The 47,008-nt window shown below is 46.5% G+C and carries 52 protein-coding genes and 1 pseudogene; 10 read left to right on the top strand and 43 right to left on the bottom strand.

Translation table 11 applies throughout. The annotated features are described in order from the left end of the window. Nucleotides 1-123: 123 nt before the first annotated feature. The 5 genes from ACFPTP_RS10495 to ACFPTP_RS10475 all read right to left on the bottom strand — a co-directional run bounded on the left by ACFPTP_RS10495 (nt 124) and on the right by ACFPTP_RS10475 (nt 6,651). Nucleotides 124-414, bottom strand: coding sequence for an RNA-binding S4 domain-containing protein (locus tag ACFPTP_RS10495; RefSeq protein ID WP_381444475.1), 291 nt, complete (start codon nt 412-414; stop codon nt 124-126). Continuing rightward, entirely contained in the window at nt 411-1,868 is a 1,458-nt protein-coding gene (gene yabN, locus ACFPTP_RS10490; RefSeq protein WP_381444473.1) for a bifunctional methyltransferase/pyrophosphohydrolase YabN, read from the bottom strand. The genes ACFPTP_RS10495 and yabN overlap by 4 nt, the downstream gene beginning before the upstream one ends. Nucleotides 1,869-1,872: 4 nt before the next feature. Beyond that, complete coding sequence (locus ACFPTP_RS10485) at nt 1,873-3,465, bottom strand: putative polysaccharide biosynthesis protein (protein ID WP_381444471.1); 1,593 nt, start codon at nt 3,463-3,465, stop codon at nt 1,873-1,875. A gap of 235 nt (nt 3,466-3,700) precedes the next feature. Then, a complete protein-coding gene (locus ACFPTP_RS10480; protein WP_381444478.1) occupies nt 3,701-5,626 on the bottom strand; it encodes an iron ABC transporter permease in 1,926 nt (641 codons plus the stop codon). A gap of 38 nt (nt 5,627-5,664) precedes the next feature. Then, nucleotides 5,665-6,651: an ABC transporter substrate-binding protein gene (locus ACFPTP_RS10475; RefSeq protein WP_381444469.1), complete on the bottom strand. Its 987-nt coding sequence runs from the start codon at nt 6,649-6,651 to the stop codon at nt 5,665-5,667. Between the two features lie 174 nt (nt 6,652-6,825). On the opposite strand from ACFPTP_RS10475, the gene ACFPTP_RS10470 reads away from it, so the two are divergent. From ACFPTP_RS10470 to ACFPTP_RS10455, 4 genes are all read left to right on the top strand, one after another. Beyond that, nucleotides 6,826-7,650, top strand: coding sequence for an ABC transporter ATP-binding protein (locus ACFPTP_RS10470; protein ID WP_381444467.1), 825 nt, complete (start codon nt 6,826-6,828; stop codon nt 7,648-7,650). Beyond that, on the top strand, nt 7,643-8,335 hold the full coding sequence (locus ACFPTP_RS10465; protein WP_381444464.1) for a hypothetical protein: 693 nt from the start codon (nt 7,643-7,645) through the stop codon (nt 8,333-8,335). Before ACFPTP_RS10470 ends, ACFPTP_RS10465 begins: the two co-directional genes overlap by 8 nt. 135 nt (nt 8,336-8,470) lie before the next feature. Continuing rightward, complete coding sequence (locus ACFPTP_RS10460; RefSeq protein ID WP_381444462.1) at nt 8,471-9,025, top strand: RNA polymerase sigma factor; 555 nt, start codon at nt 8,471-8,473, stop codon at nt 9,023-9,025. Continuing rightward, nucleotides 9,018-9,752 carry a SurA N-terminal domain-containing protein gene (locus tag ACFPTP_RS10455; RefSeq protein ID WP_381444459.1) on the top strand — a complete coding sequence of 245 codons (735 nt, stop codon included), beginning with the start codon at nt 9,018-9,020 and terminating at the stop codon, nt 9,750-9,752. Before ACFPTP_RS10460 ends, ACFPTP_RS10455 begins: the two co-directional genes overlap by 8 nt. A 94-nt stretch (nt 9,753-9,846) precedes the next feature. Here ACFPTP_RS10455 and ACFPTP_RS10450 read toward each other — a convergent pair whose 3' ends face one another. From ACFPTP_RS10450 to ACFPTP_RS10440, 3 genes are all read right to left on the bottom strand, one after another. After that, nucleotides 9,847-10,356, bottom strand: coding sequence for a CHASE3 domain-containing protein (locus tag ACFPTP_RS10450; RefSeq protein WP_381444457.1), 510 nt, complete (start codon nt 10,354-10,356; stop codon nt 9,847-9,849). 69 nt (nt 10,357-10,425) lie between these two features. Then, nucleotides 10,426-11,598 (bottom strand): hypothetical protein, encoded by a 1,173-nt coding sequence (locus ACFPTP_RS10445; protein ID WP_381444454.1) that lies wholly within the window; start codon nt 11,596-11,598, stop codon nt 10,426-10,428. Next, a complete protein-coding gene (locus ACFPTP_RS10440) occupies nt 11,591-12,109 on the bottom strand; it encodes a sigma-70 family RNA polymerase sigma factor (protein ID WP_381444452.1) in 519 nt (172 codons plus the stop codon). The genes ACFPTP_RS10445 and ACFPTP_RS10440 overlap by 8 nt, the downstream gene beginning before the upstream one ends. Nucleotides 12,110-12,355: 246 nt before the next feature. Between ACFPTP_RS10440 and ACFPTP_RS10435 the strand changes: the two genes are divergently transcribed. Next, nucleotides 12,356-12,625: a hypothetical protein gene (locus ACFPTP_RS10435; RefSeq protein WP_381444450.1), complete on the top strand. Its 270-nt coding sequence runs from the start codon at nt 12,356-12,358 to the stop codon at nt 12,623-12,625. A gap of 93 nt (nt 12,626-12,718) precedes the next feature. Here ACFPTP_RS10435 and ACFPTP_RS10430 read toward each other — a convergent pair. Continuing rightward, a pseudogene (locus ACFPTP_RS10430) lies at nt 12,719-13,203 on the bottom strand (stage V sporulation T C-terminal domain-containing protein). A 98-nt stretch (nt 13,204-13,301) separates the two neighbouring features. Here ACFPTP_RS10430 and ACFPTP_RS10425 point away from each other — a divergent pair. After that, nucleotides 13,302-13,553 carry an AbrB/MazE/SpoVT family DNA-binding domain-containing protein gene (locus ACFPTP_RS10425; RefSeq protein ID WP_381444448.1) on the top strand — a complete coding sequence of 84 codons (252 nt, stop codon included), beginning with the start codon at nt 13,302-13,304 and terminating at the stop codon, nt 13,551-13,553. Continuing rightward, entirely contained in the window at nt 13,553-13,951 is a 399-nt protein-coding gene (locus ACFPTP_RS10420) for a type II toxin-antitoxin system death-on-curing family toxin (protein WP_381444446.1), read from the top strand. The genes ACFPTP_RS10425 and ACFPTP_RS10420 overlap by 1 nt, the downstream gene beginning before the upstream one ends. 160 nt (nt 13,952-14,111) lie before the next feature. Here the strand turns inward: ACFPTP_RS10420 and spoVT are convergent, their stop codons facing one another. From spoVT to ispE, 11 genes are all read right to left on the bottom strand, one after another. Beyond that, on the bottom strand, nt 14,112-14,648 hold the full coding sequence (gene spoVT / locus ACFPTP_RS10415; protein ID WP_060205952.1) for a stage V sporulation protein T: 537 nt from the start codon (nt 14,646-14,648) through the stop codon (nt 14,112-14,114). Between the two features lie 88 nt (nt 14,649-14,736). Further along, on the bottom strand, nt 14,737-18,270 hold the full coding sequence (gene mfd, locus ACFPTP_RS10410; RefSeq protein WP_381444443.1) for a transcription-repair coupling factor: 3,534 nt from the start codon (nt 18,268-18,270) through the stop codon (nt 14,737-14,739). Between the two features lie 79 nt (nt 18,271-18,349). Beyond that, nucleotides 18,350-18,589, bottom strand: coding sequence for an anti-sigma-F factor Fin (locus ACFPTP_RS10405; RefSeq protein WP_381444440.1), 240 nt, complete (start codon nt 18,587-18,589; stop codon nt 18,350-18,352). Between the two features lie 57 nt (nt 18,590-18,646). Next, entirely contained in the window at nt 18,647-19,210 is a 564-nt protein-coding gene (gene pth, locus ACFPTP_RS10400) for an aminoacyl-tRNA hydrolase (RefSeq protein ID WP_381444438.1), read from the bottom strand. A gap of 75 nt (nt 19,211-19,285) precedes the next feature. After that, the gene (locus ACFPTP_RS10395) at nt 19,286-19,918 is read right to left on the bottom strand and encodes a 50S ribosomal protein L25/general stress protein Ctc (RefSeq protein ID WP_381444435.1); all 633 of its coding nucleotides are present in this window, start codon (nt 19,916-19,918) and stop codon (nt 19,286-19,288) included. An 82-nt stretch (nt 19,919-20,000) separates the two neighbouring features. Then, nucleotides 20,001-20,960 (bottom strand): ribose-phosphate diphosphokinase, encoded by a 960-nt coding sequence (locus ACFPTP_RS10390; protein WP_252505027.1) that lies wholly within the window; start codon nt 20,958-20,960, stop codon nt 20,001-20,003. A 14-nt stretch (nt 20,961-20,974) separates the two neighbouring features. Further along, nucleotides 20,975-22,345, bottom strand: coding sequence for a bifunctional UDP-N-acetylglucosamine diphosphorylase/glucosamine-1-phosphate N-acetyltransferase GlmU (glmU, locus tag ACFPTP_RS10385; RefSeq protein WP_381444431.1), 1,371 nt, complete (start codon nt 22,343-22,345; stop codon nt 20,975-20,977). A gap of 367 nt (nt 22,346-22,712) precedes the next feature. Then, nucleotides 22,713-22,997 carry a septation regulator SpoVG gene (gene spoVG / locus ACFPTP_RS10380; RefSeq protein WP_381444427.1) on the bottom strand — a complete coding sequence of 95 codons (285 nt, stop codon included), beginning with the start codon at nt 22,995-22,997 and terminating at the stop codon, nt 22,713-22,715. A 173-nt stretch (nt 22,998-23,170) separates the two neighbouring features. Further along, entirely contained in the window at nt 23,171-23,548 is a 378-nt protein-coding gene (locus ACFPTP_RS10375; RefSeq protein ID WP_381444424.1) for a RidA family protein, read from the bottom strand. After that, complete coding sequence (gene purR, locus ACFPTP_RS10370) at nt 23,545-24,378, bottom strand: pur operon repressor (RefSeq protein WP_381444421.1); 834 nt, start codon at nt 24,376-24,378, stop codon at nt 23,545-23,547. The genes ACFPTP_RS10375 and purR overlap by 4 nt, the downstream gene beginning before the upstream one ends. 57 nt (nt 24,379-24,435) lie before the next feature. Beyond that, entirely contained in the window at nt 24,436-25,302 is an 867-nt protein-coding gene (gene ispE / locus ACFPTP_RS10365) for a 4-(cytidine 5'-diphospho)-2-C-methyl-D-erythritol kinase (protein WP_381444419.1), read from the bottom strand. Between the two features lie 144 nt (nt 25,303-25,446). Here ispE and ACFPTP_RS10360 point away from each other — a divergent pair, with 144 nt between their 5' ends. Then, nucleotides 25,447-25,635, top strand: coding sequence for a hypothetical protein (locus ACFPTP_RS10360; protein WP_381444416.1), 189 nt, complete (start codon nt 25,447-25,449; stop codon nt 25,633-25,635). Here the strand turns inward: ACFPTP_RS10360 and ACFPTP_RS10355 are convergent. The 7 genes from ACFPTP_RS10355 to metG all read right to left on the bottom strand — a co-directional run bounded on the left by ACFPTP_RS10355 (nt 25,632) and on the right by metG (nt 32,155). Further along, nucleotides 25,632-25,817 carry a small, acid-soluble spore protein, alpha/beta type gene (locus ACFPTP_RS10355; protein ID WP_381444413.1) on the bottom strand — a complete coding sequence of 62 codons (186 nt, stop codon included), beginning with the start codon at nt 25,815-25,817 and terminating at the stop codon, nt 25,632-25,634. The genes ACFPTP_RS10360 and ACFPTP_RS10355 overlap by 4 nt on opposite strands. Nucleotides 25,818-25,945: 128 nt before the next feature. Further along, a complete protein-coding gene (gene veg, locus ACFPTP_RS10350; RefSeq protein ID WP_381444411.1) occupies nt 25,946-26,212 on the bottom strand; it encodes a biofilm formation stimulator Veg in 267 nt (88 codons plus the stop codon). Nucleotides 26,213-26,355: 143 nt separating this feature from the next. Further along, the gene (gene rsmA / locus ACFPTP_RS10345) at nt 26,356-27,240 is read right to left on the bottom strand and encodes a 16S rRNA (adenine(1518)-N(6)/adenine(1519)-N(6))-dimethyltransferase RsmA (protein WP_381444408.1); all 885 of its coding nucleotides are present in this window, start codon (nt 27,238-27,240) and stop codon (nt 26,356-26,358) included. Further along, nucleotides 27,233-27,793 (bottom strand): ribonuclease M5, encoded by a 561-nt coding sequence (rnmV, locus tag ACFPTP_RS10340; protein ID WP_381444405.1) that lies wholly within the window; start codon nt 27,791-27,793, stop codon nt 27,233-27,235. The genes rsmA and rnmV overlap by 8 nt, the downstream gene beginning before the upstream one ends. 143 nt (nt 27,794-27,936) lie before the next feature. Then, nucleotides 27,937-29,169: a ubiquitin-like domain-containing protein gene (locus ACFPTP_RS10335; RefSeq protein ID WP_381444402.1), complete on the bottom strand. Its 1,233-nt coding sequence runs from the start codon at nt 29,167-29,169 to the stop codon at nt 27,937-27,939. A 131-nt stretch (nt 29,170-29,300) separates the two neighbouring features. Beyond that, nucleotides 29,301-30,071, bottom strand: coding sequence for a TatD family hydrolase (locus ACFPTP_RS10330; protein WP_381444399.1), 771 nt, complete (start codon nt 30,069-30,071; stop codon nt 29,301-29,303). A 122-nt stretch (nt 30,072-30,193) separates the two neighbouring features. Further along, nucleotides 30,194-32,155: a methionine--tRNA ligase gene (gene metG / locus ACFPTP_RS10325; protein WP_381444397.1), complete on the bottom strand. Its 1,962-nt coding sequence runs from the start codon at nt 32,153-32,155 to the stop codon at nt 30,194-30,196. Nucleotides 32,156-32,634: 479 nt separating this feature from the next. Here metG and ACFPTP_RS10320 point away from each other — a divergent pair, with 479 nt between their 5' ends. Further along, nucleotides 32,635-32,910 (top strand): AbrB/MazE/SpoVT family DNA-binding domain-containing protein, encoded by a 276-nt coding sequence (locus ACFPTP_RS10320; protein ID WP_381444394.1) that lies wholly within the window; start codon nt 32,635-32,637, stop codon nt 32,908-32,910. A 55-nt stretch (nt 32,911-32,965) separates the two neighbouring features. Here ACFPTP_RS10320 and rsmI read toward each other — a convergent pair whose 3' ends face one another. From rsmI to ACFPTP_RS10240, 16 genes are all read right to left on the bottom strand, one after another. Further along, on the bottom strand, nt 32,966-33,844 hold the full coding sequence (gene rsmI, locus ACFPTP_RS10315; RefSeq protein ID WP_381444392.1) for a 16S rRNA (cytidine(1402)-2'-O)-methyltransferase: 879 nt from the start codon (nt 33,842-33,844) through the stop codon (nt 32,966-32,968). Beyond that, nucleotides 33,822-34,109, bottom strand: coding sequence for a GIY-YIG nuclease family protein (locus ACFPTP_RS10310; RefSeq protein WP_381444389.1), 288 nt, complete (start codon nt 34,107-34,109; stop codon nt 33,822-33,824). Before ACFPTP_RS10310 ends, rsmI begins: the two co-directional genes overlap by 23 nt. Further along, nucleotides 34,093-34,842, bottom strand: a complete 750-nt coding sequence (locus ACFPTP_RS10305) for a tRNA1(Val) (adenine(37)-N6)-methyltransferase (protein ID WP_381444386.1) — start codon at nt 34,840-34,842, stop codon at nt 34,093-34,095. Before ACFPTP_RS10305 ends, ACFPTP_RS10310 begins: the two co-directional genes overlap by 17 nt. 61 nt (nt 34,843-34,903) lie before the next feature. Continuing rightward, nucleotides 34,904-35,263 (bottom strand): DNA replication initiation control protein YabA, encoded by a 360-nt coding sequence (yabA, locus tag ACFPTP_RS10300; protein WP_381444384.1) that lies wholly within the window; start codon nt 35,261-35,263, stop codon nt 34,904-34,906. Between the two features lie 13 nt (nt 35,264-35,276). Continuing rightward, nucleotides 35,277-36,104, bottom strand: a complete 828-nt coding sequence (locus tag ACFPTP_RS10295; RefSeq protein ID WP_381444381.1) for a PSP1 domain-containing protein — start codon at nt 36,102-36,104, stop codon at nt 35,277-35,279. Beyond that, nucleotides 36,097-37,092, bottom strand: a complete 996-nt coding sequence (gene holB / locus ACFPTP_RS10290) for a DNA polymerase III subunit delta' (RefSeq protein ID WP_381444379.1) — start codon at nt 37,090-37,092, stop codon at nt 36,097-36,099. The genes ACFPTP_RS10295 and holB overlap by 8 nt, the downstream gene beginning before the upstream one ends. Nucleotides 37,093-37,133: 41 nt before the next feature. Further along, a complete protein-coding gene (locus ACFPTP_RS10285; RefSeq protein ID WP_381444377.1) occupies nt 37,134-37,574 on the bottom strand; it encodes a YaaR family protein in 441 nt (146 codons plus the stop codon). 20 nt (nt 37,575-37,594) lie between these two features. Then, nucleotides 37,595-37,924: a cyclic-di-AMP receptor gene (locus ACFPTP_RS10280; protein WP_060206001.1), complete on the bottom strand. Its 330-nt coding sequence runs from the start codon at nt 37,922-37,924 to the stop codon at nt 37,595-37,597. Nucleotides 37,925-38,207: 283 nt separating this feature from the next. Further along, a complete protein-coding gene (tmk, locus tag ACFPTP_RS10275) occupies nt 38,208-38,846 on the bottom strand; it encodes a dTMP kinase (protein ID WP_381444373.1) in 639 nt (212 codons plus the stop codon). 12 nt (nt 38,847-38,858) lie between these two features. Further along, nucleotides 38,859-40,277 carry an aminotransferase class I/II-fold pyridoxal phosphate-dependent enzyme gene (locus ACFPTP_RS10270; RefSeq protein WP_381444370.1) on the bottom strand — a complete coding sequence of 473 codons (1,419 nt, stop codon included), beginning with the start codon at nt 40,275-40,277 and terminating at the stop codon, nt 38,859-38,861. A gap of 101 nt (nt 40,278-40,378) precedes the next feature. Further along, nucleotides 40,379-41,524: an ABC transporter permease gene (locus ACFPTP_RS10265; RefSeq protein WP_381444368.1), complete on the bottom strand. Its 1,146-nt coding sequence runs from the start codon at nt 41,522-41,524 to the stop codon at nt 40,379-40,381. A 12-nt stretch (nt 41,525-41,536) separates the two neighbouring features. Beyond that, on the bottom strand, nt 41,537-42,715 hold the full coding sequence (locus tag ACFPTP_RS10260; RefSeq protein WP_381444366.1) for an ABC transporter permease: 1,179 nt from the start codon (nt 42,713-42,715) through the stop codon (nt 41,537-41,539). 11 nt (nt 42,716-42,726) lie between these two features. Continuing rightward, a complete protein-coding gene (locus ACFPTP_RS10255) occupies nt 42,727-43,659 on the bottom strand; it encodes an ABC transporter ATP-binding protein (RefSeq protein WP_381444364.1) in 933 nt (310 codons plus the stop codon). Between the two features lie 135 nt (nt 43,660-43,794). Next, nucleotides 43,795-44,448, bottom strand: coding sequence for a response regulator (locus ACFPTP_RS10250; RefSeq protein ID WP_381444361.1), 654 nt, complete (start codon nt 44,446-44,448; stop codon nt 43,795-43,797). Then, complete coding sequence (locus ACFPTP_RS10245) at nt 44,445-45,653, bottom strand: ATP-binding protein (protein WP_381444359.1); 1,209 nt, start codon at nt 45,651-45,653, stop codon at nt 44,445-44,447. Before ACFPTP_RS10245 ends, ACFPTP_RS10250 begins: the two co-directional genes overlap by 4 nt. Nucleotides 45,654-45,676: 23 nt before the next feature. Then, the gene (locus ACFPTP_RS10240) at nt 45,677-46,012 is read right to left on the bottom strand and encodes a hypothetical protein (protein WP_381444356.1); all 336 of its coding nucleotides are present in this window, start codon (nt 46,010-46,012) and stop codon (nt 45,677-45,679) included. A 144-nt stretch (nt 46,013-46,156) separates the two neighbouring features. On the opposite strand from ACFPTP_RS10240, the gene ACFPTP_RS10235 reads away from it, so the two are divergent. Next, nucleotides 46,157-46,657, top strand: a complete 501-nt coding sequence (locus ACFPTP_RS10235; protein WP_381444354.1) for a hypothetical protein — start codon at nt 46,157-46,159, stop codon at nt 46,655-46,657. Nucleotides 46,658-47,008: the final 351 nt, after the last annotated feature.

The raw sequence follows: 47,008 nt of genomic DNA, 5'->3' as shown, positions 1-47,008 counted from the left end.
GAACGTATCCAAGAAAAATTAGGCTACCTGACACCTGCAAAATATGGTGTAATGGCAGCCTAATCAAGGTGTTTTATATGTGTCTCATATGGCTAGGTCAGTCTACATTCCAGCTGCTCTTTTTCAATCTTCATCATCAACAAACTCAGGTTCCACCTTTTCAAGCTTCTCTTCTTTCACAATCGTGAACATCGACGCGGCGTCTTCTTTCTTCGTCGACTCCTTCAACAACTCGACTTTTGCTGTAACGATCTTTTGTCCAAATCGGATAGCAAGTTCGTCGCCCGGTTTTACGACCGATGATGCTTTCGACACTTTCCCGTTAATCGTAATCCGGCCCTGATCGGCTACTTGTTTCGCCAATGTCCGTCGTTTGATCAGGCGTGATACTTTCAAAAATTTATCCAATCTCATTTCTTTTCTTCCCCCTTCGCCCGTTGCCAAAATTCTTCCAATTCGTCTAACGTATAGGCGGAAAATTCACCTCTGCCGTTCTTTACGCTCTGCTCGACGAACGAAAAGCGCCGTTTGAATTTCTCGTTTGCATGCGCCATCGCTTCTTCTGGAGACAGCTTCAAGAACCTCGACAAGTTGACAAGTGTAAATAGGACATCGCCGAGCTCATCGGTCTGGCTCCCTCTCGTTCCATTCTCCACTTCGTCCTTGAATTCCTGCCATTCTTCCTCGAATTTATCGAAAGCGCCTGTTATATCCGGCCAATCAAAGCCTACCTTCGCCGCCTCTTTTTGATAATTAAATGAAGTGAGCAGCGACGAACTATGGCGAGCCTGTCCATCCAACAGTGATTCGGCTTGTGGCTTCTCTTCCTTCTTGATTTCCTGCCAATTTTTCAAAACTTCGTCCGAATTTTCTACATCCCGATCGCCGAACACATGCGGGTGGCGGCGGATCATTTTATCGCCGACTGCCTGCAAAACGTCTTCCATGGCGAAATACCCGTCATCCTCGCCGATTTGCGCATGGAGGAACACTTGTAGCAGCACATCCCCTAGTTCCTCGATGATGCCTTCATCATCCTCCTGGTCAATCGCTTCCAATAGCTCATGCGCTTCCTCAATCAAATACCTCTTCAACGATTCATGCGTCTGCTCGCGGTCCCATGGGCAGCCGTCCGGGGCACGCAACGCGGCGATGATCTCCCGGAATGTCGACCATTCCTTCAAACGTCCCTCGCGCTCCACAACCGGAGGCACATAGACCGTCGTCAAATTGTCGATTTCAGTCTCACGGTCCAACTCGAATAACGGCACAGTCCGAAGCTTTTCCAATGAAGAACCCGCCGCCGTCACAATCGTCACCGGATGGTCATACGCATACTTCTCCATAAGCGAAAGCTTCACTTCAGAAGCGATAAACGAATCATACACTTGGCCGATCAATACATGCTGCGTCATCATAACGTCATCACGTTTCATATCCGTGCCATCGAGCAGTTGGAACCCTTCAATCGGGTCGATCCGGAGCGCTGCAAAGATCGGATCGAGGAAGCTGTTGCCCCCCGCGATTTCAAGCTTTACAATGCCAGCATGTTCTTTTTCAATCAATAACTGCACCGTGCGTTCCGCAACGAGCGGATGCCCTGGCACGACATACGTAACCGCCTTTTCGTTTGCCAGCGACACTAATTTCTCAACAATTTCCTCATACACTTGCTCGAACGAATCGTTTTCAATATAACTATCATCAAAGCTCTCGATTGCCATGCCTTCCGCCCTTAATTCCACGATAGCCGGATGCTGTTCCGTCCTTGCAACGACGAACTCAGCCTCCTTCAGCTTCCGATACGTACCAAGGGAAAGTTGGTCAAGATCCCCGGCGCCAAGACCGATAATCGTAATTGTATTCATCCATTCACCTTCTATTTTTAGTAAGAATCAATTGTATACGGGCCAATCTTTTTCCGAACGGCAGCAAATACCATTCCTTCTCCGCCATTATACGCGATTTCATGACAACGAATAGGAAAACGCCCGCCCCTAGCATGACTGCCGTCAGCGCCGTCAACGTCGCACCAATCCGAGATGACAGGTTGTCGAATAAAACCTGATCCGCTGCAAGCATCCACGGAAAGATAACCGCCGCCATGGCTAGTGTTGCCAGTAGGAGCCAACCGTAAAAACGGAAAGGCGCCAGTTTCATCGGCCACACGGATTTGAAATAAAGCAGCAGCCCGAACGCAATCGCTGCAAATCCGATATTTCCGGCAAGCGCCGCGCCTGTTACATCATAGAACGGAACGAATAATTGATTCGCAATTATTTTCACGACGAGGCCGCCGAGAAGGAGCAGCGTCGGTATTTTCACTTTGCCGGCTCCTTGCAATATGGCGGTCAGCGGCAAGATAAGTGACAGCCAAAAGATCTGAAACGCAAATATAATCAATGCGGCAGAGCCATCCCGCGTCTCGAACAGCATTTCATTCACATATGGCAACACGAACGCAAGCCCGATCGCAGCTGCCCAACCGAATAGAACAGCCGTACGGAATGTTAGCTGAATGAACGGCTCCGCTCCTCGCCCATCCTTTTTCGCAGCATGATGTGCAATAAGCGGGACGGTTGCGAGCGCCAATGTAGATGCAATCAAAATTCCCATTTGGACGAGCGGCTGCCCACGGTCATAGACACCCTTCATTTCCATCGCTGCATCCGCGACAAAGCCTTTCGCAAGCAAACTATTGTAAATCATAAACGAATCTGCCATTTGGAACAGCAGCAGGATGAGTGAGCTTGCACTGACGCTCAAACTGACAAACGTCAATTCCTTCACAATCCGCCACGTATCCACCTGAATACGCGGTCCTTTATGGGCATTTCTATAAAACATGGCAAGAATGACAACGCCTAATGCCTGGCCTATAACAGCGCCCCACATAGCCACTTCGCCAGCCGTGTAAAGGGATGCCCCTGCGCGCACAGCCACCCATGTACCAATGAGGATGATTGCAACCCGCAACACCTGCTCACCTACATTCGAAACGGCAACTGGCGTCATCTGTCCTTCCGATTGGAATGAACCTTTCAATATCGCAAGCATCGGCATGACAAGCACGATATAAGCGCCTGCACGAAGAAGGGATACAAGTTCCGGATCCCCCATGGACTGTGCGAAAAAAGGGGCGAACGCCATAAGAATGACGAAAAACGTTATAGACAATCCGGCTAAATAAAGGAAGGCGACCCGCTTGATCGCTTTCGCTTCCCCGCTGCTTGCGCTTCCCGCGAGCAGCTTCGAAACCGCCACCGCAAATCCGTAAGATGTCCAGATGATGAATATCCCGATGAACGGATACACTTGCTGGTAAATGAAAAACCCTTTATCCCCGACAAGGTTTTGGAACGGAATCCGGTATACTGCCGCCAGCAATTTGACGATAATCGCCGATATCGTCAAAATTGACGCACCTTTCATGAATGTTTTCATATTCCAATCCGCTTTGGACATAACTGCGCCTCTTTCGATGTTTACTGTGTTACTAGTATAGCATTTTCGGCATAATCCGTTCCGTTGGATTGATGAGGTGGGCTTGCAGAAAGCAGGAAGACCTGTTTTCTCCGAGAAGGGCTCATTCTTTCATGGCAAGGGTCCATTTATCCCGAGAAGGGCCCATTCTTTCTGGATGAGTTCTCATTCCAAAAAAACAGCCACACGCTCCGTTGTAAACGAACGTGTGGCTGTTTCATTTCATTTTCCTTAATAAATACAATAAATACGGCGTACCGATGAGCGCGACGATGAGTCCGCTCGGGATATCTTTCGGCGCAATCAATATGCGACCGACAAAGTCCGCCGTCACTAAGAGCAAACCGCCAAGCAAGCCGGAAACGACAAGCAGCGGCAAATGTCGGAAGCCAACTAATCTACGGGCGATATGAGGCGCAACAAGACCAACAAAGCCGATTGTCCCGACGATTGCGACCCCTGCCGTACTAATTGCAACACCTACAATCAATGCCCAGACGCGCGTCGATTTGACGGACAAGCCGAGCCCCGCCGCCACATCATCCCCGAATGTCAATGCGTCCAAGCTGCGTGTCAAATAGACAGCAGGACCGATGAGCAGAACGAGCAGCAATAACGAAAGTTGTACATCCTCCCAGCCTTTTCCGTACGTGCTGCCCGATAGCCAGACGAGCGCCGCTGCGACCGCCAATTTCGCCTTCACGACAAACACTTGCGTTGCGGCGGAACCGAATGCCGAGATCGCGATACCCATCAACGCGACGAGCATCGGCTGGAAATTGTTCTTCCAAGCCGTCAGCATAATAATACCAAGAGCAATCGCCGCTCCTACTACTGCGCCAAGCGGCATATACTGTACAGGGATGGCCGGAAGTGCGACCAAGAGCAACATCGCACCTGCGCCGCCCATCGAGGTGACGCCCAACACACTTGCGTCCGCCAACGGATTCCGTAAGACGCCTTGTAATAAAACACCGGCAAGCGCGAGCATCACTCCGATGATGAAAGCAGTGAGCACACGCGGCACACGGAAATTCCAAACGACCGGCTTCATCCAATCAAGGGACCAAGCCATTCCGTTATAGGAAAATGCCAATACAAAGACAGCGACGATCAAAACAGTGACGATCGAAATGACAACCGGTAATTTGACCGGCTTCAATGTACCGCCCATTTGGCGATCGCCTTTCGTATGCGACTTTGCTGTCCTCCAAGCCAAATAGAGCAGCCAGGGGCCGCCAGCAAGCGCCGTCATCGCACCGACGGGCACTTCCTGTCCGGGCTGAATCAAACGACCGAGCACATCCGCTCCGATCATCATTACAGCCCCCCATAGGAATGACTGGAGAAAGATTTGCAAATGCCCGCGGACGCCTAGCATCCGGACGATATGCGGGGCCATCAAACCGATGAACCCGATCGGACCGACGACACTGACCGTCGTCGCCGCAAGCAAAATCGCGGCCGCCCATGCCAGCAGTTTGACGAAGCGGACATTTTGGCCAAGCGAAGACGCAACATCTTCACCTAACGACAAAATATCCATCGGCTTCGCAATGCCTAACACGGCAATGAACAGGACAACGATCATCGGGCCCGCAAACGTGACGCCGCTCCAATTCAACTGCACAAGCGTACCGGACCCCCATAAAAAGAGGCCGTTCGTCTGATTCTCGAACAACAGCTGCAACGAGCCCGTCATGGAAGCAAACAGCAAAGAGATGATCATCCCCGTCAAGGCGACGCGTACAGGCTCCATCTGCTTCCCTGCCAGAACGACTACGAGGACGGAAGAAAGCACCGCGCCTGCAAGCGCAATGAGAAATGGGAAATCACCGAGAAAAGTCGGAAAGAAAATCATCGACACAACGACAAAGAAATACGCGCCGGCATTGATGCCGAGCGTACTTGCGGACGCCAACGGGTTATTCGTCAACGTCTGCAAGATGGCACCCGCGACAGCAAGCGCACCACCCGCTAAAATGCCGATCGCTAAACGCGGAAGCCGGAGGGAAAGCACGATATCCTGGATGCGCCCCTCCACCCAAACTTCCTTCAATAGCTGGGAAACTGTGTAATCAGCTTGGCCTTGCGTCAGATGGATGAAGGATAAAACGACCAACAGGAAAAGACCGATGATCATAACGAACAACGATCTTTTCCCTGAAGCCTTTCCCGCCATTATTTATTGACCATCGTATCGACGATTCGGTTCAACAAAGTTTCGGCTGATAGCGGACCTCCATACAACCAAGTGTCCGAACCGAGGTTATACAGTCGATCTTCCTTAACAAAATTCAAGTTTTTCCAAACCGCATTTTTTTTCAATTGCTTTTCGTATACATTGTCTTCTTCCTGCACCGTATACAAATAGTTCGCATCCTCGTATTTCGTCAAGCCTTCGACGTTGAATGTACTTGACCCGAATACTTCAAATTGATCCGGTACGTGCACATTTTTCAAGCCGATCTTCTCAAGGATTTGAGAAGCCATGGAATTCGGTGTGAAAACACGAATTTCCGGAGCTTGCGGACCTGTGTAAGCGAGCGTCAAGATGACGTCCTTCGTCTTCAAGTCAGCCTTTTCGATTTCAGCTTTCGCTTCCTCATATTTCTCATCTAAATGCGTCAACACTTTTTCAGCTTCGTCCGTCTTGTCTACAGCCTTCGCGATTTCATTGAAGGTTGTCGTCATTTCCTTGTACAAATCAATGGACTCGTCTTCCGGATATGGATTGAAAATGACTGTCGGAGCGATTTTCTCCAAATCCTTCAGCATCGCATCGTGACGGAAGCTGACACCGATGATCAAATCCGGCTCAATTGCAGCGATTGCCTCCAAATTCGGCTCTTGACGTCCACCGACATCAACGACATCATCGCTCAACTCCGCATCGATATTCACCCAGTTATGGTATTCCTGGATATCTGCCATACCTGCAGGCTGCACGCCGAGAGCAAGCAGATCTTCCGCATACGTCCATTCAAGTACAACGACTTTCTTCGCAGGCTTATCAAGCGTCACTTCGCCGTTCGAACCAACGATCGTTACACTGTTTTCAGTCGTTTTGCCGCCTGCACCCTTCTCACCTGTTTTTTTCGATGAACAACCGGCTACCAGAATCACACTAAGAGCCAGTAATAAAAATGCTTTCATATATCTATTCATATAGTTCCCTCCACACTGATAATCATTATCAGTTAGTAGTGTAATCTTTCGGACTGTCACTTGTAAAGTGTTTTCAATAAATAAATGATTATCATTCTCAATTGATTGAGAATATGGTATGCTTCTAAGTAATGATTCATTCTTTTTAGGATAATTGAAACGGAGGCATTATACATGCACCCTACTATAAATACGAGAGATCTTTCCATCGGTTATGAAGACCGTCTTCTTTTCGAGAATTTGAATTTGGCAATTCCCCGCAGTGAAATTACTGTCTTCGTCGGCAGCAACGGTTGTGGAAAATCCACATTGCTACGTTCGATCGCCCGTTTGTTGAAGCCTTCGGACGGCTCCGTCCTACTGGAAGGGAAAGATATTCATTCCATGTCTTCCCGTAGCGTCGCAAAGAAGATGGGCATCCTCCCTCAAGGACCAGTTTCACCTGAAGGATTGACTGTCCACGATCTCGTCAAACAAGGCCGCTATCCGCACCAATCATGGCTTTCCCGCTGGACGGCGGAAGACACGAAAAAGGTCGAGGCGGCGATGGAAGCGACGAAAATCAGCGACTTGCGCGACCAGGCGATCGATACATTATCGGGCGGCCAGCGCCAGCGTGCGTGGATTGCGATGACGCTTGCCCAGGACACGGATGTCATTCTGTTGGATGAGCCTACGACATATCTTGACATGACCCACCAAATCGAAATTTTGGACCTCTTGTTCGAGTTGAATGAACAAAAGGGCCGCACAATCGTCATGGTGCTCCATGATCTGAATTTGGCTTCCCGTTATGCCCATAATATTGTCGCCATTAAAGACGGGGGCGTTTATGCGCAAGGCAGACCGGAAAACATCATCACTTGCGACCTTGTCCGAGCGGTGTTCGGCATGGAATGCCAAGTGTCGACGGATCCCCTTTTCGGAACGCCGCATTGCGTTCCATACGGCCGTGGACGCTGTGTCGTCCAGCAAGTAAGGAGCAATACAGGTGCCTAAGCTTAACGAAGAGCACATTGCATCGTTAGAACGGTTTGGCATCTTTCTGAACAGGCAGTCTGACGCATTCACGAACGCCCATGCAATTTTGTCGGAAACGGCAAGCACTGAATTATTTTCGGAAATTAAAGCATTAACCGGCGCGCCTACAGACGCCGTGGCGGCTTCCGTTTATTTGAGGAGACACGGTTTCTTCATGACGGGGCTGTTTCATATGCTCAGCAAGTTCAACTTGCTCTTTACCGGCAAATTGGAGGACGTCTCTTTATTCATCGAAAACGGGACGATCCAGTTTACCATTCCGCCTAATTCATTCGAGGACGTCCATGACCGACACGGAACGGTTCGTTTCATTCTTGAGCAGTACGGACATCCAGTTGTCGAATATATGAGCAAGCTCGCGCATGTTTCCAAGCTGATCCTTTGGGAAAATGTATGGGGATATGTGCTATGGATGTATTCCATGCTTCTCAACGAAGACTGTTCTGCTGCACAAAGCGACCTCGATTTCTTAGTGGAAGATGAAACTTGGAAGCCGCATATGAGGCGCTCGCCCTTTAAACAGTATTTGCAGAATGAAGAACCACTTGCCGCTATGGCAAATTACAAACGGACGACTTGCTGCCTATTAAAGGAACTGCCCGATACGGAAAAATGTCCGTATTGCCCGTTAAATAGAATATAAAACAGCCTACCCGCACCGATTATTTTCGGTACGTGGAGGCTGTTTTTTTATTGTTCTGTATATCTAGCTGACTCAACTAACTAACAAATAACTTTTTTCATATTTCATGAGCCAAACTTCAATGTAAAATGTCTAATGTATAGAGAGGAAGTCAAAAAGGGGGGAATTCTCATTGAAAAGTTGATAAAGAAAGCCAAACGGGGAAATAAAACAGCCTTCATCCAATGCATCGAGCCGTATGAAGGGGATTTATACCGAATGGCTTTTGTATATATGAAAAATGAACACGATGCTGTAGATGTTGTCCAAGAAACAATCATAAAAGCTTATGAAAAAATTAATACGTTAAAAGAACCGGCGCACTTTAAAACGTGGCTCATCAAAATAGTCATCAATACTTGTCTCTCTAAATTAAAGCGCTCAGAAAAATTGATACATATTGATGAAAAGCACTTAGCTTCATTACAAATTATGACAACAGATATTTCCCTAAAGCTCACTTTACAAAATTTAATCGAGCAGTTGACAAACGAAGAAAAAAACGTCATTCTGCTTCATTTCTATCAAGGCTATACATTCAAAGAAACAAGCGAACTCTTAGAAATGCCATTAGGTACCGCAAAATCCATCTGCTATCGGGCTTTGAAGAAATTACGCATACAAATTGAGGAGGTAGATTTTTATGAATGAAATCAAAAAATCCATAGAACAAATCCCTCTGCCTGATGATTTACATGAAGTCGCCTATAACCGTTTACAGAAAGCTGCACCTAAAAAGACAAAACGTTGGATGTTGCCGACCGTTGCCGCGCTTTTTTTAATTCTGTGCACTACACCTATCGTTTTTTCTAACTTTATTTCCATAAGCGACTTTTTCGAATCAAAGGATCAAAAAACGGCTGCAATAGATGATTCGATAATAGTGGTGGAATCCGATATGTTTACGATTACGTTAAAACAGTTTGGCGATTTCAAAGAAAACAAACGGTTCATTCATGAACTGAACCATATTCCCTTCACTTTAACTGACAGGGAAATGCTTGATCAATTAATTGAACATGAATTATTACTGCATGAGGCGAAAACCCATGGAATTGTCGTGACGGAGCAAGAGGTATCTGAGTATGCGGAGCAAACAAAGCAGGCAATGGTAGAATCAAACGATCCCATTATGACCCAAATCAATGAGGAATTAGCAAAAAGATTAGGCGTTACAGCAGAAGAATACTTTACACACCCATCTACTTTACAACAATACGAGTCATTGCTCACTTCAAACAATTTTATTTCGGAGCTCTATATAGATGGCGTCTTAAATGATTACTATACACCCGATCAATATAAAGCCGATTTGCATGAAAAATATGCAAATCAGCTAAAAGTGAATCAGGATGTTTTAAAATCAATAAAAGATTGATTATTGCAGGTGTAACATTCCCAAATGCCCCTAAGCACGATGTTGCAGTGTTTAGGGGCTAATCCTTCTTCCTATATAGAAAAAGGGCAGCGATTCACCGTCCCTGTTTAAAACCTTCACCATGCACGTATGAATCGATAACTTCAATATGACTTGGATAATGTCCAGTATGTCCATCAACTCTAAATTTTAATAAGAGATATCCTCCTGTTAATCCATCACTAAACGGCATAAATGCCCATTCATGTGAAAGTATTTGTGCTTCCTCCTGTATAAACTCCATTCCATCCGCTATAGATTTATAAGGGATCAAATGTGAATACTTCATAAGCTCTATGATTACATCTTCTTTTGTACCTGTGTATCCTGTTAGTTGTAGTTCATCGTAAGAATATATTGGGAAGTCCTTTGCTTCAGCTTCGGCCAATTGCAAATCGTTAATAACTGTATTTAGCTGTTCTTCTAAGCTAGAATTCTCTTCTAAAGTTTTATTGATCATACGAGCGTTTTCTTTTAGTTGCTTTTGATAGTTCAAATTGTAGTACGACAACACACAAACCGTTCCTATAAGTAGTATAAGTAATGCATTTTTAACTTTCCTCATCGGTATTCCTTCCCTCTGTTAGTATAGGGATACTATGAAAACAGTACCCATCAACTCTTCGTTTTATGATTATTTCCATGGATTCGCAATATCTTTCATTTCTGGATTTTCCCAGAACTCAGGGCCAGGATAACCAATATATAAATAAAGGTCTTTTTTAGGTGTTTGTGTTGATGCTTTCATTACTTGATACGTCTCCTCTGCGTAGATAAAACGATCGCTATCTCCTTCGTGCGAAATTTTAAATCCATCGTAATCATTAAATAATTCATCAAAATAATTTTTATCTACTTTTCTCACTGTAATTGAATTTACTTTATCATGATTAAAACCGAAACTTGCAACCCCTCCATAATCTAGGTAGAAGTCAGATTCACTTATATCAGACTGCTCGATTATAAAATTAGCACCCAATCGTTCAATTACTTTTGATGGCGAATCACCTATCGTCACGCCAAGTAGATATAAGTATCCTTCTTTTTCAGAGAATGTGGGTTTAGCGAAATCCATATCCGTGTTGGTTGGAGAAGGGTGTTGATTTTTAAGATTCTGTTGCGTCTTGTATAGATACTCTGCTTTTTGTCCCCAGTGATCCTGTCCGGCACGAAATAGGGATAAGTATAGATTCCCATCCATAGACATCGTTGTTGATGCACGTAGTATATGGGAAGTCTCCTTGGAGTAGAATAAACGATTATCATTATCAAGATACCAATGAAATATAAACTTAAATCCACCGTAGTCATTAAATAATTTGTCGAAGTAATCTTCATCTACATTCATGAATACGATTGAATCTAATTTATCTTCAATAAAGTAGAATTTCGTCTGACCCCTATAATTCATTACAACGTCTGCCTCACTGCCGTCCTCTTCACGGTCATCCTCTTGCACGATTGTAAAATTCTCACCAAAGACTTCGATTACTTTTGACTGGGAGTCACCTAACGTTATTCCTTCGAGATAAAATACCCCTTGTTCTTCGGAGAATATAGGTTTTGATAAATCTATGTCTATTTCCGCTGGAGATGGTTGTTCGGCTACAGACGGTTCATTTTCAGTCAATACTTCGGTTAAGACAAAAAGCATTGCGCTCATTGTTACTAAAGCGGCAATTACTGCATATCTCCAATTATGTTTGGGTCTTTTTGATCTGTTTTGGATCTCATTTTCAACGTTTCGCATAACCCTTTTTTTACTTTCCGTTACATCCTTCACTTCAGTAGGAATGAATTTATCCATTTAACAGCGCCTCCCATTCAATTCCTATCAGCTGATTTCTTAATAGCTCCCTACCGCGTCGCAATCGGGTTTTGACTGTACTTTCAGGAATGGCCAAAAGACTTGCAATCGAAGCGATCGTCATTTCGTCAAAATAAAAGTAAATGAGGACCTCACGTTGTTTCAACGGCAATTGAAGAATTGCTTCTCCGATTAGTGTTTCTTCATCCTTTCTAACTAATTCATCTGATTTCATTGCAGGTTCTGTGTGGAATAATTTGTTTTGCAACTTCACCTTTCTATACGTCCAGCTTTTCAAATAATCTTTGCTTTTATTAGCCGTCATTTTTGTTAGGAAAGCTTTTACTTCTCCCCGTTCTTCATAATTACTTTGACTGTCGTAAAACTTTATGAATACCTCCTGTACAATATCTTCTGCCGCTTGGAGATCTTTTACGTAATAATAGGCTAGCCGAATTAAATACTCCGTGTATTGAAACATTAATTCTTTTATTTCATTCGTTCCTGTCACAGCTTCAACCCCTTTCCCTATATAGTAAACGATTCCCAAACTTCCAAGGTTTGTTTTTTCGGAATTATTTTAAATCTATTTCGTTCCGCACTATTCCCGACAAACAAAAACAGCCTACCGGCAGCCCAGCTGTAAAGACAACAAATTTGCACCGTCATTTAAAGAATGATAATTTTGTAGTACGCTATGGAAATATCTGGTCGTTTCATAACTGTTTGATTACACTGCGAAAAGGAAGACGATAATATGATAGATGTTAAATCAATACAAGAGCGAAAGAAATTAAGACTAGCAATTTTAGAAGAACTATATAATCATCATTTCTTTTCACCTTCACAAAACAATTGTTTGATTGTCAAAACGAATGAGTTATATGGGGAAAGAAATAGCGAAAAACACTTAGCTTATCATTATCTTGTTACATCCGGCTATATTCATTTAGATATTTCAGGTGATAGTTCAGTTGTAAGTATTACAGCTAAAGGTATTGATTATGTAGAATCTAATTATGAATAAAATAAATTAACATACAAAAATTGAATGTATCCTATCCACTAAAAAAAAACAGCCCACCCACACCGCTTCTTCCCGGTGCGTGCAGGCTGTTTTTCATTGTTCCATCTGTTTCGCGAGGAAATGCGCTGCGGTTTCTGCTGCTTTTTGTTCAGCTTCCCCGATGAAATGGACTTTCGATAGTAAATAGACGGCGCCAATTGTGTCTCCGCCCGCTACGATTGGGGCGATGAAATAGGATTTCACCTGTTCGACTTGTCCAGGCACCCATTCCACTGCCTTTTCAAGCTTTTCCGTTACAATGGTGCGACCCTTTAAGATGTCTTCCACGTCCGGAGCCAATTGGCGGTTCAAATATTCTTTTTTCGATAATTCGGATACGGCGATCATTTCGTCCCTGTCACTGATCAGGGCGGGTGTTCCTTGGGTTTCGTATAGTGTTTCTGCGTACTCTTTCGCAAATTGACCGAGCTCGAAATAGGGGAATACTTTTTTAATATGACCTCGCCATCCCTGTCGGTGAAGATTTCGAGCGGGTCCCTTCGTATATGCGAATATACATGATGGTCTGTTACAAGCATAGGCAAGAATACGATAGTAAATATAAGTTTTCCTCATTGAAATAGAAATAACCAAATGTTATATTCGTTATAACAGTACTAACAAGGATGTGAAAAGATTGGAATTAATTGAAAGAAAAGTTACCAAGATCGGAAACAGTATTGGAATAACACTGCCTTCAGAGGTTTTAACACAAGCTGGATTATCTCAAGGGGACGACGTACAAATTGAAGTAAAAGACGGAAAGATCATTTTAAAAAAGAAAGAGCATTTACAGCTTCCAGATGGAGTTGACGCTGAATTTATGGACATTCTGAAAGACGTGATTAAGGAGCATGATAAAGCATTTAAAGGGCTAGTGGATAGATAATGGAGAAGATTGTTTACTTAACAACCAATCAAGTAATTGCCATTAATACAGTACAAATTCATCTATATTCACCAAAAGAACCGGTAGGCGTAAAAGATCCCGAACTACTCGACTCTGCAATTAACCGGCCAAAGCAGACAGTATTTGGTTGTGATGCCTACCCCTCAATTCATGAAAAAGCCGCTACTCTCTTTGAATCTATTGCTAAAAATCATGCATTCCACAATGCAAATAAACGAACAGCCCTTGCTTCCCTAATTGTATTTTTGAAACTTAATCACTATAGGTGGACAATGGGAATACAAGAGGAACAGGATTTTACTGTGGACATGGTAAACCATAAATACACATTTGAAGAAATTGTCATCACTATTAAAGAAAACACCGAAGCAATTTAGTGCTGTAAAAGCATACTATCATTCAGCCAATTAAAATCCACTTATGCGGGCGTATTTTATTGTACATATATGCGCCTAATTAATGGACAGCATTTGCCTAGTTTTCAAGCAAAAAACAGCCCACCCGCACCGATTCTTTCCGGTGTGGATAGGCTGTTTTTCATTGTTCCATCTGTTTCGCGAGGAAATGTGCAGCGGTTTCTGCTGCTTTTTGTTCGGCTTCCCCGATGAAATGGACTTTCGATAGTAAATAGACGGCGCCAATTGTGTCTCCGCCCGCTACGATCGGGGCGATGCAATAAGACTTTACTTGCTCGACTTGTCCTGGCACCCATTCCACTGCCTTTTCAAGCTTTTCCGTTACAATGGTACGGCCCTTTAAGATGTCTTCCACGTCCGGAGCCAATTGGCGGTTCAAATAATCTTTTTTCGATAATCCGGATACGGCGATCATTTCATCCCTGTCACTGATCAGGGCGGGTGTTCCGAGGGTTTCGTATAGTGTTTCTGCGTACTCTTTCGCAAATTGACCGAGCTCGGAAATAGGGGAATACTTCTTTAAAATAACCTCGCCATCCCTGTCGGTGAAGATTTCAAGCGGGTCCCCTTCGCGGATGCGAAGCGTCCGTCTGATCTCTTTCGGGATGACCACCCTCCCCAGATCATCAATTCTGCGCACGATTCCTGTTGCTTTCATGCATGATGCCTCACTTTCCAAAAATTAAAACCGTTTTCCGTTCGGATATAGTATGCATCATGCTTGGACATTTTATGCAAAAGTTCCTTTAGACGGAATCTGTGGGAACGGACTCTTTGATGGATGAATATAAAATCCTCATCATCTCTTCAAGGACGTCAAATTCCGTCTTTTTGCCTGTATGGCGTTCATCCACCGTGATGATCAGCCTTCCGTCTTCCATCGTAAAACCGACAGCACGGCCGAATTCCATTGAGTCCGAAACAATTTTAGCTCCGTCCGTTATAGCTGTCCCTTCCTCGGTTAGACGGATTTCGATGACAGCACGCTGCTTTTTAATTGATTCGACACCTGCCATGCGTCCCCATGCTTTCATACGTCCAATCCGCAGCAACAGGTCCGCTTCTAACGGCAAGTCGCCGAAGCGGTCTGTCATCTCATCGACAAGTTCAGAGTAATCCTCTTCGCTTTCGATTGCTTTCACCCGTTTATACATTTGAATCTTCTGGAATCCGTCTTTGATATATGAATCCGGCAAATAGGCATTGACCGGCAAGGAAATCTCTACATCCTGGATTTCCGATTTTACGATGCCCGTCTGCTTCTCCTCGATTGCCTCTTGCAACATTTGTGAGTATAAATCAAAACCGACAGAGTCGATAAAGCCGTGCTGCTGGGAGCCAAGCAAGTTCCCCGCTCCGCGGATCGACAAGTCCCGCATTGCGATTTTGAACCCGGATCCTAGCTCCGTGAATTCTTTGATCGCCTGTAGACGACTTTCCGCCACTTCCGTCAGCACTTTGTCGCGCTGGTAAAGGAAGTAGCCATACGCGACGCGGTTTGAACGTCCAACACGTCCGCGCAGCTGATACAACTGGGATAAGCCCATCCGGTCCGCATCATGGACGATGAGCGTATTGACGTTCGGAATATCAATGCCCGTCTCGATGATCGTCGTCGTGACGAGGACGTCGTATTCGCCTTCCAGGAAGCTCAAGATCACAGATTCCAGCGTCGACTCATTCATTTGTCCGTGCGCAAAGGCGACCCTAGCTTCTGGTACAAGCTGTTTAATTTCATCGACTTTGCGTGTCATATCCTCAACGCGATTGTATAGATAGAACACTTGACCACCGCGCCCCAGTTCGCGCTCGATCGCTTCCCTCACAAGAGCGAAGTTATGCTCCATGACATACGTCTGGACCGGGAAACGGTTCGCTGGAGGCGTTTCGATGACGGATAAATCCCGGACACCGAGCATCGACATATGCAATGTCCGCGGTATCGGCGTCGCTGTCAATGTGAGGACATCCACATTCGTTTTCAGCTGTTTCAGTTTCTCTTTATGTGTCACGCCGAACCGCTGCTCTTCGTCGACGATGAGCAAGCCTAGATCTTTGTAGACGACGTCTTTCGAAAGGAGACGATGGGTGCCGACAACGACATCAATTGTTCCGGCCTTCAACCCTTTCAACGTCTCCGTCTGCTCTTTCCGCGTACGGAAACGGTTCAGTAGCGACACTTCCACCGGAAATCCGGAGAACCGCTCCTTCATCGTCTCGTAATGCTGTTGGGCAAGAATTGTCGTCGGCACAAGGAAAGCGACTTGCTTGCCGTCCGCGACCGCCTTGAACGCTGCCCGGATTGCCACTTCCGTCTTCCCGTATCCGACATCGCCGCAAAGAAGCCGATCCATCGGACGCTCCCGCTCCATATCCTTCTTCACTTCCGCGATAGAACGGAGCTGGTCTTCCGTCTCGTCGTATGGAAACGCGTTTTCAAAGGAACGCTGCAAATCATCGTCAGCCGAAAACGCATACCCTTTTTCAGCTTCACGTTTCGCATAGAGCTTGATCAGATCATCCGCGATGTCCTTGACCGCGGACGACACTTTGCTCTTTGTCTTTTTCCATTCTGCGCCGCCGAGCTTATGGAGTTTCGGCTCCTTCTCCCCGGAAGCGACGTATTTTTGGATTAAATCGATTTGGTCTGCAGGGACGAAAAGTTTGTCCTCCCCACGATAGCGGATATCGAGATAGTCTTTATGGACGCCGCCCACTTCGAGCGTCACGACGCCATAGTATTTACCGATTCCGTGGTGGACGTGGACGATATAGTCGCCCGGTTTGATTTCCGAATAGCTTTTGATGCGCTCCGCGTTCGTCATTTTCTGCGGGCGGGCTTTCCGCTTCGGCTTCCCTTTGAACAGCTCCGCATCCGTAATGACTGCCACGCGATGGAACGGCAATTCAAATCCAGCGGATAAATCCCCTTCAATGATGGAAATCGTTCCTGCATCCGTCGACTTACCGTTCACCACAGCATCCATCTCGTAATCTCTTAGAATCGATTGGACTTTCTTCATCCGCTCTTTCCCATCGGCAATGATGAAGATATTGTATTTCCCTTGCTGCCAGCGTTCCATTTCATTTTTCAACAGGTTCATCTGTCCATGAAATTCCTGCATCGGCTTGCAGGAAAACGAGATGTTTTTCTTTAGGGTGATCCCCGGCACAGCCCGGACGAACAACGATAAGTATGATTTCGGCTGATCGAGCATTTTGTGCATCTCTTCGAATGAAAATGAAATTTTAGCGTCATGAACAATCTTGCCTTCCTCAAGAAGCGTCAGAAACCATTCTTTCTCTTCTTTTTCGAGTGAGGAAGACACTTCAAGGATTCGTCCGATTTCATCGAATAGAACAATTCCGTTCGCTGGAAAATAATCTCCAAGATAGGATGGAACACGGTCCGAAAACGATACATATTTCATCATCCCTTCCGGAGTGATGCCGTCCCGCAAAAGGCCGATGTCCCGGGTGATGTTCATTGTCAGGGATTCCTTCGCCTCTTCATTCTTCATCCGCTTCAAACTTGCACTGAGGGCGTCCTCTAAATTCGAGGCGATTTGATACAGTTCAGCTGTGCCCCATACATGTTCCGTCGCAGGAAGGATCGTCACCTCAGTCAGTTTGTCGGTCGAGCGCTGATCTTCTGCAGAAAATGCCCGGATGGAGTCAACATCTGTGTCGAACAGCTCAATACGAATCGGGTTTTCCATATTCAGTGGATACACGTCCAAAATGCCGCCCCTTAGAGCGAAATCGCCCGGCGCGGTTACCATGTCCTGTCTTCCATAGCCCATTTCCACAAGTCTCCGCGTCCATTCGTCCACATCTATGCTGTCATCCAGGCCGACTGACAAGGAATTATCGAGCCATCTCTCTTTCGGAGGAAGCAGTTTCTTCATTCCCGCAACAGGCGTAATATAAATCCCTTTGCCGATGCGCGCCATATGGTCTAGCGTATCGATCCGGTTCGCGCGCAGTTCATAACTGGACACAGAAAAATCGGCAGCGATCAATTCCTCTGCCGGATACAAATGAACGAGTGAATCGCCGAGCATCTTCACAAGGTCTTCGTATGTACGTTGTGCTTGCAGCATGTTGGGAGTGATGATCAGGATCGGCCTCTGGGCAGACTGTTGGACAGTCTTAAAAAAGACGGCCTTTGCACCGCCCGATAAGCCCGTCAGCAATTGACGGTCCTGTCCTGTTTTCAACTCCTCAACTACCTTATTAATCTCTTTGTCTTGTAGAAATAAATCTATGAGCGCATCCAATGATTATTTGCCTCGCTTTGCAGTAATTAAATTGAAGTGAAAAAAGCTTTGCGCGCACGAAACGCCAAAGCAGAAAATTCTATTGTAACCATTTCCGTAACGCATAGTAATCAGGGTTCATTCGCATTGACTGTTCACATTGTTCACAAATGCAACGAACCGTCATCGAACCGTTTTCATTATACTCCAAGAAATGCTCGCCTTGCCCTTCTTCCGCCTTCTGCAGTTCGCGGATGATGTCTTCGGCAGATGAGAGCGGGATGCTGCCGACCTCGGTGTTGCAATGTCTGCATGAATAACGAATGTCTTTAGGTTTCATCGGTTTCATCGGCCCCCTTTTTAACAAAGTATAGGCGAATGAGACGATGATTATTCCTTATGCACCATTATAGTTATTCATTACTTCTAAAAAGGGGCTCTTCAGCCAATCCTCACAAGCAGCAGCGCTTTTTTCTACCATCTCTTCGATAAGCGGCTGTTCTTCCTTGCTGAACGGGGCCAGTACGTAGTCAGGCACTTTCATGCCGCCTGTAGGACGCCCAATGCCAATGCGGATTCTGTTGAAGGATTCTGAGCCAAGATGGGCAATCAATGATTTCATGCCGTTATGGCCGCCGGCGCTTCCCTTTTGGCGCAATCTTAATTTGCCGGGATCGAGGTCGAGGTCATCATATAGGACGACGATATCTTCGAGCTCCACGTCATAATAATCCATGAGCGGACCGACGCATTCTCCGGACAGGTTCATGTAGGTCAACGGTTTGACGAGCATCACTTTGCCTTCCGGACGGTGGATAATCGTGTAGGCGCCGTTGAATTTCATTTGCATAGCAGGTGCGTCCAGTCGACGGGCCAATTCGTCGATTGCATGGAATCCGACGTTATGTCGGGTTTTTTCATATTGCTTCCCCGGGTTTCCGAGTCCGATAATCATTTTCATAAGGCGTATCTTCCTTTTGAATTAATTAGAAAAAGGGCGCACGCTTTACACGTGCGCTCCAACAGTTCTTTATTATTATTCTTCCTCTTTTTCACCGATGACTTCCGGCTCTGCATCTGCAGCACCCGTGTCAGCCTCAAGCTCTTCCAATTCCTCCTCGGAACGTGGAGCGGAGATGAGGACAAGTGCGTAATCGTCGTCAGTAATAATTTCAAACTTGGATTTCGCACGTACGTCCGCGACTGTAATCGTTTCACCGATTTGCAACTCGGAAATATCTACTTCAAACGACTCAGGAATATCTGAAGGTTTGACTTTGATCGTCACTTCGCGGTTCGGCTGCTGTACGACGCCGCCTTCCTTCTCGCCGACAGATTCGCCGACAAGATGTACCGTAACGTCGACTTCAAGCTCTTCAGACATATCAATCGCTAGGAAGTCCGCATGGCGAATATCGCCTTTCAATGCATCCTCCTGGAAATCATTCAATACGACGTTTAATTGCTTGCCGTCTACTTCAAGCTGGATGACGCCATTGCGTCCAACCTCACGCAATGTTTTTAGCAGCTCACGCTCACTAACGGCAATCGGTGTAGATTCTGTATTATATCCATAAACGACCGAAGGGATGAACCCTTCATTTCTTAGTGCTGTTAATGCTGATCTCGTTTTTGTTTCTCTTGTTTTCGACTGAATTGCTGTACTCATTTGCGTAGTCACCTTTCCTGAAAAAAGTTATTCTATCTCTTGAAATACCCAAAATCAGACGACATGAAACTAACTAGATTGCTTATTCAAACAACGTACTGACAGATTTTTCTTCAAATACACGGATAACTGCTTCTCCCAAAAGCTTAGCAATCGATAATTGCTTGATTTTCGGAGATTTTTTGCTTTCCGGCAATTCGATTGAATTCGTAATGACCAATTCCTTGATTTGTGAATTGTCGATTCTTTCGATAGCAGGGCCGGATAGTACAGGATGTGTACAGCAAGCGTACACTTCCTTCGCGCCATTCTCGATAATCGCGTTCGCTGCGATTGTAATCGTCCCGGCAGTATCAATGATATCATCGATCAGAATAGCTGTTTTCCCTTCGACGTTCCCGACGATGCTCATTACTTCTGCAACGTTTGGACGTGGACGGCGTTTATCGATGATCGCAATTGGGGCTTTCATGCGATCCGCCATTTTCCGTGCACGTGTGACGCCGCCGTGGTCAGGAGATACGATGACAAGTTCGTTCCCCTCCAAGCCTTTTCCTTTGAAGTATTCCGTCAAGATCGGCTCTGCTACGAGATGATCGATCGGAATATCAAAGAAGCCTTGGATTTGCGGTGCGTGCAGATCAATGGCGATAACACGGTCTGCACCCGCTTTTTCAAGCAAGTTTGCGACAAGCTTCGCTGTAATCGGTTCACGGGAACGCGCTTTACGGTCTTGACGTGCATAGCCATAATAAGGCATGACAACATTGATTGTACGTGCGGATGCGCGCATCAATGCGTCAATCATTATAAGGAGCTCCATCAGGTTATCATTGACTGGATAAGAGGTTGATTGGATGACAAAGACATCGCAGCCTCGGATACTTTCTTCGATATTGATTTGAATTTCTCCGTCGCTGAAACGTTTGACGGAGCACTTGCCGAGCGGGCGTCCGATTTCGTCAGCCACTTCTTGCGCAAGTGTTTCGTTTGAATTTAAAGAGAATATCTTCAGTTTATCATTAGGATAATGATTAGCCATCATGGTCCCCCTGGTTAGTTAAGATTTAATTTTGTTGCGTATCCTTCTTTATTCTCCTGGCGCGCGCGCCCAATTGCAAGTGAACTTTCTGGCACATCTTTTGTAATGGTGGATCCGGCCGCTACATAAGCACCTTTTCCAATTTTTACAGGTGCGACCAGATTGGAATTACAACCGACAAACGAATGATCCTCGATCGTTGTCTTGTGCTTGTTTTTACCGTCGTAATTTACCGTGATCGTTCCGCAGCCGATGTTGACATGCGTGCCGACTTCCGCATCACCGATATAGCTGAGGTGGGAAACTTTGCTTCCTTCTCCTAGCTTTGTCTTTTTAACTTCGACAAAATTGCCGATTTTTACATTGTCGCTGAGTTTGGATTCCGGACGGATATGTGCGAACGGGCCTACTGTCGTACCGGACCCGATAGTGCTGTCCCGTACAACTGACGAATGGATAGTTGTATGATTGCCAATTTCACTATTGACGATATGACTGTTCGGTCCTATGATACATTTTTCCCCGATGACCGTCTGTCCTTCGATCATCGTGCCTGGTTGAAGAACTGCATCCCTGCCGATTTGGGCATCCGCGCTAATATACGTGCTGCCCGGATCGATGATTGTCACACCGTTCCGCATATGGGATTCTGCAATCCTTTGGCGCATCACCTTTTCCGCTTCTGATAGGATGATCCGATCGTTGATGCCGATCGTTTCGCTGAAATCATCGGTTACATAGGCGGAGATCAATGCTTGTTCAGCCTTAAGGATTCCAATGACGTCAGGCAGATAGTATTCGCCTTGCGCGTTATCATTCTTCACTTTTTTCAAAGCTTCGAACAGTGCTCGGTTGTCAAAGCAGTACGTTCCCGTATTGATTTCGGTCACTTTCCGCTCTTCTGGTGATGCATCTTTATGCTCAACATTGCGAAGGACGTTTCCTTGCTCATCCCGGATAATGCGGCCGTAGCCGGTAGGATCATCGGCGTGCGCTGTCAGGATTGTCGCTTTCGCCTTCGTGTCGGAGTGGTGCGCAATCAATGCTTGCATCGTTTCCGATTTGATGAGCGGTGTGTCTCCGCAGACGACGAGCGTAATCCCTTCGAGTTCGCCTAGCCGGTCCTCCGCTTGCTGAACCGCGTGTGCTGTGCCGAGCTGTTCTGCCTGAAGGGCATATTCGCTTTTGGCACCAAGCGTTTCTTCTACCATTTCTGCGCCGTGGCCGACAATCGTTACGATTTTATCCGCGCCGATTCCGAGGATATGGTCGACAACATGTTCGACCATCGGTTTTCCACAGACAGGATGCAATACTTTATATAAATCGGACTTCATCCGCGTCCCTTGCCCTGCAGCTAGGACGATGGCATATGTATTCGTCATTTGCTGGCCTCCATCCATAATTTCATTATTGACTATAGCCGAAAATAATATAAATTTCAACTATCCCCCCTTGACAATGGGTTCTAATTCTTTTAATATTGTTCGTTTCATTTTTAGTAGGCAATGAATAACAAAAAAAGCTGTCACAGAAAGTCATGTCTACTGACTTCTGCACAGCCAATCGAACAGCGAAGGGTTCGATTTGCCGTATTTCTGCGTTCTTTGCAGAAATTAAGGCATCCCTTAATTATCCTCGCAAAAGCCGTTCTTCGTTACGGCTTTCGATGCAATCCTTCTTTGAAATAAAAGAAGCCGTTACAGAATGACTTCTGCACAGCCTCTTTGGTGCTTCTTTACATATAACAACTTATGCACCCGCTTCTTCCAATACCCCTTTTTCTTCGACCATATGATACGCACTTAGGACCGCATCTTGGACTTTCATCCTTGCCGACGTATTGATCGGATGTGCAACGTCGCGGAATTCCCCTTCCGGCGTCCGCTTGCTTGGCATCGCGACAAACAATCCGTCATTCCCCTCGATGACACGGATGTCATGTACGACGAATTCACCGTCCAAGGTAATCGATGCGATTGCCCGCATTCGGCCGTCTGTCTCAACTTTCCTAAGTCTCACATCTGTCACTTCCATTATTTCCCCACTCCCTTTGTTGTTCGTCTAGTTTCGTCTCAACGATTATATTCTACAAAAGTAAGCATTTCCCTTTTATTTTTTCAAACTTTTTCTAAAAAACTTTTTTCGCTCCCTTTTGGGCAAATAAAAATGGCAGCCAGCTCAATTTCGAGCATGCCGCCATTTCTCTTTTATTCCCCTGCAAGGGCGATGACTTCGATTTCAACTGTTGCATCTTTCGGCAATCTTGCTACTTCCACTGTGGAGCGTGCTGGAGTGTGTGATCCGAAATGTTGTGCATATACGTCGTTCAACGCTGCGAATTGGTTCATGTCCTTGATGAACACCGTCGCCTTGATGACTTGATCAAGAGAAGAGCCCGCTTCTTCCAACACGGCTTTCAAATTGGCGAAAACTTGGTTCGTCTGCTCTTCGATCGTTCCTTCGACAAGCAGTCCGTCCGGTGTCATCGGGAGCTGCCCGGATGTGTAGACCAACCCGTTCACTTTCACTGCTTGTGCGTATGGGCCGATTGCTTTCGGTGCGTTTTCTGTAGCTACGTAGTTCATTCCGTTTTTCCACCCTTCATGAAATAGTTGCCTTCTTCAAGTTCAATCGTACGATTCTTCTCATTCACTGCATGAAGCTTGACCAAGGAGAGATAGTCGTCAACGAGCACTTCCTCGGTATGTTCCGCCTCGACAAGGACAGCTATCCCTGCTAGCTCGCAGTCGAACTCCTCCAGTAGATTCTTCATGCCGGCCATCGTTCCGCCGGCTTTCATGAAGTCATCGGTAATCAACACTCTTTTGCCGCTCTTCATGCTTCTTTTCGATAATACCATCGTCTGGATACGGCGCGTGGAACCGGACACATAATTGATGCTGACGGTTGATCCTTCTGTTACTTTACTGTCCCTCCGGACGATGACGACCGGGACATTCAAATGCCGCGCAATCGCGTGGGCGATCGAAATGCCTTTCGTAGCAACGGTCATGATGACGTCGATCTCCGTATCCGCGAAAGCAGATGCAAACACTTTTCCGATACGGTCCATTATTTTAGGATCCCCTAAAAAATCGGTCATATATAAATAACCGCCAGGCAACAACCGATCCGATCTGCCAAGGCTTTCTTTAATGAGGGCCATCACTTCACGGACTTCCGTTTCGGACACTTGTGGAATGTATTTCACTCCGCCTGCGGCACCCGATACCGTCATGAGTTTGCCTGTTCCGTTCTCCTCGAACGTCTCCTTCACAATTGCCAAGTCTTCGCTGATGGATGACTTCGCCGATTGATAGCGCTCGGAGAAAAATGTGAGCGGTATGAGTGTATGAGGATTTTCCAATAGGTGGCGCGTCATATCGACGAGCCTTCCGCTCCTTTTCCACTTCATCATTAACAACCCCTAAAACCGAATGTTTTATCCGTACATTATCATAATTGTACGCTTTCAATCAAGTAGAAAACGTTCTCCCGTCATTCTGACCGCATGAACTTCCTTGCAGAAGCCCTTTAGTCCATTGTAGACCCTTGAAACTCTCGCTTCTTGCCTGACGAAGCCGAAAACGGTCGGACCGCTTCCGCTCATCAATACAGCATCCGCACCGAATTGCTCCATTTTTTCTTTCAAAACGACGACTTGCGGGTGCAGCTTCATCGTCACCGGCTCCAGGACATTGCCTAACGATGCGCACATTTTTCCGTAATCCCCTGTCTGCAATGCCTCTAGCATGCCTGCTGTGTCAGGGTGCTTGATGGAATTGACATCGAGATTCCGGTAAATATCCGCGGTAGAAACGGAGATTGAAGGTTTTGCAAGGATAACCCAGCAGTTCGGCGGTGCCGGCAAATGCTCAATCTTCTCTCCGCGCCCTGTTGCAAGCGCCGTTCCTCCATGGACACAGAATGACACATCCGATCCGATCTGTGAGCCGATATCCGCCAGTTCATCCGCGCTTAACTGCAGCTTCCAAAGCCTGTTCAGCCCGCGCAATGTAGCTGCGGCATCGGAACTGCCCCCTGCGAGACCGGCTGCGACAGGTATTTTTTTGTCTAGCATGATTTCGACCCCATCGCGGATGCCGTATTTCCGTCTGAGCAGATCTGCGGCTTGATAGGCCAAGTTTTTCCGGTCATTCGGCACGAACCGTTCGGACACTTTTATGTTGATATGCCCGTCATTCGATGGGCGAAGCCAGACACGGTCAGCCAAATCGACTGTCGTCATGATCATTTCCACTTCATGAAAACCGTCGGGGCGTTTATGTAAGACATCGAGTGTCAGGTTGATTTTTGCAGGTGCTTTCTCATATAACATCCAGCCCCCTCCATTCCAAGCTTGTCATTGTTCCCTATTTTACCATAGGGCGGGTAGATTTCCTCCTGAAAAATTACAAAAGCGGCGGATGGCGACAGGAAATTAATAGGTCAAAGGTCATGAAATGACGATAAATGTCGGAAAGTGACCGATAACTTTCGGGAATTGACCGATAACTCCGCCGAATTGACCGATATAAGCCGGGGAATGACCGATAATCATGTGAAATTGATCGATATCTTATTATCCGAAAGAAAAGAGCTGCACGGCGTCTACTACGACATCCATGCAGCTCTTCCTTTGTCAGTCGTTCATGAGATGGGTGGATCTTAACTGTCGTTCCGTTTTTCCGCCATTCCACGCTCCGCCATCTGAATGGCATGCTTCACCATATTTCCGGCGTCACGTGCTTTGATGCCTCCCCAACCTTCCCGCTGAACAACATCGTAAAAGCCAAGCTCTTTCGCAATCTCTTCCTTCAAGTGCTCAGACATTATACTACGTCTTCTCGCCATTAGGTTTTCCTCCTTATCGACTGACAAGTCTAGTATGGGCAATGGCGATAAAAAAACACCTATGCGCTTCCGTTAAGGAGTGCATAGGCATTTTTAAATAAAAAACAATACATGATTGCTATAAAAAACTATTTGACGCTGAACGCTGTGGCGTCTCCGTCATCCAGAACTGTTATTTCGACTGCTTCAGTCAAAATATCCGCGTAGCTGTAAGACACCCTTTCAAAAGCATTTTCATCCTGGTCCAGTTCAACAACAAAAACTGCCCGATACGTCTCACGAAGGACTCCGGCACGTTCGATTGTTTTCTTACGGCCGCCGTTTGCTCTTAAATGCAAACGTTTCCCCAAGTGAGCATCCAATGACTTCTTAATGTCCGCTAATGTTTTTGGCACGTCGCTTACACCTCACTGGATACTAGTATAACACTTTTAAAAAGTTCTGTCAATTAAAAGAAGAATTTTATCAGTAAAGCGCTGTCATTGTCAATTCTTTTTTTAGTTTTTTCGATGAATCAGGCCAAGAAATGCATCTGTCGTCACAATTTTTTGAAGTCGTCATACAGGGCGTTCGACAACTCCCCGAACTCTTCGATGGATAATGTCTCGCCTCTCCTGCCCGGGTCCATGCCGATCTTCTCGAATGCCGCTAGAATCTGTTCCTTCTTCGCCTTCCCGTCAGGCAAGGAGGATTGCAGGTTGTTCAGCAAAGTCTTCCTTCTTTGGACGAATGAACCTCTCGCCACTGCGAACAGGAAGTCTTCGTCTTTCACTTCCACTGGCGGCTCCGCTTTTTTTGTCAGGGTCAAAACCGCCGATTCGACATTCGGCTGCGGGATGAACACCGTCTTCGGCACAATCATCGAAACTTCGGCATCCATGTAATATTGGACCGCAATCGATAGCGATCCGTATGCCTTCGTACTTGGGGATGCCGTAATGCGATCCGCCACTTCCTTTTGCATCATGATCACCATGCCACGGATTGGAACTTTCCCAAGCAAAAACTTCATAATGATCGGCGTCGTTACATAATAAGGGAGATTCGCGACGACGACAATATCATCGTATTCGCTGAACTGCTCCTCGACGACTTTATTCAGATCCGCCTCCAAGACGTCCTGGTTAATAATCGTGACATTGTCATACGGCGACATTGTATCTTCCAATACCGGCAGCAGACGTCCGTCAATCTCAAACGCGACGACCTTCCCTGCGGTCCGTGCAAGATGCTCCGTCAATGCCCCGATGCCCGGGCCAATTTCGATGACGCCCGTCTTTTCCGTCAACTCGGCATGCGAAACGATATTGCGTAAAATATTCGGGTCGATCAAAAAGTTTTGCCCTAAGCTTTTTTTGAATGAAAACCCGTGCTTCTCCAAAATTTCCTTCGTTCTTATAGGCGTTGCGATATCCCTATTCATGGCCATCCTCCTCGTGCAGGACTTTTAATGCCTCCATTAATTGATGTTGCCCAATCCGGAACATTTCAAGTCTCTTTTTCAAACCTTTGCCGTTCACTTGTCCGATTTGCAATATTTCACTAAGCCGGTCACGCCGTTTTTTCGCGTCGGGGTGTCCAACGAGCCTTTCATCCAGCAGAACTCGTAATGGAATCTCTTCGACAGGTTGGACATCGACGGAATAGACCGCTGCAAGAGCTTTTTGGATATCTTCATCTTTCGCATGCTCAATGCCAAGTCCTTGCCCGTTTTTCGCGATTGTTTTCGATTTATGCAAAAATGCGTGTTTGACACCCGGAATCCGTTCTTCGATAATGGATCGGATTCTTCTTCCCGGAAAGTCGGGATCTGTGAATACGATGACTCCGCGTGTTTCCTGGGCGTGACGTATTTGATTCAATGTCTTGTCGTCGATTGCTGAACCGTTCGTCTCGATTGTGTCGGCTCCTGTCGCCCTTTTGATAGCAATCGTGTCCGATTTGCCTTCTACGACGATGATTTCCTTTATGTTCACGGTGACCCTCATTTCATTAGGTTACGTTTGTTTAATTTTACGTGTTGAATAGGTTCTTGTACAGGCTAGTCACTTACACGAAAAAAACCGCGGGACTGGTTAGCCCCACGGGTCGATGTGGAAATAAAATGATTGCTATTAGATTAGTCGATCACTTTGATTTTCACTGTGCGGCGGCCGAAATTGTATGCTGCCGCCTTAGTCGGTACATGAAGGTCGATCTTCTTCCCTTTGATCGCTCCGCCAGTATCCCCAGCGATCGCGTATCCGTAACCTTCCACCCATACTTTCGAGCCGAGCGGAATTACGCTAGGATCTACTGCAATGACTTTCAGGTCCGGGTTGGCTCTTAGGTCGATGCCTGTTGCCGTTTTTCCTGTGCAACCGTTACAGTGCGCAGTATAAGCAGTGGCGGTGACGTAGAATTCCTTCCCTCCGGACGGTGCTGCCGAGCTGCCGCGTGAAACGGCGACATTCGGTTTTTTAATAGAGGCGCTAGCCACAACTACTTTGGAACCGACCGCAACAATTTTCTTCTGCGGTTCCTCAATGACTCTTTCACTCAATAACGTACGAGATACTTCTTTGCCATTTTCTTTGACAATTTCAAACTTGCGTTCAACGGAACCCTTCTTGCCTTCTTGGACAACCTTCTCGCGTCCTTTTAACAATTTGGCGTCGCTTTTCGTTACAACCGCAAAGTTTGTTGGTTCTTCCACTACATCGGTGACCTTTTCTACCCGCACGACTTCAATTATGGAACCGGGTTTCACGAATTCCTCGGCCTCAAGGTTCAGCTTGTCGTGTTCATTCAATCGAATGTTCTCTTTCCTTAAAAAATCAGCGACCGTAGTCGAAGTGGACCACATTTGTTTCTCATTCCCGCCATTGATAAGCGTCAATTGGAACGCTTTTTGAATATTGATGTGCAGATCTTCACCCAGGTTTTCGTTCAGATTTGGTGTGACTTCATCATGCTCTGTAAGTTCGATGCCTGCTTCGGCTAAAATAACGCCGACGTTCTGATCCGTCGTCCAAATCTTTTCTGTATCCTTGCCTGTTTGAATCTCTACTTGCTTTGCCTGTTCCCACCTGATCGATAATCCTTCCTCGATCGGGGTATTCACTGAGGGTGTTACTAAGTCGTGTTCGGAAACTTCGATATCCTCACTGGATAGAAGTTGCCCAACTGTATGTGCAGATGTTTTCAATTCAATTTGCTCATCGTTCACTTTAAGCGTGACCGATTTCTTGGATATTTCGTAAAGAACAAGTGACATGATTGAAACAAATAGCGCAAACGTAAAAGTAACGATCACTATCTGTTTACTCCTCAATGACATCGAGAACAGATTTTTCATGGTACTTAGTGTCATGAAAAAACTCCTCCTTTATCACTCGGCAAATTATAAGGCTTCCTTTTCGACGTGTCAACCCATTTGGTTTTCAACTTTTTCCACTAGGGGTGGATAAATTCAATCTGGAAGCCGTACAATCAGCCTTTATATTATTTCGGAATACGGAATATCTTCAAAGCATTTTCAGTCGTTCTATTTGCCACTTCCTCAACCGGAATTTCCTTCAATCGGGCAATTTCTTCTGCCACGAGTGTGACGAGCGCCGGTTCATTCCGTTTGCCGCGATGCGGGTGGGGTGCAAGGTAGGGAGCATCCGTTTCAATTAATAAATGATCCAACGGAATGTCCATTGCGACTTGCTTCGGCATTTTGGCATTTTTGAAGGTGACGGGTCCGCCAAGGGAAATGAGGAAATTCATATCGATGCATTCATTCGCGGTCTCTACGCTGCCGCCATAGCAATGCATGATTCCGCCCGTTATTTCGGCTTCCTCTTCCTTCAAGATCCTGACGACATCCCCCGTTGCGTCACGATTATGGATGATGATTGGCAAATCAACTTTTTGTGCAAGGCGGATCTGTTTTCGGAACAATTCCTGCTGAATGTCCTTCGGTGATTTATCCCAATAATAGTCCAGGCCAGTTTCCCCGATGCCGACGACTTTCGGATGCGCCGCCAAGGATTCAATCCACTCCAGATCTTCGTCGGTGCAATCGACAGCGTCTACAGGGTGCCAGCCGACGACAGCGTAAATGAACGAATATTGCTCAGCAAGCTCCATCGCCTTTTCGATCGTCACGCGGTCGAAGCCGACCACGACCATTTTTTCGACCCCCGCGTCAAGTGCGCGTTGAATAACTTCTTTTACATCTTCTTCATATTGGTCTGCATTCAAATGAACATGAGTATCGATATACATGATGTCTCTCTCCTCACAGATTTCATTGTATTTCAACGGATTATGACTTTCGTTACAGTATGGTGACAATTCAGTTAAAAGATAAAGACGGCGCCTCTAAAAGAAACGCCGTCCTGTATGATTCACTTCACTTGTGCACCGTTTTCCAGTGTTGGATCGACCGTTGCCAATTTCAATACACCTTTAGAACTTCCGGCTAAAATCATCCCTTGGGACAATTCGCCGCGTAATTTTACCGGCTTCAAATTGGCAACAACGATAACCTTCTCGCCAATCAACGCTTCCGGTTCATAATGTTCGGCGATGCCTGAGACGACTTGACGCTGTTCATAGCCCAAATCGACTTGAAGCTTCAGCAGCTTGTCCGCTTTCGGGATTTTCTCGCATGCCGTCACGGTCGCGACACGCAAATCGACTTTCATGAAGTCGTCGATCGTGATTTCTTCTGCTTCCTCTTCGGCTTTGACAGGCTCTTCTTCCTGCTTTTCTTGTGGGGCTGTAATCGCCATCTGGTCGCGGATATAGACGATTTCTACTTCCGGATCGAGACGCGGGAAGATCGGAACCCCTTTTTCCACAACTTTCGTTCCTGCAGGAATCGCATTGAAATCACCTAATGTATCCCAAGCAAGCATATTTTCATCCAATCCGAGCTGTTCGATAATTTGAATCGGCGCCTTCGTCATGAACGGCTGCAAAAGCACCGCAATTTGGCGGAGCGATGCGGCAAGATGGGCCATGACAGATGCCAATTTCCCTTTATCCGCTTCTTCTTTTGCAAGAACCCACGGGGAAGTTTCATCGATATATTTATTCGTACGGGAAATGATTGTCCATAGCTCCGAAAGGACAACGCTGAATTGCATCTTCTCCATCGCAGCTTCGTATTTTTCAATCGCGTTCGTTGTGAAATCGCGCAGAACACTGTCGAATTCAGTCGGCTCAAGCCCCTCCGTCGAAATGACACCGTCGAAATACTTATTGATCATGGAAACTGTCCGATTCAACAAGTTGCCAAGGTCATTGGCCAAGTCGTAATTCGTCCGCTCCACAAAGGATTCAGGTGAGAATGTTCCATCTTGGCCGAACGGCAATTCACGAAGAAGGAAATAGCGCGTCGCATCCAAGCCGTAACGCTCCACAAGCATTTCAGGATAAACGACATTCCCTTTCGATTTGGACATTTTGCCGTCCTTCATCATAATGAAGCCGTGTGCAAACACTTTTTTCGGCAATGGCAGATCGAGCGCCATAAGGAAAATCGGCCAATAAATCGTATGGAAGCGGACGATATCCTTCCCGACGACATGCACGTCTGCCGGCCAATATTTATTGAATAGCGTTTCATCATCTGAACCGTAGCCAAGCGCGGTAATGTAATTCGTCAGTGCATCTACCCATACGTAAATGACATGCTTCGGATCTCCCGGCACTTTAATGCCCCAGTCAAATGACATACGGGACACGGATAAGTCTTCGAGCCCCGGTTTGATGAAGTTATTGATCATCTCATTTTTCCGGGATTCCGGTTCGATGAAGGTCGGATTGTCTTCATAATATTGCAGTAACCTGTCAGCATATTTCTTCATATTAAAGAAGTACGATTCCTCCGAAACCCTCTCAACCGGACGATGACAATCCGGACAGTTGCCGTCTTCAAGCTGCGCCTCCGTGAAGTAGGATTCACAAGGGACACATTTCCAGCCTTCGTATTCGCCTTTGTAAATGTCGCCGTTGTCGAGGAATTTTTTGAATATCTTTTCAACGGCTGCCTTATGCCGTTCCTCCGTTGTTCTAATAAGATCATCATACGAGATATCCATTAGCTTCCACAGATCAATCGCAATATCCGCGATGCGGTCTACGTACTGCTGCGGCGGAAGACCTTCCTCTTCAGCTTTCTCCTGGATTTTCTGTCCGTGCTCGTCCATTCCTGTCAGGAAACGTACGTCGTATCCACGCAGTCTTTTATAGCGTGCCATCGCGTCCGATGCGACGGTCGTATAAGCAGTTCCAATATGAAATTTCCCGCTCGGATAATAAATAGGAGTCGTAATATAAAATGTTTTTTGCTGTTCTGCCACCAAAATACCTCCTGTGTTTCAATCTATACTAACCATATTACTTAAATTTCAACAAAAGTGCTATGTAGACACGCATAAAATCGTCAATCCGCACATAAATCCCTTGAAACACGCATAAATCGTCTAAAATGCTCATAAACGTTCCCTTCCACGCATAACCGCCCACAAACACGCATAAACCGTACCAAATGCGCATAAACGCAAGTATTCACACATTACAAAATTTCCTTATAAGTGCTCAAATGCGCTTTCACTTCCATTTCCCTAAATCCTCTCCCGATTGGATACTTAATACCTCACAAAGGATGAAAAAACTAAACATCAATAGTCCCGTTTTCGTCAATTAATCTATTATTCTATACATAATATTAAGCGGGTTTTATTGACGTTAAATGGAAGAGTTGGTATGATGTTTGATAGACAAGATAAATATGTCGAATTTTGACGAAAATTTAAATCGTTTAGGAGGAATTCTTGTCATGAAATCAACAGGAATCGTGAGAAAAGTCGACGAGCTCGGCCGCGTTGTCATTCCAATCGAGCTTCGCCGTACACTTGGAATTGAGCAGAAAGATGCTTTGGAAATCTATGTCGATGATGACAAAATTATATTAAAGAAATACATGCCAAATATGACTTGTTCTATTACAGGTGAAGTTTCCGACAACAACTTGCAGCTTATTGACGGAAAGCTGATTTTAAGCCCGGATGGTGCTAGACAACTCGTTAAAGAAATCGAAGAGAAGATAAAATAATATTATCGTCGCAATAATATTTAAATCCAGAACAAGTAGCTGTTCTGGATTTTTATTATACATTTCCATTCACATGATACTCCTGATAAACATCCCTTTTTGGCATTCTTCTTTCCGATGCCACGAATTTGATCGCTTCCTTTGATGAAACGCCTTCCTTTTCCATCACCATTTCCACATGTGTCCGAATGCTTATATCCTGCCACCAGTTTTCAGCCGCTTCTTCAACATCCTCATTGCCCGCAATGACGATACAGAATTCCCCTCTTATTTCATTTGATTCCACCCATGAAGCTGCTTCCTCAAGTGTTCCGCGGAGAAATTCTTCATATCGTTTCGTCAATTCCCTCGCCAAAACGACTTGGCGCGAACCGCCGAATGCTTCCGCAAGGGCCTTGATTGTTTCCTTCAAGCGATGAGGTGCTTCATACAGGAGTAAAGTCTCTTCCTTTTGCTTCAGTTTCTGCAACTGCTCATTGCGCTCCTTTTTCTGCCGCGATAGAAATCCGAAGAAGGTGAACGGCTGCGTCTGGAGTCCGGAAGCAACCAATGCACTAATAGCAGCGTTCGCACCTGGCACCGGGATAACATCGAACCCCTCTTCAATCGCTTTCAAAGCAATATCATTTCCGGGATCGGATATGCATGGCATCCCTGCATCACTGACGAGGGCAATCGTCTTCCCTTCCGCCAACAACGACAGGATTTTCTCTCCGCCCTTTTCGAGATTATGCTCATGGTAGCTCATCAGTGGTGTTTTTATCTCGAAATGGTTGCAAAGCCTAATTGTGTTCCTCGTGTCTTCCGCAGCTATCATATCCGCTTCCTGCAGAATCCGGATTGCCCGGAATGTCATATCCTCCAAATTGCCGATTGGCGTCCCGACAAGAAATAGCTTCGCAACACCTGCTTCAGCGCTTTTCTGTGATTTCATTCGAGCGTTGCCCCTTTCGCATATATTGTTCCTTAGCTGGTCGAGCCAATTGCTTGAACCGGTATTCAGCCCGCATCGCTTCCTGCTTCGTTTCATAGCTTTCCCGGTAAATGAGGCGGACCGGAAGCTTGGCACGCGTGTACTTTGCGCCTTTTCCTTCATTATGCGTACGGATTCGCTTTTCCAAATCATTCGTATAGCCAGCATAGTAGGAGCCGTCATTGCATTCCAGGACATAGAACAGATGCTCATTCATCTTGTCCATATAGTAAAAGCCTCACTTCTTCCGTATACTCCCCGTCTTGGCCATATACATAAAGGGGGGGCAATATCTTCAGATCCGGCTTGCCGTCCTTTATTCCTTCAATCAATAACGTATTCGCCTCTTTGCCCTCTTTCGGATAAACGAAACGGATTCTTTTCGGTTCCAGCCGATTTGCACGCATTGCCGTCACAATATCAAGCAGCCTGCCCGGCCGATGGACAAATGCCGCTTTCCCGCCTTGCTTCAATAGCTCACTCGCAGACTGCACAGCCTGTTCAAGCGTCAGCCTGATTTCATGCCTCGCAATGGCGACATGTTCCTTCAAATTTTTCTCACTCGCTTCGATAGCTGGAAAATAGGGCGGGTTGCAAGTGACCGTGTCATATTTTTCATAGCCGAGCTTCCCGGCAATCCCGATCACATCGTCTTTCACAATCGTGATCCGCTCATCCAACCCATTATAGCCGACACTTCTCCTTGCCATATCCGCTAGCCTTTCCTGAAGCTCAACCGCAATAATGTCAGCATTCGTCCGTGCGCTTAGGAAAAGGGGAATCGCCCCATTGCCTGCGCATAAATCGACAATCTTACCCGAACGGATCGGTACAGACGCGAATTTTGCAAGCAGGACGGCATCGAGTGAAAATGAAAAGACGGAGGGGCTTTGAATGATCCGCAAGTTTTCCGCCAATAGATAGTCGAGACGTTCATCGTCCTTCAATAATTTCTCCATTCAGTTCTCTCCTATCAAAAGAAAAGAGCCGATGCCTACATGATTATAGGATCGGCTCATCTCAAGCATTCTGTTTGCTCAGGAAGGATAGGCAAAACAAACAATCTTCCCCTTTACGACTGCTTCCGTAATGGACATTGCAGACGTGGTATCCTTCATTATATATCCTGGCCAGGTTGTCCACCCCTTCGCCGATATCGACTCTTTGGGGCTTCTCAGGCGGCCGTTTTTCATCCATCATTTGAGTTTTGTCAGTCAATTCGTCAAGCCGCGTCCGGAGATGATGGTTTTCCAGTTGAAGTGAGTGGTTCTCTTCCGTCATCTTCGCCACAAATCCAATAAGTTCCCGGAATTGCTCATGCATGGCTTCGAGCTGCTGCTCAAACTCCATCACTCTGTCGAGAAAGTTCCCTTCTTTCAACTATTTCACCCCATCATTTCGTCAATTGAGCTACTGAGCTTTTTCGACTCTCTATTTCTTCCCATGAATATTCCAAGACTTGCTCCTGATCTGCCAAATTCACTTGCAAAATTCGCTCAAGCAAATTCAAGCCGACCACTTTCCCCGGCCCTTCAGGCGTCTGCACCCGCTCACCGATATCAGGCATGAGAGCTTTCGCCTCTTCATATTCATCGTTTTCGTATTTCAGGCAACACATGAGACGACCGCATAATCCGGAAATCTTGGATGGGTTGAGTGACAAGTTTTGATCCTTCGCCATCTTGATAGATACAGGTTCAAAGTCGCCCAGGAATGTCGAACAGCAGAGCATTCTTCCACACGGTCCGATTCCGCCTAGCATTTTCGCCTCGTCCCGGACGCCGATTTGGCGCAATTCGATGCGCGTACGGAAAATGGCGGCAAGGTCTTTAACAAGGTTCCTGAAATCGACCCGTCCTTCCGCTGTGAAATAAAAGACGATCTTATTGCGATCAAATGTGTATTCCACATCGACAAGCTTCATGTCCAGCTCATGTTCCCGGATTTTCTCGACACATTTTCCGAATGCCTGCTCGGCATCTGTCCGGTTTTCATCCACTTGGATCTGGTCTTCTACAAGCGCCTTGCGAATGATTTTCTTAAGTGGCAAGACGACGTCATTTTCATCGACTTCCCGCACAGGACTAGCGACTTTTCCGTACTCGATACCCCGGGCTGTTTCGACGATGACATAATCACCGACGTCAAGCGGATAATCGAGAGGATCGAAATAATATATTTTACCCGCTTTTTTAAAGCGGACACCTACAACATTATACAAGCGTTAACCCCTCCTGCAAATTGAGCACCAGCTGTTCCATTAAAAGCGCACGGTTCATATTGCCGTACAGCTTTTTCTTCGCTTGCAGAATCGCTTCCATATTGGCCGATAGACGGCTATATGTCATCTTCATCGAAAGACCTCGGAAAATCTGCTGCTGATCGGGAAACGCCAATTCCGACTGCAGCCCGGCTTTCATCGAGACGATATCACGGTATGCGTAGAGAAGCAAGTCAAGACCACGTTCCACGTCTTCCTTCTCTTTCATTGCCGGCAACCATTCCGATTGGATGAATAGAAGCGCTTCATTGACATTGCGATCCGATGCTTCAATCAATTTTAACACTGTTTTTCGCATGTGTGCAAATTGATCATTTTCCGCAAGCTCTTTTGCTTGCCCGATATCCGCTGTCATCATCGTAACTGTTGCCGCCATCGATGCGGTAGTCCCTGCATCGGTCAGTTTTGCTATCATTTCTTCCCGTCGTGGCGGAAGAAAACTGACACGCTGGCATCTGGATTGGATTGTTGGAAGGATTGACTGATAGGCATCGGTCAGAAGAATCGCCGTCACTTCTCCATCAGGCTCTTCCAAAAACTTCAGCAGCGTATTGGCTGCCGCCACATTCATCCGGTCCGACCGGGAAATGATATATATTTTACGACCCGGTTCATATCCTTTTCTCGTCATCTTCATGATCAATGAAGACATCTGTTCTTTTTTAATGTCTTGTCCATCCGGTTCGATTTTCGTCACATTCGGATGATTCCCTGACGCAACCCGTTTGCAGTTTCGACATGTTTCACATGGAACAGCATTTTCGGGACTTTCACAAAGCAGAAGCTTCGCAAAATGGATAGCTGCCTCTTCTTTTCCCGTGCCCGACTCACCATCGAATAGATAGGCGTGTCCAATCCGGTTATTCCGGAATGTCGCTTCCAGTCTATCGATGACGGCTTTTTGCCTTAACTTGATGCTATTTTCCATGCTTGTCCCTCCTTGCTGCAAAAAACGTGTAAATACACAGGTCATCTATATATATTAATGAGAAGTCCTTTGATTTCCCCGATCTTCCCTAATAATTCGACTGACGTCTGCTCATCATTCAATAAGGCTTCCGCCAATTCAATGAGTTTCTCGTCGATTGTCTGGACGATGTTCAAGCGTCGTCCTTCGCCGAATTGATTCCATGTATGGGATTGTTTCAAGCCCATTCCGGATTCAACCGACTCTTTCAGGAAACGGCGGACGAGCATCTTGAATTTTGCCATGTCCCGTAGATTCCGTGAACGGGCAAGACGGTCCCCTGCTGAGGAGATGTCTCCGAGAAGTCTTGTGATTTGTTCTCCATGCAGGCGTTCTTCTTGTTGCAGGACCATTTGACCGAACCGGGCGTTTCCTTGTGTTGGACGCAATGGGTCATTTCTGAACTTGTCAGGCCCGGTCCGGTAGTCTCCATTTACTTTCATGTGTACTTCACCTCATTTCATCAGAAATGATGAAATTGTTCAATCGGCAGGACGAATACTGTGGCGCCGCCTACTTCCACTTCTACTGGGTAGGGGATATAGGAGTCTGCGTTGCCGCCCATAGGTGAAACAGGTGCGACCATTTGATCGCGCGAACGGCAATTTTCACGGATCAATTCCAAAGCTTTCGGAACGAGGCTGTCGTCCGTTCCGATGAGGAAGGTTGTGTTTCCTGACCGCAGAAACCCTCCAGTACTGGCTAGTTTCGTAGCTCGAAAATCATTTTTCGTCAAAGCCGCCGATAAGCGGTTGCTGTCTTGGTCTTGTACAACTGCCACAATCAATTTCACGGTACCCTCTCCTTTTAGCTTTTTTATTTTATTTGATCAAACTGTTGATTTGCGCTTCAGGCGGACGCTTTCCAATCGAACCACGAAGAGTTCGATTTGCCGTATTTCTGCGCCTTTTGCAGAAATTAAGGCAGCCGTTAAGTCCTCTCTGCTCGTAACGCTGCGCTTTTACTCGCAAAAGCCGTTCTTCGTTACGCCTTCCGCTTCAATCAACGGAACTTGCTTGTAATAATAATCATAGCTGTAATACTGCATATAGCTATACTTTATTATATCATGAATCCTATTTATTAATGAGTTGAGAACTTATAATTTTCCAAACATTTTCAGTTACTTCAGATAATGGTTTGCTGGCGTCTGTGCTGACGATGCGGTCTGGGAACTTTTTTAGCAGTAGTTGGTAGCCTTCGTAAACCTTTTCGTGGAACTGTAAGGTTTCGTTGTCCAGACGGTTTTGTTCCCGTTCTCCGCTGTTGGAAATTCGCCGTAGCCCCTCTTCTGGTGTGATGTCGAAGAAGATGGTTAAATCGGGCATTGTGTCTCCGATGGCGAATGAGTTGATCGTCATGACTTCCTCCATGCCTAGCCCCCTTGCATAGCCTTGGTAGGCGAGGGAGCTGTCGATGAAACGATCGCAGAGGACGATTTGTCCTTCTTTCATTGCCGGGACAACTTTTTCGACGAGGTGTTGCCTGCGTGCTGCGGCATATAGGAGTGCCTCCGTCATGCCGTCCATTTCCTGATGTTCATTGTCATGGATGATTCCGCGGATTTTTTCCGAGATGCGGATGCCTCCGGGTTCACGGGTCAGGATGGCTTTTTTGCCTTCCTGCTCCAGTCTCTTATATATTTCTGCAATGACAGTTGTTTTTCCTGCACCTTCTGGACCTTCAAAGGTAATAAATATCCCTTTATTTAACATAATATGCCTCCGTCAATCGATAATCACTTGTATTCGTCTATCATTCGCCCGAATGGCGCCTTGAAATTTCGCATTCATTTGCAAGTATTGCATGAGTGATGCAACATGCCGCTCTGTCACTGTTTCACCGCCAAGGAGCAGCGGGATGCCAGGGGGATATGGAATGATGGAAGCTGCCGCCACACGTCCGACAGACTCTTCGATCGATCTCCATTCAGTGTCGCGTTCAAGAAGTTCTTGCGGGAGATAGGTCAGCGTCGATAGCCCCTCATCCATCGGAATCGATTCATCCGCTACTTCTTCCTTCACCGGCAAGCCTTCCACTGCAGCGGCAATCCTTTGCACGCTTTCGCTGAATGGGTACTCTATACCCTTTTTCAGCAACGGCAGAACGAACAGTACTTGGAATGGATCTGCAAGTTCTGCGAAAATGCCTTCTGCTTCAAGCCTTGCAAGCAGTTCGAACCCTGTATAGCCCTTAACTCGCAGCAATAGCTTCAATGGATCGTCGGTTTCGACAATCTGCAATGCCGGGATAGCTAGCAGGCTGTCGATGAAGGCTAGTCGCTTTTCCAAGAAATCTTCCTGATCTTCAACTGTAAAATAATCAGCATACGCCCGAGCGTCATCGAGGGACGCCATGAGCAAATAGGACGGACTGCTCGATTGGAGCATGCCCAAGTAATGCGCAATCCTTTCAGGAGTGATCAAAGTCGATCTGATATGTAAAAATGATGCCATTGTCATGGCGGGCAATGTTTTATGGGCTGAGTGTACGACAACGTCCGCCCCTAGCTCCAATGCGGAGGGTGGAAATGCATCTCCCGTGACGAAATGGGCGCCATGCGCTTCATCCACTAAAACAGGGATGCCCTTCGAGTGGCTGAATTGAATGATGTCCGCCAATTCCGAGCCTGTCACCCCATAGTAGGTCGGATATGTGAGAACGACGGCTTTGGTATCGGGATAAGCTTCAATCGCTTCCTTCACCCGAGCAAAACGGACAGCACCCGGCGTATTCGAATGGGAATCCCACGTAGGCGATACAAAGACCGGCTCGGCACCTGTCAATTCGATGGCATGGAAGATCGATTTATGTGCATTCCGCTGTACAATGACCGTATCACCAGGCTTGCATGCCGCATACATCATCGCCAAATTGCCAACAGTAGAGCCATTGACAAGAAAGAAGCTCCGGTCGGATTGATATAAAGCTGAAAGCCGTTGCTCCGCTTCTCGGATCACTCCGGACGGCGCATGCAAGTCATCCAACCCTTCCAATTCCGTCATATCGTATTGCAGCGCAGATTGCAGTTCTTCCGGCAATCCGGACAGCAAACCGTTTTTATGACCTGGCACATGAAAGGAGATCGGCCGCTTTTCCTTGAATTGGCTGAGCGCTTGGACAAGCGGTTTAGTTTGTTCACTCATTACGTTTCACACTTCCTTTGCATCTATTATAAAGGAAGTCGGTCCACTAATGGTGAAAACCCCTTCTTGGAAATGAAAAAAGCCGAGGTTGGTCCCCGGCCTTACACATATTTCATTCTCGACAGCCCAATGGATAGGAATACAGCGGCAAAGCCGAGTAGTACGAAGTAGGACATCATAATATCTCCTACAGCGCCGCCTTCCGTAATTAGCGTCGTAAATCCTTCCATCGCCCACTTTTGAGGAACGAAATTTGAAATCTTTTGCATAATGTCCGGCACCATATTGATGGGCCAATAGACGCCGCCGAGCATACATGTCGAAATGATCACTAATGTGCCAATCGCATTTTGCTGTTCCGCCGTCTTGACGAAGCCTGCTATCGCGATGCCTAAACCGACAACGCAAAGGAGCAACGACGTGACAAGAGCCATTAATCCAATTGGGTTCCCCCATTCTACGCCAAACAGTACCGATGATAAGACGATCAGAAGGAAAAACTGAACCCACCCTACAAGGAAAAACGACAGGAAATAACCGGCCATCACTTCGAACCTTGTAGCGGGCGACACGAACAATCTCGACCAGATTCCCGTCTGCCGCGCTTCAATCAGCACACCGGTCATCGATAGCATCATCATCATAACAAACATGATGGCAAATCCAGCTGAACTGTACGATATACCGGTCATTCCTGTTTGTTGTGAAATTAATCCTTGTTCGGTCCACACATGGATCCGCCCTTCATTCGCAGTGAGGTTGTTAAAGATCATTTCCCAATCTTCCGTTAGATATGAACTTCCTTCTCGTGCCGCCGCAAGATAAATGTCGATGCCTTGAATCGCTTGATTCACCTGCCGCTCAAGTAAGGGAGCTACAGTCGTTCCCGGCAGAAACTGAAGCTGAACTGCCTGTTCTTTATTCGCTAGCTTTTCGGCAATGCCTTTTCCAATCGTCACAACACCTTGCACTTTCTGTCCGGTAAACATCTCCTGCGCCTGTTCTTCGTCAACCAGTTCAAAGGTGACCATTTCATCCATCATGAGCCGCTTTACGACCTGCTGTGAAACTGATGTCCCGTCTTCGTCGACAAGTGCTAGACGCCAGCTTGCAGCAGAGCCGGAACCGAATAACGCCCCGAAAATGAATGTGAATAATAGCGGCATGGCAAACATCATGACGTATGCCGATTTCTTTTTGAATGTCCGTTTCATTTCAAATAGACAAATCGTAATCACCCTCTTCATCATTCACCCCTCCTATACCACATGGTGCCTAAGCCTGATCGAACCAATTATGATCGCTATGCCGCCAATGAGCAGCAACGTCCCCGCCGGCAGCCACAAAGCCGACCAGGCCGTTCCGGACATGATGGATGTGAAGCCCGTCAACGCCCATGAATTCGGCGTCAGTAAAGCGATCTTTCGTAAGGCTTCCGGAAATACGGATAACGGCAGCATCGAGCCGCCAAGCAATGCAAGGATCTGAACACCCATGCTGCCGACTACGTCCGCCATCTTTTCATCCGACGTAAAGACGGCCATCACCATTGAGAGACCCGAAACGGCAATACAGTAGCAGATGGCGATAAAGAATGTCTGCAAACTGTTCGCCCCCCAGTCGACCTTCAATAGATAATGCGTCACCGCCATGAAAATGGTGAACTGGAAGAACGCGAAGAGGAATGTTCCGATGAATTTACCGACGAGTATGGATCGCAAGGGAGTCGGTGTCATCACCAGCCTTGCCATCGTCTCCATCTGCCGCTCCCGGTGGAAGGACTTGCCGCCTGTCATCGCATTGAATAGGAGGAACATTGCCGCCATCGCAGCAGCATAATATTGCATCGCACTAACAGGCTGTTTACCCACGGTTTCAACCGCCACATAGTTCCTTGGCTCATTTACAACTGACTGCAGCGAATCTGCAAGTCCGGCATGAAACGCCTGCATATTCACTTCGGAACTAGAAGCTGCCCTCGTCATGAGCAATTCCGTTGAAACTGCGATGGCATTCGCTGTTTCGGCATACGTGTCAAAGATCTGCCGGATGATTGTCGCTTCGGATTCATGTCCAGCAACCGGTAAAATGATCGCGGCCTCCGGCACATCACCCCAATTGGATGGAATATGCACTCCAACATCGACTTGCCCGTTCTCCATCCACTCGTGCAGCTGTTTTTCCGAGTCTGCCCGTTCGACTGTTATGGCGAGCGCTTCATCTTCCAATGAATGAAGGATGTTGGCCGTCAAAGCACTCGAGCCGGCCGCATAAACACCCAGTACCGTTTCAGGCATGCCTCCCCCTCCCATGACCCCTTTCAACGCGGAGCCAAGAATTGCGGTTAGTATAATTGGCATGCCAATGAGCATGAGCATTGCTCTTCGGTCCTTCAACAGGATTCTAACGTCTTTACCGGCAATCAATAAGCTTTTCATTCCGCTCACCTCTATTCACGTAATGTCCGCCCCGTCAATTGGAGGAACAACGTCTCCAAGTTGGATTCTTCCAATTGCATATTGTGTATGTTCACGTTCGTTCGGCTTGCAAGCCCGATAACAGCCGACAACAATTCCGTTTTGGATTCCATATGCAGATGGATTTCGCCATCGGTCTGCATGATGACCTGTTCAACTCCGTCCAACTCCTTCAGCTGTTCAATGAACGGTGAGTCCGCAGATTCAACCGCAAGCTTCAAAACACTTCCTCCCGCCAGTCTATCGGCCAGATCCTTTTTCGTTCCGCTCGCAATCAATTTCCCCTCGTCAATAATGGCGATCCGCCTGCAAAGGTATTCGACCTCTTCCATATAGTGACTTGTGTAAATGACCGTCATTCCTTGCTCATTCAATGTTTTGACCGTTTCTAAAATGTGATTTCGTGATTGAGGGTCGATGCCGACTGTCGGTTCATCCATAATGAGCAGCTGCGGTTCATGCATGAGTGCCGCTCCGATATTGATCCGCCGCTTCATTCCGCCCGAAAAGGTGTCGATCCGATCTTTTGCACGCTCCGTCAGCCCGACAATTTCAAGCACTTCCTTCGCACGGACTTTCGCCTTTTTGCCGGATAAACCATACATCTTCCCCCAGAAGAGTAGGTTATCGAGCGCTGACATCGTTGGATAGAGTGCGATATCTTGCGGAACAATTCCTATGAGCTGTTTGATCTCCCGCAACTGTTTGCCAACGAGCTTGCCTCCTACCCGGATTTCCCCGTCACTGAATGGCATCAGTCCGCAAATTATCGAAATAAGCGTCGACTTCCCCGCACCATTCGGACCGAGCAATCCGAACGACTCCCCTTTTTCGACTTGAAATGAAATCCCTTTAATGACCTCGTGTGCACCAAAACCCTTTTTCACATTCGATAGTGTAAGCATTCTCCGCAGCCTCCTTCATTACTTCCATCTTATTAGGGAAGCCCTTGACTTACATCGACCGCGCGATAGATTTTGAAGGCATAAAAAAAACGGCATCGATATGCCGTTTCTCATGTAGGTATGCAAAAAGTAATGTTAGAATGTCGTTATTCCATAGCGGACAGCGTAGATAGCCGCCTGTGTACGATCGCGGAGCCCAAGCTTTTGAATGACGTTCGAAACGTGGTTCTTAACCGTCCCTTCGGTAATGAACAGCACATCCGCAATTTCCTTATTGTTTAGCCCTTCGCCAAGATGAGTCAGAACCTCAACTTCCCTATTGGATAAATCCTGTATCCCTTTCGGTAATTCGACCGGGCTGTTATGGCTCTTCATTCTAAGCTCCGTGAGCACTTGCGAAGTGAAATCCTTCGGAAGGACGACACCGCCGTGGTGGACGGTAAGAATCGCCTGGGTAATCGTATCTGTCGGCATATCCTTCAATAAGTATCCACTCGCTCCCTCTTCAAGCGCGTCGAATATGTACTCACTGTCGTTGAAAGTCGTTAAAATCAACACTTTCACATCTGGCAGCCTATCCTTTAGCAACCTCGTCCCTTCAACGCCGTTCACGCCGGGCATCCGAATATCCATTAAGACGATATCCGGTAGAAGCTCCAGCGCCTTATGCAATGCATCTATCCCGTCCTCTGCCATCCCGACGACTTCGATTCCGGGCCGAAGACCAAGCAATGTACCGAGCCCTTCCCGCACCAATGGCTGGTCATCGACAATCATGATCTTGATCATCCCGTCACCCCCGTTTCTTTCTGTTGAAATGGAAAGTCAATATAGATTCCAAATCCTTCACCTTCCACACTTTCAATTACAAACGATCCCCTATGTTCTGCAACCCGTTCCTTCATGTTAATCAATCCGAAGTTCGGAAGAATGTTCTTCTGTCCGATGCCGTCGTCCTTGATTGATAAATGGATCTCCTCTTCCCCGACATGAATTTCCACAAGACAAGTATGAGCATTCCCGTGTTTCTTCGCATTCGTCAGACCTTCCTGAATAACCCTCTTTATCGTCGGCTGCAAAGATGAAGGAATAGCGGATGAATCACCGTCCATTGAAAGGCGCGTTTCCATTTGCGTCATAGCAGAAAACTCATTAAGCAGCTCCTGGAGCACTTCGTGAAATGAAATCCCCCGGTCATCCTCTTTCAACGTCCTGACAGAGACCCGCAGTTCATGGAGTGAATCCCGCGCCAGCTGCTCGCAGATGGCAATGACTTCTTTCGCTTTTACCGCATCCCTTTCCGCCATTTCACGGGCCAACTGCAACTGGACAACGAGCGCCGTCATTTTATGGCCGACCGTGTCATGGATCTCCCGCGCTATCTCATTTCGCTCCCGAACAACCGTCAACTGCTCCACTTGCTCCGCATATTCCCTTAGCTGCCAATGTGCAGCCTGCAACGCCTCATGCGATTCATTCAATTGTTCGTATTGAATGGCAACTGTCTCTTTCGCGTTGCGGGAATGTCGGATAAGTCCCCCGACGAACCCCCCGTAGATGACAAACATGACATTGACGATATTGCTTGAAAATGAAAAAAACCCAGTTCCCACATATACTTTCAAACTGATAAAAACCCAGACGGCAACGAATAATCCCGAAAAAACAACAAGTATTTTTTTATTATCATATAGCAAGAAAACAGTCGTCGACAGGACACCAAAAAAGATTAAATACAAATAGCCGCTTTCCGAGAATAAGAAGCCAAACCCCGTAATGACCATAAAATCAATTGAGGAACAAAGAATTCTCGTCCTCCCCCGCACTTCTGCCATTTGAATAAAATGACTGACAATGAACAGGGGAATGGCTATGATAATATAAATGGTCCGCGAATCCGCCATGCCATTCGTCATTTGCAGGAAATACCCGCTTAAAATGACCAGCATCGCCACACGCACCAGACTGAATAAAAACAGTGAGAAACTTTTCATGACCACTCCCCCGATCGCTTTTTCTAATTCAGTGGACCATATATCATTATGAATTCACCGGTTATGGCATCCAAGATTACCATAGGTTCCTTGCCGTCATATTTAAAGGTCACTTCCCATGATCGGCGGTTGACCATTTCAGAGTAGAACCCATGCTTCATCGTTAATCTTGTATGAACGGGCCACATCTCTTCTAACTCTTTAGTAGGTATCAAGTTGTCCCCATATCCATCTGGGGGATCCAATAAGTATTCATACGCCTGCACAATCGCCTCTTCCGTCGTTAGAATCGGCTTTTGGTATTGATAGGCTGATATGAGAGCGAGTAGCATAAGAATAACGATGAGGGCTTTTTTCATTCGATTTGCTCCATTCTTTCTCTAGTAATCTAATCATGAACTACTCAGTATTTTTCCGCAATAGCGATCGTTACTGAAACTTATATACCCTTAAAAACGTACCGTTATTTGAAATTGATAACTAATGAAGGGGCGGGATAACTTTTGAAACGAAAATCTTTAGCTTTTATTTTTTCCACTTTGCTTATCCTAATGGTTGGTTGCTCGGAAATTGAAACAGTTAAAAGCAAATTTATTTTGCCTAAGGATGTTCCAGACTTTGTGGCAGAAAGTGATTTGGAGAATATTGATTGGGATAAAAAAGCCATTTCATTCAACCGCAATATTGTTGGTAATGAAAACAAATCCGGCGTGATTGGTGCCGACATGCCAAGCATTACGACAAAGCAAAAATGGATGTGGCATCTTTGGGGGATTGAAGATCCTGCAGCAACCAATCTAACAGTGGTTGGTCTTCACAGAGCTTCGGGCACTGTGCATCCAATCTTAACAACAGGTTGGACGACAGGTCTTGCAGGACCGAATAACGGAGCAGATGCACACGCACCCTCCAATGTACAGATTCCAAAGGCAGGTGAATGGGCGATATTGCTTTATACCGATGAAGATTTATTTGATGTGCTAATCTATGAAATAAATGAATGAACTTTAGGCGCGAATTGGGGTTCATTGAGCGCGGAATGACATGCTTTGAGCGCGGGGAGGGGAACTTTGGACGCGAAACGGTACTCTTTGGGCGCGGATGAACCTACATTGAGCGCAGACTGGCCTGGTTTGAGCGCGGATGGGCTTGCTTTGAGCGCGGGATAACAATACACTCCCAAACGAATCCTAACTCGCGCCAAATGCCTTTGACACTTTAAGCACTTGTTATTGAAATAAAAACAATTTCAAACACAAAAAAACCATCCCCCACAGGGGATGGCCTTGGCCCGGCGACGTTCTACTCTCACAGGGGGAAGCCCCCTACTACCATCGACGCTGAAGAGCTTAACT

This window comes from Sporosarcina koreensis, assembly GCF_042655825.1.
Classification (GTDB): domain Bacteria; phylum Bacillota; class Bacilli; order Bacillales_A; family Planococcaceae; genus Sporosarcina; species Sporosarcina koreensis.
The sequence above is the reverse complement of the archived record's forward strand: the minus strand, read 5'-3'. Positions and strand labels throughout refer to the sequence as shown.

Excerpts from the sequence above, each read along its gene's own strand:
- ACFPTP_RS10435 (WP_381444450.1), top strand. The coding sequence starts at position 12,356 with ATGATAGATGTTAAATCAATACAAGAGCGAAAGAAATTAAGACTAGCA.
- ACFPTP_RS10355 (WP_381444413.1), bottom strand. The coding sequence starts at position 25,817 with ATGGCGAGAAGACGTAGTATAATGTCTGAGCACTTGAAGGAAGAGATT.
- rsmA (WP_381444408.1), bottom strand. The coding sequence starts at position 27,240 with ATGAATAGGGATATCGCAACGCCTATAAGAACGAAGGAAATTTTGGAG.
- ACFPTP_RS10285 (WP_381444377.1), bottom strand. The coding sequence starts at position 37,574 with ATGAAAGTAAATGGAGACTACCGGACCGGGCCTGACAAGTTCAGAAAT.
- purR (WP_381444421.1), bottom strand. The coding sequence starts at position 24,378 with ATGAAGTGGAAAAGGAGCGGAAGGCTCGTCGATATGACGCGCCACCTA.
- ACFPTP_RS10460 (WP_381444462.1), top strand. The coding sequence starts at position 8,471 with ATGTATAGAGAGGAAGTCAAAAAGGGGGGAATTCTCATTGAAAAGTTG.
- ACFPTP_RS10395 (WP_381444435.1), bottom strand. The coding sequence starts at position 19,918 with ATGAGTACAGCAATTCAGTCGAAAACAAGAGAAACAAAAACGAGATCA.
- ispE (WP_381444419.1), bottom strand. The coding sequence starts at position 25,302 with ATGTTATATGAGAAAGCACCTGCAAAAATCAACCTGACACTCGATGTC.
- ACFPTP_RS10450 (WP_381444457.1), bottom strand. The coding sequence starts at position 10,356 with ATGAGGAAAGTTAAAAATGCATTACTTATACTACTTATAGGAACGGTT.
- ACFPTP_RS10480 (WP_381444478.1), bottom strand. The coding sequence starts at position 5,626 with ATGATCATCGGTCTTTTCCTGTTGGTCGTTTTATCCTTCATCCATCTG.
- ACFPTP_RS10245 (WP_381444359.1), bottom strand. The coding sequence starts at position 45,653 with ATGAAAAGTTTCTCACTGTTTTTATTCAGTCTGGTGCGTGTGGCGATG.
- yabN (WP_381444473.1), bottom strand. The coding sequence starts at position 1,868 with ATGAATACAATTACGATTATCGGTCTTGGCGCCGGGGATCTTGACCAA.
- ACFPTP_RS10240 (WP_381444356.1), bottom strand. The coding sequence starts at position 46,012 with ATGAAAAAAGCCCTCATCGTTATTCTTATGCTACTCGCTCTCATATCA.
- ACFPTP_RS10375 (WP_381444424.1), bottom strand. The coding sequence starts at position 23,548 with ATGAACTACGTAGCTACAGAAAACGCACCGAAAGCAATCGGCCCATAC.
- glmU (WP_381444431.1), bottom strand. The coding sequence starts at position 22,345 with ATGACGAATACATATGCCATCGTCCTAGCTGCAGGGCAAGGGACGCGG.
- ACFPTP_RS10330 (WP_381444399.1), bottom strand. The coding sequence starts at position 30,071 with ATGTATATCGATACTCATGTTCATTTGAATGCAGACCAATATGAAGAA.
- tmk (WP_381444373.1), bottom strand. The coding sequence starts at position 38,846 with ATGTTAAATAAAGGGATATTTATTACCTTTGAAGGTCCAGAAGGTGCA.
- holB (WP_381444379.1), bottom strand. The coding sequence starts at position 37,092 with ATGGAAAATAGCATCAAGTTAAGGCAAAAAGCCGTCATCGATAGACTG.
- ACFPTP_RS10260 (WP_381444366.1), bottom strand. The coding sequence starts at position 42,715 with ATGAAAAGCTTATTGATTGCCGGTAAAGACGTTAGAATCCTGTTGAAG.
- spoVT (WP_060205952.1), bottom strand. The coding sequence starts at position 14,648 with ATGAAAGCAACAGGAATCGTGCGCAGAATTGATGATCTGGGGAGGGTG.
- ACFPTP_RS10470 (WP_381444467.1), top strand. The coding sequence starts at position 6,826 with ATGCACCCTACTATAAATACGAGAGATCTTTCCATCGGTTATGAAGAC.
- ACFPTP_RS10390 (WP_252505027.1), bottom strand. The coding sequence starts at position 20,960 with ATGGCTAATCATTATCCTAATGATAAACTGAAGATATTCTCTTTAAAT.
- ACFPTP_RS10310 (WP_381444389.1), bottom strand. The coding sequence starts at position 34,109 with ATGGACAAGATGAATGAGCATCTGTTCTATGTCCTGGAATGCAATGAC.
- ACFPTP_RS10445 (WP_381444454.1), bottom strand. The coding sequence starts at position 11,598 with ATGGATAAATTCATTCCTACTGAAGTGAAGGATGTAACGGAAAGTAAA.
- ACFPTP_RS10320 (WP_381444394.1), top strand. The coding sequence starts at position 32,635 with ATGAAATCAACAGGAATCGTGAGAAAAGTCGACGAGCTCGGCCGCGTT.
- ACFPTP_RS10270 (WP_381444370.1), bottom strand. The coding sequence starts at position 40,277 with ATGAGTGAACAAACTAAACCGCTTGTCCAAGCGCTCAGCCAATTCAAG.
- ACFPTP_RS10250 (WP_381444361.1), bottom strand. The coding sequence starts at position 44,448 with ATGATCAAGATCATGATTGTCGATGACCAGCCATTGGTGCGGGAAGGG.
- rsmI (WP_381444392.1), bottom strand. The coding sequence starts at position 33,844 with ATGAAATCACAGAAAAGCGCTGAAGCAGGTGTTGCGAAGCTATTTCTT.
- ACFPTP_RS10485 (WP_381444471.1), bottom strand. The coding sequence starts at position 3,465 with ATGTCCAAAGCGGATTGGAATATGAAAACATTCATGAAAGGTGCGTCA.
- ACFPTP_RS10420 (WP_381444446.1), top strand. The coding sequence starts at position 13,553 with ATGGAGAAGATTGTTTACTTAACAACCAATCAAGTAATTGCCATTAAT.
- spoVG (WP_381444427.1), bottom strand. The coding sequence starts at position 22,997 with ATGGAAGTGACAGATGTGAGACTTAGGAAAGTTGAGACAGACGGCCGA.
- pth (WP_381444438.1), bottom strand. The coding sequence starts at position 19,210 with ATGAAAATGATTATCGGACTCGGAAACCCGGGGAAGCAATATGAAAAA.
- ACFPTP_RS10455 (WP_381444459.1), top strand. The coding sequence starts at position 9,018 with ATGAATGAAATCAAAAAATCCATAGAACAAATCCCTCTGCCTGATGAT.
- ACFPTP_RS10335 (WP_381444402.1), bottom strand. The coding sequence starts at position 29,169 with ATGACACTAAGTACCATGAAAAATCTGTTCTCGATGTCATTGAGGAGT.
- ACFPTP_RS10255 (WP_381444364.1), bottom strand. The coding sequence starts at position 43,659 with ATGCTTACACTATCGAATGTGAAAAAGGGTTTTGGTGCACACGAGGTC.
- ACFPTP_RS10265 (WP_381444368.1), bottom strand. The coding sequence starts at position 41,524 with ATGAAGAGGGTGATTACGATTTGTCTATTTGAAATGAAACGGACATTC.
- ACFPTP_RS10305 (WP_381444386.1), bottom strand. The coding sequence starts at position 34,842 with ATGGAGAAATTATTGAAGGACGATGAACGTCTCGACTATCTATTGGCG.
- ACFPTP_RS10475 (WP_381444469.1), bottom strand. The coding sequence starts at position 6,651 with ATGAATAGATATATGAAAGCATTTTTATTACTGGCTCTTAGTGTGATT.
- ACFPTP_RS10405 (WP_381444440.1), bottom strand. The coding sequence starts at position 18,589 with ATGAAACCTAAAGACATTCGTTATTCATGCAGACATTGCAACACCGAG.
- ACFPTP_RS10495 (WP_381444475.1), bottom strand. The coding sequence starts at position 414 with ATGAGATTGGATAAATTTTTGAAAGTATCACGCCTGATCAAACGACGG.